We start from the raw sequence: 56,611 nt of genomic DNA, 5'->3' as shown, positions 1-56,611 counted from the left end.
ATCCCGGCCAGCAGGATGCCCAGCATCTCCCGGGCCCAGGTGTTCGCCGCCCGTACCGCCGCCGTGAGATGCGCCTCCACGCGCGGCGCGTGCTCGGCCCCCAGCACCGACTCCAGCTCGTCCGCCAGGTCGATCAGCTCGTCGACGTCCTCGTCCAGGTCGGCCAGGCCCGCCGCCAGGCGGTCGAGTGCCGCTTCCCGCTCGTCCATGCCGGGCACGGTATCCGGTCCGCCGGTCAGCGGTGTTGACGGGTGTCCGTGCGTGGTCCGGTCGTCACCCCGGGTCTCCCGGCAGCGGGAACACCCGCGCCGTGACCGCGACCGGGCGGGTGCCGGTTCGGCGTCCCCGGAAGCGGTAGCCGTCGAGCAGTTCGCGGAACGCCTGGGCCAGATCGGCCCGTTCAGCCGGTGTGAGGTGCACGATGTCGTCCACCCGCTCGTCGCGGCGCCACTCGGCCGGTTCGCCGTCCCTCTCCTCGAGCCAGTGCGCGTACGCCCCTTCCGGCACCGCTTCCCCCGCCCCGGCGACCGGTCCCCACCGGAGCCGCCATGGCCGTTCCCGGCCGCCGCCCCGCCGCGGGGCCTCCTCGACCAGCCCGTAGCGGGCCAGCTGGCGCAGATGGAACGAGCACAGCCCCGAGCTGTGACCGAGCCGCGCCGCGGCCTGGGTCGACGTGATCGTCCCGGCCTCCGCGAGCAGGTCCAGCAGGGCCACCCGCACCGGATGGTCGGGCAACGGGCGCCGCCGGGCGCCGGGCCGGGACGCGGAGGCGGACGCGGGGGCCTGGTTCTCTTCAGTCACCCGCCCCAGGATGGTACTTTGCAAACCGCTTTGCAAACCCCCTTGCAAGCAGCCGGCCCACCAACACGTGTGCGGAAGAACAGGGTTGCCGAATGTCCGAAGTCCGCGTCCAGGGCGTCCCCACCCCCTCCCACCCCTCACCCACGCCGGAGGCGGGGCGCGGCACGCCCCGCAGGATCACGGTCGTAGGCGAGGAGGTCCTGAGCCGCCGCTGCCAGCCGGTCACCGGGTTCGGCACCCCGGAACTCGCCGCGCTGATCGACGACATGTTCGCCACCAACCACATCGCCGAAGGCGCCGCGATCGCCGCCAACCAGGTCGGCGTCGACCTCCAGCTCTTCGTCTGGGACATGACCGACGACTGGGGCGTCCGCCACGTCGGCCATATCGCCAACCCCGTGCTGGAGGACCTCCCCGCGGACGCGCGCCGCCTCGTCGAGGAGCCCGAGGGCTGCCTGTCCGTCCCCGGCCCGTACCGGGACGTCGCCCGCCCCGACCACGCGATCGTCCGGGGCCGGGACAAGGACGGCAACCCCCTGGTCATCGAGGGCCGCGGCTACTTCGCCCGCTGCCTGCAGCACGAGACCGACCATCTGTACGGCCGTCTCTACCTGGACCGCCTCACCCGCCGCGAACGCGCCCGCGCCCTGCGTGAGATGGCCGACCTCCAGGACGCGGTCCTGGCCCGCCGCGCCTCCCGCATCCAGGAGCACCGCACCCCGCCCCCGGCCGCACCCTGAGAGCCGGCAGCCCTCAGACTCCCCCCGCCACCACCCGGTCCACCTGCGCCGGCGACAGCGCGTGCTCGATCGCCAGGATCCCCGCCCCGAGGGCCGCCGCGTCCTCGCCCGTGTGCGTCGGCTCGATCCGCAGCACGTGTGTGGCCAGCGGATGGGAGCGGCGGTACACCGCCTCCCGTACACCCGCCAGCAGCTGGTCGTGTACGGCGGCCAGGGCGCCGCCCAGGACCACCACCTCCGGGTTGAAGAAGTTGACCAGTCCGGCCAGCACCTCGCCGACCGCCCGGCCCGCCTCGCGGACCATGCGCACGGCCTCCCGGTTGCCGTCCTTCACCAGCCGTACGACGTCCAGGCCCGAGGCGGCGGGCAGCCCGGCCTCCGTCAGCCGCTCTGCCAGTGACGCGCCGCCCGCGATCGCCTCCAGGCAGCCGGAGTTGCCGCAGCGGCACAGCTCCTCGCGTTCGCCGACCCGGATATGGCCGATGTCGCCGGCGGAGCCCTGGGCGCCGCGGTGCAGCCGGCCGTCGGCGATGATGCCGCAGCCGATACCGGTGCCGATCTTGATGCACAGCAGGTAGCGCGTACCGGGGAAGGCGCGGCGCTGTTCGGCCAGGGCCATGACGTTGACGTCGTTGTCGACCAGGGCGCGCACCCCGAAGTGCTCGGCGAAGAACTCCGGGATCGGGTAGTGGTGCCAGCCCGGCATGATCGGCGGGTCCACCGGCCGGCCGGTGGAGAACTCCACCGGCCCGGGCACCCCGAGCCCGATCGAGCGCAGCGTCCGCGGCTCCCGGCCGGTCTCCTTCAGCAGCCGGTGCAGGGTCTGCTCCACGTGCCGCAGCACCACCCCCGGCCCCTCGCCGATCCGGAGCGGGTCCTCCTGTACGGCGAGCAGCGTGCCGCCGATGTCCATCAGCGCCACCCGGCAGTGCGAGGCGCCGAGGTCCACCCCGGCCACCGCGTGCTCCCGGGTGCGCAGCGCGAGGCGGCGCGGCGGGCGGCCGCCGGTGGAGGCGCCCTCGGCGTCCTCGTCGACGAAGCCGTGCGCGATCAGGGCGTCCACCCGCTGGGACACGGTGGAGCGGGCGAGTCCGGTGAGGCGCGCGATGTCGGCGCGGGTCGCGGCGGTGCCGTCGCTGATCAGGGCGAGCACCTCGCCGGGCGACTGGCCGCTGGGCGTGGGGGCGTGACCGGCGGGTTCGCGGTCCGGCGGCGGTGACATGCCAGCAACGATAAGGCGGACCGGGATCCTCAACAACCCCTACTTTGTTCGATGTTCGGCAGAAGCTTTTGCCAACTCGTCTTCCAAATCCGCTGCTTCAGACCTTGACAGGTCAAAGAAGCCTCGGGACATTGCCAAGCATGCTGACGGTGTCCATGCAAGACGTCTCGAAAAGCTTCCTGGGCGTCAAAGTCCTCCACGGAGTGGACTTAGACCTCCGCCCCGGAGAGGTCCACGCGTTGGTCGGCGAGAACGGCGCCGGCAAGTCCACCCTGATGAAGATCCTGGCGGGGGAGTACGCCCCGGACTCCGGGACGATCACCCTCGACGGCACCCCGCACTCCTTCGGCCACCCGCAGCAGGCGCAGGCCGCGGGGATCGGACTCATCCACCAGGAGTTCGCGCTCTTACCCCACCGCACGGTCGCCGAGAACGTCTTCCTGGGACGCGAGCCCGTCCGCCGCGGGCTCGTCGACCGCCGCGCGATGGAACGCCGTACCGCCGAACTGCTCGCCGAACTCGACGAGACCGGCATCCGGCCCCGCACCCTGGTCAAGGACCTGTCCGTCGCCCGCCAGCAGACCGTCGAGATCGTCAAAGCCCTCGCCTCCGACGTGAAGGTGCTCGTCATGGACGAGCCCACCGCCCCCCTCGCCGACCACGAGGTCGAGCTCCTGTACGCCCTGGTCCGCCGCCTCGCCGCCCGCGGCCTGGGCATCCTCTACATCTCGCACCGCCTCCGCGAGGTCTTCGACCTCTCCGCGCGGATCACCGTCCTGAAGGACGGCCGCAGGGTCGCCACCCTGGACACCGCCCGTACGACGACCGACGAGGTCGTCCGCGCCATGGTCGGCCGCGAACTCGGCTCGTACTACCCGCCCCGCGCCCGCCCCGACGAGATCGGCGCCCCCCTCCTCACCGTCCGCGGCGGCGGCAACGACCGCCTGCGCGGCATCGGCCTCACCCTGCGGGCCGGTGAGATCACCGGCGTGGCCGGACTCCAGGGTTCGGGGCGCACCGCGCTGGTGCGGGCGCTGTTCGGGGCGACGCCGTTCACCGCGGGGGAGATGACCCCGCTGCGCCCCGGCAGCCCCCGCCAGGCCATCCGCGGCGGGATCGCCCTGGTCACCGAGGACCGCAAGGCCGAGGGGCTCGCCCTGCGCCAGTCCGTGCGCGACAACGCCCTGCTGGTCACCCGGGCCGTGGCCGGCCGTACCCCGCGCGACGTCGGCGGGCTGCTGGAGCGGGTCCGGCTGCGGGCCCGCGGCCAGGACCAGGAGGTCCAGTACCTCTCCGGCGGCAACCAGCAGAAGGTCGTCATCGCCAAATGGCTGGCCGCCGGCCCCCGGGTCCTGCTCTTCGACGAACCGACCCGCGGCGTCGACGTCGGCGCCAAGGCCGCCATCCACACCCTGGTCCGCGAACTCGCCCGGGAGGGGATGGCCGTCCTCATCGTCTCCTCCGAACTGCCCGAGCTGATCGGCATGAGCGACCGGATCCTCGTCATGGCCCACGGCACCCTCGCCGGCGAACTGCCCGCAGGAGCGGGCGAGGAGGACATCATGCGCCTGGCCACCAGCGACCCCGCGACGGCGGGGGAGGCGGCGTGAACACAGCGAGCGGCACCGCCGTACCGGCCACCGCCAAGGTCCCCCGCCCCGCCCCCGCCAAGGCCCGCCGCCTCCTCGACCCCGTCGCCGGCGTGTGGCTGGCGGCGGCGGCCGTCACCCTGCTCGGCTGGCTCGTCGTCGCCATCGACGGCGGCGAGTTCCTCACCCGCCCCAACATCACGGCCATCCTGCAGAACAGCGTCGCCCTGGGCCTGGTCGCCGTCGGCCAGTCGGTGGTCATCCTCACCGGTTCCCTCGACCTGTCCGTGGCGTACCTGATCAGCCTCGGCACCCTCGTCGCCGCGGAGACCATGCAGGACGGCAGCGTCCTCACCGGCGTCCTCGCCGTCCTGGGCCTGAGCGTCGGCGTAGGCCTCGCCAACGGCCTGATCGTCACCGGGCTGAAGGTCAACGCCTTCATCGCCACCCTCGGCGTCGCCTTCATCCTGCGCGGCTACATCGAGGACAACTACACCGGCCCCGCCGGCAAGGTCCCCGCCTCCTTCCAGCACCTCGGCTACGACCGCGTCGGCCCCGTCCCCGTCTCCCTCTTCCTCCTCGCCGCGGTCGCCGCCGCCCTGTGGCTGATCACCCGCCGCACCCGCCTCGGCCACCACATGTACGCCACCGGCGGCGACGAGCACGCCGCGCGCCTGTCCGGCGTACGCACCAGGCGCACCGTCATCGCCGCACACGTCCTGTGCTCCCTGTGCGTCGGGGCCGCCGCCCTCTTCCTCGCCTCCCGCCTCGGCGCCGGCGCCCCCTGGGCCGGTACGGAGGCGCGCTACGACCTGGAGTCCATCGCCGCCGTCGTCCTCGGCGGCACCGCGCTGGCCGGCGGGCGCGGCGGGGTGAGCGGGACGCTCGGCGGGGTGCTCGTGCTGTCGGTCCTGGACAGCGTGTTCAACCAGCTGTCCGTCGACCCCTTCTTCAAGAACGTCGTCCGCGGCGTCGTCATCATCGCCGCCGTCGCCCTGTACGCCCGCCCCCTGGGCAGGAGGTCCGCCCGATGACCACGGCCACCGCCGCCCTCACCTCCGTGGGCCGCCGCATGGGCACCGGCGCCCCCGTCTACGCCCTGCTCGCCCTGCTCCTCGTCGCCCTCGCCGTCTCCGACCCGAACTTCTACGAACCCGACCGCTTCCTCGCCTTCGTCAAACGCGCCGCGCCGCTGGTCATCCTGGCCGCCGGGCAGTACCTGGTGATCGTCTGCGGCGAGTTCGACCTCTCCGTCGGCGCCATCGTCACCGCCGGGGTGGTGGCCGCCGCCGAGTTCTACGGCTCCTACCCCGACGCCCCCTGGCTGCTGGTGACCGCCGGCCTGCTCGCCGCCGGGGCGGTGGTGGGCCTGGTCAACGGGCTGATCACCACGGTGCTGCGGGTGCCGTCGTTCATCGCCACCCTCGGCATGATGCTCATCCTCGAGGGCGCCGTCTTCTTCTGGACCGGCGGCTCCCCGCACGGCTCGCTGCCCCAGTCCTTCCGCGAGTTCGGCCGCGGTACGGCGATGGGCTGGCTGCCCTGGGCGGTGCCGGCGTGCGTGGCGGCCGGGGCCTTCGCGATGTGGCTGATGCGCTCCGACTTCGGCCGCACCCTCCTCGCCACCGGCGACAGCGAACGCGCCGCCGCCCTCGCGGGGGTGCGGGTCGCGCGCGCCCGCACGCTCGCGTTCGTCCTGTCCGGGGTCGCCGCGGCGCTCGCGGCCGTGCTGGTCGCCGGGTTCTCCGGGGTCTCCGCACAGGCCGGACGGGGGTACGAGTTCGAGGCCATCACCGCCGTCGTCCTCGGCGGGGTGCTGCTCGGCGGCGGCCGGGGCTCGGTCGTCGCCGCCATGGCCGGCGCCTTCTCCCTGCAGGCGCTCTTCACGCTGCTCAACCTCCAGGGCGTCTCCGGCGCGCTGGAGTCGACCGTCCAGGGATTCATCGTCATCGCCGCCGTGGGACTGGGAGCAGCGGACTTCTCCCCGCTCCGCCGGCTGCTCGACCGCCGTACCCGGCCCAACCGTCGTACACAGCCTTCGCGAGAGGAAACCGCATGAGCCGCCCGACCCGCCGGACGCGCCCGACCCGCCCGACGCGCCCGACCGGACGCACCAGACGGACCACCGCGGCCGCGGCCCTGTGCGCCGCCGCCCTGCTCCTCGCCTCCTGCTCCTCCGACAAGCCCGGCGAGAGTGCCGGCGGTCCGGCGGCGGGGGGCAGCAGCTCCGCACCTGCCGACGACGGCAAGCAGTCGGAGTTCTTCGACCAGGCCGAGTACGACCGCCAGCTGGGCCTGGCGACGGCCACCCCCCAGGGCCCCGCGGACAAGCCGTGGGAGCAGATGCTCGAACCGCAGCTGGCCGACACCGCGCAGTACAAGAAGGACCTCTCCGACGGCGTCCATCTGTGCTTCTCCAACGCCGGCGTCTTCAACCCCTGGCGCCAGGTCGGCATGAAGAACATGAAGGCCGAGGTGAAACTCCACAAGGAGATCACCGACTTCACCGTCCTGGACGCCCAGGGCAAGGACGACAAGCAGATCTCCGACATCCAGGAGCTGACGGGCAAGGACTGCGACGCCCTCATCGTCTCCCCGAACACCACCGCCACCCTCACCCCCGCCGTCGAGGAGGCGTGCGGCAAGGTCCCGGTCATCGTCTTCGACCGGGGCGTGGAGACCGACTGCGCGGTCACGTTCATCAACCCCGTCGGCGGCTACGCCTACGGCGCCGCGGCGGCCGACTTCCTGGTGGAGAAGGTCAAGCCCAAGGGCAAGATCGTGGCGCTGCGCATCTCGCCCGGCGTGGACGTGCTGGAGACCCGCTGGTCGGCGGCGAAGATCGCGTTCGACAAGGCCGGACTGGACGTGGTGGAGGTCAAGTTCACCGACGGCGACCCCTCCAAGACCAAGTCGATCGTCTCCGACGCCATCTCCCGCCACGGCAGCGTCGACGGCGTGTGGATGGACGCCGGGGCCACCTCGCTGGCGGCCATCGAGGCGTTCGAGGACGCGGGCCAGGACGTACCGCCGATCACCGGTGAGGACCAGCAGGACTTCCTGCAGGCGTGGAAGGACAAGGGCCTGACCGCCATCGCCCCGACGTACCCGACCTTCCAGTGGCGTACGCCGGTGATCGCCGCGCTCAGGATCCTGAACGGCGAGCAGGTCCCCAAGGAGTGGAAGCTCCCGCAGCCCACCGTCACCCAGGACACCCTCGACCAGTACCTCCAGTCCGGCATGCCGCCCCTGCACTACGCGATGTGCGGCTGCGCGGACCTGCCCGGCTTCCCCAAGGACTGGGGTGGCAAGTGACGTTCGCACCCGCGCTCGGCGCCAACCCGTGGATCTGGGAGTCGCCCGTGACCGAGCCCGTGCTGGCCGGGGTGCTGCCCCGGCTGGCCGGGTGGGGGTTCGACTGCGTCGAGCTGCCGCTGGAGCAGCCCGGCGACTGGCAGCCGGACCCCGTCGCGAAGCTCCTGGACGCCACGGGGCTGGCGCCCGCGGCCGTGGTCGCGGTGATGCCGCCGGGGCGTGATCTGGTACGGGCCCCGGCGGCGGTGGTGCGCGGGACCCAGGACTACCTGCGCACCTGTGTGGACGCCGCCGCCGCGCTGGGCGCCCCGGCGGTCGCGGGCCCGGTCTACGCGGCGGTGGGGCGGACCTGCCGGATGGACGACGCCGAGCGGGCCGCCGCGTACGCCGAGTGGCGCGAGCACCTGGCGCCGGTCGTCGCGCACGCGGCGGCGGCCGGGGTCCGGATCGCCGTCGAGCCGCTCAACCGGTACGAGACGAGCCTGCTCAACACCGTCGGCCAGACCCTGACCGCCCTGGACGGCCTGCCGTCCGACGTGATCGGGGTGGCCCTGGACACGTACCACCAGAACATTGAGGAACGCTCGCTGCCGTCGGCCGTACGCGAGGCCGCCGGCCGGATCGTCCACGTCCAGGTCTGCGCCAACGACCGCGGCACACCGGGCGCCGACCATCTCGACTGGCCGGGTTTCCTGGCCGCGCTGGAGACGGCCGGTTACGACGGCCCGCTGTGCGTCGAGTCGTTCACCGCCCACAACGCGACGATCGCCGTCGCCGCCTCCGTCTGGCGGCCGCTGGCGGCCTCGCAGGACGCGATCGCGGTGGAGGGGCTGGCGTTCCTGCGCGCGCGGCTCGCCCGCCGGCCGGCCGGCGATCCACCCCACCCCGCCCCCCAAGCCCCCGGGACCGCCTCGCCGCCGCACGGCGCCGCAGGCGCGTAGCGCCCAACTCCCCGGCACGGGGTGCCTCCCGTGCCGGGGAGCCCAACCATCACACAGGAGAGGATTCTACGATGGGCTGTCATGCCCGTGACATGCGAAGGGCGTTGGTCACCTTACTGACCGCGCTGCTGCTCACCCTCACCGCCGCACTCCCGTCCGCCGCCTCCGCCGCCCCGAAGGGCCCGGACTTCAAGGTCCTGCTCTTCACCCGCGCCGTCGGCTACGTCCACGGCTCGATCCCCGCCGGGATCGAGATGGTCAAGCAGGAGGCCGCCGAGAACAACTTCGCCGTCGACCAGACCGCCGACCCGGCCGTCTTCGACGACGCGACGCTGGCCGGCTACGACGCCATCGTCATGCTGCAGAACTCCGGCATGGTCTGGGACACCGACGCCCAGCGCGCGGCCCTGCAGAAGTACGTCCGCTCCGGCGGCGGCGTCGTCGCCATCCACAACACGCTGGACATGGGCGTGGAGGCCGAGTTCCCCTGGTGGGACGAGGTCATCAACGGCGGCGTCCACATGCCCGCCCACTCGCCCGGCGTGCTGCAGGGCACCGCGAAGGTCGCCGACCGCGTCCACCCCTCCACCAAGACGCTGCCGGAGCGCTGGCAGCGCCCGGAGGAGTGGTACAACTTCGACGCCAACCCGCGCGGCGACGTCCACGTCCTGGTCACCGCCGACGAGACGACGTACAACCCGGGCAGCGCCGCCATGGGCTACGACCACCCGATCTCCTGGTGCCGCAACACCGAGGGCGGCCGGGTCTGGGCCACCGCCATGGGCCACGACACCCCGGCGTACAGCGAGGCGTTCTTCCGCGACCACGTCGTCGGCGGCATCAAGTGGGCGGCCGGCGCCGAGCCCGGCGACTGCGGCGGCACCGTCTGGAGCGGCTACGAGAAGGTCACCCTCGACGACAACACCGCCGACCCGATGGAGCTCGACGTCGCCGCCGACGGCCGCGTCTTCTACATCCAGCGGGGCGGCGAGGTGAAGATCTTCGACCCCGCCGCGCACACCACCGCCACCGCCGGCAAGCTGAACGTCTACACCGGCGGCGAGGACGGCCTGGTCGGCATGGAGCTCGACCCGGCGTTCAAGGACAACCACTGGATCTACCTCTACTACGCTCCGGCGGACAGCCCCACCGACGTGAACCGCCTCTCCCGCTTCACGGTCAGGGGCGACACCCTGGACCTGGCCAGCGAGAAGAAGCTGATCGACGTCCCGGCGTACCGCGACCGCACCTTCCCCGAGCCCGGCCACACCGGCGGCGCCGTGGAGTTCGGCCCGGACCGCACGCTGTACCTCGGCACCGGTGACGACGTACCGCCCAACCTCGACCCCGACTGGCAGGGTTACGCCCCGCTCGACTGGCGCGAGGGCAAGCAGATGCTCGACGCCGCCCGCACCGCCGGCAGCACCAACGACCTGCGCGGCAAGATCCTGCGCATCAAGCCCACCGACGCCGGCGGCTATGTGGTCCCGCAGGGCAACCTCTTCGCGAAGGGCACCGCGAAGACCCGCCCGGAGATCTACGCCATGGGCTTCCGCAACCCGTTCCGCTTCACGGTCGACCCGACCAACGGCTACGTCCACGTCGCCGACTACGGACCGGACCGCGGCCTGCCCACCACCGACCGCGGCCCCGAGGGCCTGGTCGAGTACAACGTGATCAAGAAGCCGGGCAACTTCGGCTGGCCGTTCTGCCACGGCGACAACCAGCCGTACGCCCCCTTCAACCCCGACACCGGCGTGATCGGCGCCAAGTTCGACTGCGCGAACCCGACGAACCCCTCGCCGAACAACACCGGCCTGACCACCTTGCCGACGATCCAGAAGCCGGACATCTGGTACGGCTACGGCACCTCGCCCGCCTTCCCCGAGATGCGCAGCGGCGGCGCCGCCCCGATGAGCGGCCCGGTCTACCACTACGACCCGAAGAACCCGTCCCCGACCAAGTTCCCGGCGTACTTCGACGGGGCGAGCTTCTTCTACGAGTGGTCGCGCAACTACGTCAAGGAGATCCGCTTCGACAAGGACGAGAAGCTGCTGAAGATCAACGACTTCCTCTCCTCGATGAAGTTCAACAAGCCGATGGACATGACCTTCGGTCCCGACGGCTCGATGTACGTCCTGGAGTGGGGCAGCGCCTTCGGCGGCGGCAACAACGACTCGGGCCTCTACCGGATCGACTACGCCCAGGGCCGCCGGATCCCGGTGGTGCAGGCGAAGGCGTCCGCGACCAACGGCGCGGTGCCGCTGACGGTGAACTTCTCCAGCGAGGGGACGTACGACCCGGACGGCGACTCCCTGACGTACGCCTGGGACTTCGACGGTGACGGGACCTCCGACTCCGCCGAGGCCAACCCCTCGTACACGTACACCGCGAAGGGCGACTTCACCGCCCAGCTGAAGGTGACCGACTCGACCGGCAAGGAGGGCTTCGCGAACATACCCATCACGGCGGGCAACACGGCGCCGACGGTCCGTATCGACTTCCCGGTGGACGGCAAGCTGATCGACTTCGGCGACCGGATCCCGTACAAGATCACCGTCACCGATCCGGAGGACGGCATGATCGACTGCTCGAAGGTCACGCTCAACCCGGCCCTCGGCCACGACGACCACGAGCACCCGACCACCGACATCCCCGGCTGCGAGGGCACCCTCGACACCAGCGGACTCGGCGGCCACCCGGAGGGCGCGGACCTCACGTACGTCCTCAACGCCAAGTACACGGACGGTGGCGGCGGCGACGGCGTCAGCGCGCTGACGGGCTACGGGCGGGCGGTGCTGCAGCCCAAGCACAAGCAGGCCGAGTACCGCGACGCCCAGTCCGGCACCCGGATCGTCTACCAGCCCGGCGCGGAGAACGGCGCCCGGATCGGCGACATCAGCCACGGCGACTGGATCGCGTTCGAGCCGATGTCGGTGGAGGGCGTGACGACGGTGTCGTACCAGGTCTCCTCGCCGTACGGGGTCGGCGCCATCGAGCTGCGGGCCGACGCGCCCGACGGCCCGCTGCTGGCGACGACGCCGGTGCAGAACACGGGCGGCTGGGACACCTACCAGCCGACGGTGTCGAGCACGCTGCAGGGGCTGGCGGGGACGCACCGGCTGTATCTGAGGTTCACGGCCACGCAGAACAACTCGTTCGACGTGGACTCGGTGACGTTCGGCTGAGCGACGGGTGCCCCCCGGTTCCGGCCGGGGGGCACCCCCTTCTTCCTTTCGCTTTTTCGTTACGCCCGGAAGGGACCGGTCACCTCGTACGTGATCCCGCCGGACGAGCTGCCCGTCGTACCGCGCTGGCTGCTGAAGTACAGCCGCCGGCCGTCGGGGGAGAAGGCGGGGCCGGTGATCTCGGACGACGACTGGCCGGTGATCCGCAGGAACGGGGCGACGACGTCGTCCGGAGTGATCAGGCAGATCTCCATGTTGCCGCCGTCCTCGGCGACGAACAGGTCGCCGGAGGCCGCGCCGGTGACGTTGTCGACACCGGTGAGGGGGGCCGAGCCGCCGGTCACCAGGGAGTCGTCGTAGGCGAGTTCGATGGTCTGGGCGGCCGCGTCGTACTGCCAGACGCGGTTGTCGCCCTTGGTGGTGAACCAGCAGGTGCCGTTCGCGTAGTAGCAGCCCTCGCCGCCGTTGAAGCGCTTGGCGCCGGAGACCTGGTCGCGGGTGGCGGTGGAGGCGCCGCTCGGGTCGGGGACCTGCGCCCAGGTGACGGGGCCGGAGGTGCCGGAGCCCATCTGCAGCACCTCCAGGGTGCCGGCGGAGAGGTTGCCCCAGGTCGTCGGGCGGAAGCGGTAGAAGCAGCCGTTGGAGACGTCCTCGGTGAGGTAGACGACCTGGCGGACGGGGTCGGCCGCGGCGGCCTCGTGCTTGAAGCGCCCCATGGCGTCGCGCCGTACGGCGGCGTTCACACCCCAAGGGTCGGTCTCGTAGACGTAACCGCGGTCGACCTCCTCGCAGGACAGCCAGGTGTTCCAGGGCGTCCTGCCGCCCGCGCAGTTGGTGCGGGTGCTGGACAGGATCCGGTAGGCGCCGGTGATCGCGCCGGTCGCGGAGAGGCGGACGGCGCCGACGCCGCCGTTGGGGCTGACCTCGGAGTTGGAGACGTAGATCCACCCCGTGCCGTCGGCGAAGCAGGCGCCGCCGTCGGGGGCGTTGTGCCAGGTGTACGACGTGCCGGTGACCTTCTGCCCGGAGCGGGCGATCACCCGGCTGGTGAAGCCGGAGGGGAGCTGGATGCCGTTCGCGTCGGCGGCCTGCAGCGCCCCGTACGGCCCGGCGCCGGGCTGGGCGGGGGCGGCGTTGGCCACGCCGTGCCAGAGGCTGCCGCCGAACGCGGCGGCGGAGCCGCCGGCGACGGCGCCGCGCAGGAAGGTGCGACGTTCCACGATGTCTCCCGGGTGGGGGTCTCTTCCCCGCGGAGGGTGGGCCGCGGGGTCGGGCGTCGGAACCATAGAAGGCGGAAATTGACTGTGCATCAACAATGCGTGGCGGGGTGGTGGCGGAACGGGGTGCGGTTGGACCAGTGGCGTCGGGCGGCGCCGGGGGTGGGCAGGCGGCCGAACGGGTGTCGCGGGGCGGGGATTAGGGTGCCGGGTATGGCCGGTGAGATAGCGGTGGGCGCGATCGTCCTGGTGGGTGCCTCCGTCCAGCGCCTCGCCGGCATCGGCTTCGCGCTGGTCTGCGTGCCGGCCCTGGTCCTGCTCCTCGGCGCGGACGAGGGCGTCGCCCTGTGCAATCTGGGCGCCGCGGCCATCAGCGCCGTCGGGCTCGCGCAGGGCGGGGCGTGGCGCGAGATCCGCCCGCAGGCGATGCTCCCGCTGCTCGCGGCGGCGGCCTGCACCGTGCCCGTCGGCGCGTGGGTCGCGCACGCGCTCCCGGAGCCGCAGCTGCTGACGGTGATCGGCGTCCTGGTCACCGTGGCGGTCACCGCGGTGATCCGCGGCGCCCGCATCCCCGCCCTGTCGGGCCGCGGCGGTGCCGTCGCGGCGGGGGCGGCGAGCGGGTTCATGAACTCGTCCTCCGGCGTCGGCGGCCCGGCCCTCTCGCTGTACGCGGTGAACGCGGGCTGGACGGTACGGGAGTTCGTACCGAACGCGCAGCTGTACGGGGTGGCTGTGAACGGCCTGTCGATCGCGGCGAAGGGCACGCCGGGGCTGACGCGGCCGGGCTGGCTGCTGGTGGCGGCTGCCCTGGCGGGCGGCGCGGTGATAGGCGCGGTGCTGGCCGACCGGATCCCGGAGCGCCGGGCGCGGGGCGTGGTGCTGGGGCTGGCGCTGCTGGGCGGGGTGACGATCCTGGGGAAGGGGGTGTGGGGGTGGTGAGGCGCGGGCCCCTCAGCACCCCCGCACCGTCGCGGGGGCGGTGCGGGGCGGAACCCTCAGCCGCCCCGCACCGTCGCGTTACGCCGCCTCCCGCCGGAAGGCGACCACCGCGTTGTGCCCGCCGAAGCCGAAGGAGTTCGACAGGGCCACCCCGCCGCCCTCGCCCAGCGCCCGCGGCGCACCGGTGACGACGTCCAGCCCCAGCCCCTCCGCCGGCTCGCGCAGCCCGACGGTGGGCGGCACCACCCCGTGATGCAGCGCCAGCACGGTGGCCACCGCCTCGACCCCGCCCGCGGCACCCTGCAGATGCCCCAGCGCCCCCTTCGGCGCGGTGACCGGGATCGTCCCGGCCGCCTCCTCACCGAACACGGTCCGCAGCGCCGCGGCCTCCGCGAGGTCGCCGGCCGGCGTGGCCGTGGCGTGGGCGTTGACGTGTATGACGTCGCCGGGCTCGGCGCCCGCCGAGTCGAGGGCCTTGCGCAGGGCCTCGGTGATGCCCGTACCGGCGGGATCGGGCGCGGTCATGTGGTGCGCGTCGGACGACACACCCCACCCGGCGGCCTCGCAGTAGATACGCGCGCCACGGGCGAGGGCGTGCTCCTCGTCCTCCAGTACGAGGAACCCGGCACCCTCCCCGAGCACGAACCCGTCCCGGTCGCGGTCGAAGGGACGTGAGGCGTTCTCGGGCCCGTCCGCCCCGGGGGAGAGGGCCCGCATGGACGCGAACCCGGCCATGATGACGGGCGTGATCACCGCCTCCGTACCGCCGGCGACCACGACGTCGACATGCCCGTCCCGGATCCGGTCGATGGCCTGCCCGATCGCCTCCGTACCGGAGGCGCAGGCGCTGACGACGGTACGGGCCTCCCCGCGCGCGCCGAGATCGATGGCGATGTGCGCGGCGGACGCGCTGGGCACCAGCATCGGCGCGGTGTGCGGCGAGACGTACCGGGCGCCCTTGTCCTGCAGGGTGCGGTCACCGGTGACCATGAGGGGCGCCCCGCCGATGATGGTCCCGACGGACACCCCGGTACGACCCGCCTCCGCGCCGCCCGCGTCGAGCCCGGCGTCCGCCCACGCCTGGCGGGCGGTGAGGACGGCGAACTGGGTGGACCGGTTCATGGTCCGGGCCTGCGCGCGCGGCAGCTGCTCGCCGGGTTCGACGGCGGCCGGCGCGGCGACCTTCACCGGCAGGTCCCGGAACTCCTCGCCGCCCAGCTTCCGCGCCCCGCTGGCGCCGGCGAGCAGCCCCGCCCAGGTGCTGGCGGCGTCACCGCCGAGGGGGCTGATGGCGCCGACGCCGGTGACGACGACCCTGCGCCGGGGGCGGGCCCCCACGGGCCGCTCCAGCCGGCAGACGACGGTACGCGGATCACCGGCCATGAGCCGCCGCATCCCGGCGTCGTCGAGGACGCGGCCGTCCGCGCCTCGCCATACGCCGGCACGCCGCTCGTAACGCTCGGAGTCGGGGGTGTCCCGCGTGGCGTATAGGACGCTGACGAGGTCACCGTCGGCGAAGTCGGTGCCCGGGGGCGTCGGATGGATCAGCGGGATGCCCGCGGGGTCGACGCGCCGCATGAGCACGAGGACGGGTTCGCAGCGCCGCCGCCAGCTGGGAAAGTCCGGCCCGCCGTGCAGCGCACGCAGGGTGAGCTGGACGTTCTCCTCGTCGCCGGGCGCGCTGTCGATGACGGCGAACCGATGCCCGGGCCCGGTCAGCAGCACGTCCCCGGGGACGAGTTCGCCGACGGTGCAGGGGTGGACGGAGTCGGGGCGCTGTACGAGATCGTTCATGGCAGGTCCAAGGGCAGGGGACAGGAAGGGTATTACGGGATAAAGCCTCCGTAAGTGCCCCATTCTTGCCACGGTGTGGGGCGGTCGGACGTGGCCCGGATCACGAATCCGGGGCCAGTCCCGCGACTTCGGGCCCAAGGCCCCGCGGGGGCGGGACGTTCGCGGCGGCCGGGCCGGGCCGAAGGTCCCGGCGTGAGGCCGCCTCTGCTAAACCACAGGGGTGCACTTCCACGTCGTCGACGCCTTCACGAACCGCCCCTTCGCTGGAAACCCCGCGGCGGTGTTCGTCCTGCCGCCGGACACCCCCTGGCCGCGGACGGACGACCTCCAGCGGACGGCGGCGGAGCTGAACCTGCCGGAGACGGTGTACGTCCGCCCGGCAGCGGCCGCCGCCTGGGACATCCGCTGGTTCACCCCCACCCTGGAGACGAACCTCTGCGGCCACGCCACGCTGGCGGCCCGCCACGTCCTGCGCGAGGAGCACGGGATCGTGGGGGAGGTGCGGTTCCACAGCTTCCACAGGCTCCACAGGCTCCACAGCCGAACGGAAGGCGTCCTGACGGCGGACGCACCGCCCACCGGCCCGATCACGCTGGACTTCCCCCGGGCGGAGCTCACGCCCACGCCGGTACCGGACGGCCTGACGGCGGCCCTGGGCGGCATCCCGGTCCTGGAGACGTACCGGACGGGCACACTGGGCGACCTGCTGGCGGTGCTCCCGGACAAGGCGGCGGTGGCGTCGGCGGCCCCGGACCAGGCGGCGCTGATGTCACTGCAGCGAGGGCAGGGGCTGCGGGGCGTGATCATCACGGCGCGGGCGGATGACCCGGGTACACCCGCCGCCCCGGACTTCGTCTCGCGCTACTTCGCGCCCCTGGACGGCATCCCGGAGGACCCGGTCACGGGCAGCGCCCACACGGCGCTGACCCCGTACTGGTCGTCACGCCTGGGCCGCACGGAGTTCACGGCGCACCAGCTCTCGGCGCGAGGGGGCGTCCTGACGGTCTCCCTGCACGGCGACCGCGTCAGGCTGCGGGGGGAGGCGATCACGGTGATCGCGGGGGAGCTGCGGGTGCGGCCCGGGGCGGGGCGCCCGGGTGAATCCTGAGCGCCGGAGGTAGAAGGGGCGCCCGGAGGGAAAACAGCGCTGCATGAACACAACGGGTGCGGCGGCTGCGGCGGGCGGAACGGACGACGGCGGGGTGCGCCACGCGCGCGACGAGACGGCCGGCGACGGCGAGGTACGCGAGGCACCGGACGAGGCGGCGGCCCGCTACGGCGACCGCTACTTCAACGCATCCACGACCACCACGGAACGAACGCGCCTCGAGGCGCTGGCGGCGACGTTCGACCCGGCGACGCACGCGGTCCTGACGTCGCTGGGCGTGACGAAGGGCTGGCGCTGCCTGGACGTGGGCGCCGGCCTGGGAACGGTGGCGACGTGGCTGGCGGACAGGGTGGGCGAGGACGGCGAGGTGGTGGCGCTGGACAGGAACACGCACTACCTGACCGCCCTGAACCACCCGCGCGTGCGCACGCTGGAGGCGGACATCACGTCCCCGGAGTGCGCGCCGGGCACGTACGACCTGGTGCACGCCCGCTTCGTACTGATGCACCTGAGGGACCGCGACACGATCCTGCCCCGCCTGGCGACGTGGCTCCGCCCGGGAGGGGTCCTGGTGCTGAGCGACGGCGTGGACACGGGCACGCAGCACACGAACGAGGCGTGGCGGGAGACGATGGCGAAGCACTGGACGGCGGTGACGAGCGAGATCGGCACGAACCCGCACTACGCGCGCGGCTACCCGGCCCTCCTCACGGACAGCGGCCTGGAATCCCCGGGCCTGAAGGTGACGACCCCGGTGATCACGGCGACCTCCCCGTACGCCACGTTCTGGCGCCTGACCCTGACCCACCTCCACCCGGCGATCGCGACACACACGGACCTCACGGACACGACCTTCAAGGAGGCCCTGACGTACCTGACCCGCCCCACCACACACGACCTGGCCATGTCGATGTTCACCTCCTGGGCCACCCACCCCTGACCCGGCAAATACCTGTTCACGGCCACCCCCGGGAAGCTGGTAGTGTTCTACCCGTCGCAGCAACCGCAGCGACACCGCCCCCGTAGCTCAGGGGATAGAGCAACGGCCTCCGGAGCCGTGTGCGCAGGTTCGAATCCTGCCGGGGGCACCCTTCATGAGGTGCCAAAAGACCCCGCCACCAGCGAAAACGCTGAGGACGGGGTCTTCGTGTATATGCAGCCAGATGCCGCCCAAAGCAGCTCTCGGCCAGCTCCTGTGGACTATTTGTGGACAGGATCTTGAGGCTCTTTGCCCAGCTCACCCCGGGAATGCGGAGGGCCCCGGACAAGTCCAGGGCCTTGGAATCGTAGCGCTGCGGCAGCTCACTCGTACTCGCGTAGAAGATCCTCAATGCGCCGGTTCGCCACCTCTTCCCGCCCGTCGATGCACTTCGCATAGCGGGTCAGCAGCACCTCGACGCTGTTGCCCGCACGCTGAGCAACCTCTGTGGCGTCGACCCCTGCGTTGAGCCACGTCGACAGCGCGGAGTGCCGTAGGTCGTACGGCCGGCGGGCCAGTGGCGAGACGACAGCCGCCGGCGGCAGGGCCAGGGTCCGCGCCTCCTGCCAGGTCCGGTAGTAGCTCGAAGCAGCCACCACGCCACCGTTCTCGCTGAAGAACAGCCGCCCGTCATCGGCGACGCCGAAGGCAGCGATGTGCTCGCGGAAGATGGCCACGAGCTGAGGCGGTATCGGCACCCGCCGGACATCCTCGCGGGACCGGTTCTTCAACCCGCGGTCGTCATGGCTCTCACCCGTGTCCGTCCACTGCTTACCGACGCTCGGCCGCGTACGGTGCAGGAGCGCGGAGCCCCAGCCAGTGGCGGGCAGCGTCAGATCCGGTTCGGCCAGGCCGATCGCCTCAGCGGGCCGCAGCCCACCGAAGTACATCCCGGCGAACAGCCCCACCAGGCGCCGGCCGCGTGCACGCCGATAGCCACCCACATACGAGACGGCGTGCAGCAACGACCGCACCTGAAGCGGGTTCGCCACCACCCGAGGATCCACCAAGTCCGCCACCTTGGGCTTCTCCCACCGGACTTTCCTTGAACTCGCCCAAGTCCACGGCGTAGTGCAGTGCGTTGACCAGGGTTCGACGCTTGCGCCGCACCGTCTCGGCAGCCGCCGCCGTGCCGTCCAACTTGAGCCTCAGCGAGTCGAGCACGGCGAGACCGACCACCGGATCCGCCAGATCGGACAGCGGCCGAGACGCCTTGGCGACCCAGTGGAGCGTATTGGCGATCTCGGTAGGCAGCTCACGCTCACCCGGGCCCGGAAGGACGAACGCCCACCTCCGCAACGCGCTCCGGAGTAGCAGATCAGACGGACGCCCCGGGCGATCCCCGAGCAGCGCCACCGTGACGGACGTCAGCGCCTCATTGATCCCGTCCCGCGTGTTCGGTGCGACATGCGGCCACTTCATCGCGAGGTACTTCAGCGCGAAGCCGTACCAGGTCAAGGCAGAGACCTGAGGCACCAAAGACACAGGAAGCCCAGACTCGATATCGAAGCCCTCGCCGGCGTGCGCAGCGCGCAGCAGCTTGGCCCGGTGGTGTTCGGCCAATCCCTTGGTCCTGAAACTCTCTGAGAAGACCCGCCCAGCCACTGACCAGCGAGCGTCGTACGACGGCCTCTTGGTGTTGCGCTGCCGCACGCTCCAGATCTTGACGTCGAGGGAGATCACGCGGCCGTTTCCTCCCTACTTCGGAGCCAGGCGACGAAGTCGCTGCGCCACACCCTCAGCTCTCCGTTGGGCAGCTTCATCGCGGCCGGCGCCTGCCCCAACTCCCGCCACCGATAGAAGGTCCGTCGCGAGACATGGCCCAGCTCGGCGAGGATCTGCGGGACGTCCATCAGCTCGTCTCTCACGTCGACCACTCCCACTCGGCGAGGGCTTCGCGTGCGGTCTCGCGGTTGATGCGGATATCGCGTGCGATGGTGGCGGCGAGGGCAGATTCGCCGGGGGTGTGGCCGTGGCCGGCGTAGGTCCAGTCGGCGAGGACGAGCACGGTGTCGGGTTCAAGCTCCCCGAGGCCGAGCGCTTCCCATTGCTGTGCAGCACGATGGTCAGCGCGGATCTGACGCAGCGCGCCGAGCGTCGTGGAGTAGTGGCGGGACTTGGTGGAGAAGTGGCCGCGGAACCCGAGCATGTGCGCCCAGGCCCACAGCCGCCGCTCCGGATAGAGCGCGTCGAGCTGCGCGCATGCTTCGATCAGTCGCCGTGGGTGGTCGTCCAAGCCGAGCACGTCGAGGGCATCGAGGCTGCCAAGCGGGCGGTCGACGGTGCCGGTGGTCTCGGCGGCTTTGGTGGCGTACTTGGCGACGTAGGCAGCGATCGCACCTTCCGTGATGGCGGTCCCGCCCTCGAACGCCTTGATGGGGCGTACGTCGTGGACGCGTCCCCAGCGCAGCACGCGCCGCGGTTGCTGGCCGGCAGCCGGTACGGTCACCGCGGTGTACGCGTGGCGTAGCGCTGCACCGATGGCGTCGGTCAGCAGCTCGGTGCTGGCCCAGGCCGGGGGTGGGGAGTCGGGGCCGTCGGGTCCGTCGAGGCGGATCACGGCGTGGAAGTGCACGGCGCCGCGTCGCTGGAACTCGGCGACCTTGCCGTAGGACAGCCGCGCGACGTCGGCCAGGGCACGTTGGGTCAGGCCGGCTCGGGCGGCGATCTCGCGGCGGAGGCGTTTGGCGAAGCGGTCCCACAGCTGTCCGGCATGGTTGTTGAACAGCACCGCCCCGGCGTAGTCGTAGCTGTCCGGGTCGAGCGGGGTGCCGAGGCGGGGGTCGTGCTCGAGGTGGCGGTGTCTGCAGGCGCAGCGGCCGGTGTCGGGCCGGTTGTGCACGCCGCCGAAGGACGGGGCGGTCAGGGTGGCGAACACCCGCGGGTGCTCGCGCACGGTCTCGGGGATGTCTTTGGCGGGGTCGCCGGACAGCCCGGCGCGGATCAAGTGGTAGGTGTCGCCCGCGTACAGCCACGCGCACGGGGCGCAGCGCGAGGCGCGCCGGTTGCCGCAGGCGATGCGCAGCCGGCCGCCCGGTTCGTGCTCGGTGGAGTAGGCGTACAGGACCTCGCCGGTGGTCTTGTCCTTGGTGGTGGTCCAGCCGGAGAGGTGGATGGGATCGGCGCAGCCGCCGGTGCGGTGGATCTGTTCTCGCCAGCGCTCGAACTTCGGATCGCGGGCGGTCCACAGCAGGTCTTGCAGGGTGGCCGCGTCGAGCCCGGCGACAGGGTGGGGTGTGGGGGTCATAGCACCGCCTTGAGGCGTTCGCCGAGCCATTGGGCGACGTTGACCGAGACGGCGTTGCCCGCTTGTGCGGTCTGGTCGCCCTTGGTGCCGTGCACGATGTAGTCGGTCGGGAAGCGCTGGGCGAGGAGCTGTTCGCGTGGCTGGATCATCCGGTAGCGGCAGTCCTCCAGCACCGGCGCCGGCCCGAGCAGTGCGGCCGAGTCGCGGGTGCCCAGGGTGTGCAGCGGCTCGCTGGCGGCTTTGGTGGCGGCGTTGCGGTAGGGGATGACCAGCCAGTGGTGGCGCCCCTGCCCGGTCACGGTGTCCACCGGGGCGCTCACCGGCTCGGCGGTGGCATTGCGGCGCAGGGTGACGATGAACGCGTCGTCGGCCTGCGGCGGCGTGAGCAGCCCTTCATACCCCTTGGGGTTGGCCAGCCGGGTGCGCATGGGTTCGGCCGTCGAGGTCGGGGCGGTGTTCCAGGTGCCACCGGCGGGAACGAGCACCGCGTCCCCGATCCGCACTGTGCGAACTGCCAGCGGAGCAGCGTCGGCGGGTACCGCGCGTCCGTCGTGCCCGCCATGGTTGACGGTCAGCACCATGCGGCCGCGGCCGAGCAGGTCCAGGCCGGCCCGGATGCGCTGGATCGTATTCGGCACCAGCGGGCGCAGTCCGTGCGCGGGCCGGTCGGCGATGCGCACGCCGAGGTCGGTCCAGTCGATGATGGACGCTGCGGGCCGCACGTACGGCTCGACGATCCGGTTGCGGCACGCGGTGTTCGGGCAGCGGTAGTCGTACTGCTGGCCGTACTTGCCGAGCCGTTTGCCGTTGCGCCACGCCTGCACCGCCTCGACGTCCGTCCCGCAGTCCGGGCACCAGGCCGGCGGACGCGGCGCCAGGTCCGGGGCCCGCATGCCCTGGCGGGTGAAGACGATGTAGATCCGGTCGCGCCACTGCGGGGCGTGCGGGTTGGTGGCGTCACCGATGTGCGCCGAGGACACGGAGACGATCTGCGAGCGGTAGCCGAGCAGGTGCATCCCAGTGCGCCACCAGTCGAACAGCTCCCAGTCGGTGGCGCGGATGACGTCGTAGGCGGTGGCCCGGGTGCGTTCCCACGCGGCGTCGCTGGCGGGTTCGAAGCCGTCGCCCAGGTCGAGCGCGAGTTGGTTCTTCGGGCGCCGCTTGCGGCCGCCGGCGGGTGAGGACTCCTGGCAGATCGGCGAGGCCCACAGCACATCGGTACGCGGCAGGCGCCGCATGTCGTAGTTGTTGATGTCCTGGCACAGGTGCTCCGCGCCCGGATGGTTCGCGGCGTGCGTGTCGACCGCGGTCTGCCAGTGGTTGGCGGCGAGCTTCAGTTCGTAGCCGGCGGCGACCAGGCCGGTGGAGGAGCCGCCGGCGCCGCAGAACAGGTCGGTGAAGGTCAGCACGACGCACCTACCGTCACCGCCACCGGGCGGGTCAGGGTGCCGTGTCCGTCGCAGACGTGGCAGACGACCTTCAGGGTCAGGCGGGTGCCGTCCGATCTGCGCAGGCCGGAGTCGATGGCGACGACGGGGAAGCCGTCGCAGTTGCCGCAGATCCGCGCACCGGGCGGGGGCTGGTCGGGCATGATGGTTCTCTCCTTTTCGATCGGAAGGTCGGGAAGGGGCAGGGCCGCCGGGGCGGTGGAGACTTGGCGGTTTCAGGCCGCCCCGGGGGCCGGTCAGCGGTGCGGTGAAGCGAGCAGCGAGCGGATCACCAACGCGCACACGGTCAGGGACAGCGCGGTGATGGCCACTGCCAGCAGCAGCGAGACCACGACGGCCCCGACGACGAGCACCACGGCGACGACACCGCCGATCGCGGCCGGCGAGACGCTGCGCGGCCGAGGCAGCAAGGGGCGTGCGTAGGGCTCCATCGCAGCGTGGGGCTGGTGCACTGCCGTCGGGGTGAGCACGACCGGCTGATGCACGGTTCCGCTCAGGGTGGGTGCGGTGGGGTACTTGGGCCGAAGCATGATCGGATTTCTCCCTTTGCGGATCAGTCGTTGAGGTCGTTGACGCTGGTCTGTACGCCGTCGTGGATCGGGGGTCCGGCGTCGGAGTAGGCCAGGAGCAGGCCGCCGAGGATGAGCACGGCGACGAGCCAGCCCGGGGGCTTGTAGAGCCGGAAGCCGAAGTAGGCCAGCACCCCGGCGACGACGATCAGCGGCAGCGAGATGGTCATGGGAAGCACTCCTTTTCGGATCAGGTGAGTTGGGTGGCCAGTTGGGCAGCGATGGGTTCCGGGACGCCGAGGCGAGCGCGCAGGGTGTCAATGTCGATCGGCGTACCAGTGCGTGCGTGATGGACCTGCGCGATCTGGCGTGCATGGGCAACCAGCGCCGTGGGCAACGCCGGAGCCGCCGCAGGTAGAGCTGCAGGAGGTTCAGGTGTCGAGGCATCCAGGGTCGTGACTGCTCCGGGGTGGGCGACCGACGAGGGGTCGGCAGCCCGCTCGGGAGAGCGCTGGAGTCCGGCGTGCACCAGGAGGGTGCCGCCGAGGAAGGCCAGTGCGGGCCATCCGGCGACAAGGATCCGCAGCCAGGCCGGGACGTCGTTGAGGTCGAGGAGTCCGGCGGTGGCGACGTTGGCGCCCAGCGAGGCGACCAGGGCCACCGTGAACCAGGTCCACGCTGCCGCGGTGGCACCACCGACCTCCCGCAACACCCGCAACCTTCGCCATGCAGCGACGAGCAGGAGGTCGACGCTGATCGGGTAGGCCCAGGCTTTCCACCCATGCTGTCCGGCCGCTTCTGCAACGTCATGCAGGTGCGCGAACGACAGGGCACCGGCAATGACCGCCTGGATCAGTACGGCGTCGAGTCGGAGCGCGGTACGCATCGCGATCACTTCTCCATCGGGGGGAAGGTATGGCCGGTGGGCGGATACTCGGGACCGCTGACCGCCAGGACGTACGAGAGTCCGAGCGCCCAGCCGACGACGTGGGCGAAGTCCCAATCCGGACCGCCGGACGTGGCCGTGTAGGTGCTGAGGTCGTCGACCAGCCCGACTGTGCGTTCGACGTCCTGGCAGCGAGAGCACATGGTGATCACGCCGCTTCTGACTGGCTGGCATCGGTCTGCAGCGCGATCCACTGCGCGACCGCTGCGGCGTACTCGGTGACAGCGCTGACCAGCTGCTCGGCAACGGCGCGGTGCTCGTCCACCGGGCGGTTGGGGAACACGGAGAGGGACAGGTAGCCGCCGTCGTGGTCGATGAGCGAGAGGATCGGCGGGGTCTGCTGGCCGTATTCGTAGACCTTGGAGCGAAGTGCGGCGGAGGGGTGCAATGTGGCGTGCAGGGACATGGTGATCTCCTTCGGGCATGGTCCGGGTAGGGACCTGGCGCATGCGTCGCGCCGACGGGTGTGCGAGGTGGGTCAGGCCACGGGCTCGTGGTTGTGCTCACGCCCCAGGCGCACATCCCGTGGCTTGACCAGCCGAACCGGGGGCTGCAGCGCCGGCCGGAAGGCTTCCAGCTCCGGAAGGTCGGGGGTGAGGTGCGCGTGCGCGTTGCAGACGTTGGCCGCCTGGCGAATCGTGGTGTACGGGGCGCGGATCTTGGCCCACTCGCCGGACGCGGTCCCGGCGATGGCCACGCCCTTGCGGTCGTTGGGGATGATCTGCACGGCGATCAGCGCGTCCTCAGCGATGTCACCGAAGGTCATCTCCGCCGTGGACTGCTCGTTGACCCGATGCGAGACCCGACCGGTGAGCTGAGCCCGCAGCAGGGTGACGCCGTCGCCCAGGTCGGCCCCGAACCGCTGGCCGCACGCCTCGACGTAGATCCCGGCAGCGCGACCGAGCTGCACCAGCCGGATCAGGGCCGTGATCGTACGCAGGCGGCGTTCGCGCCCGTCCTTCGTGACCAGCAGCAGTTCTGCGATCTCATCGATGAAGACCACCACAGGCACCGGCCGAAGATGCTCGGGGAGACCCCAGATGTCGCTCGTGATCTCCTCATCCGGGATGTCGGCACTGATGCGCTGTTCCCGGCGGATGACGTCGTAGATCGCGGTCATTCTGCAGACAAGGGCATCCAGGAGAGCCGCCGCGGAATCCTGATCCACGGCGAAGCCGGAGAGCCGCCGAGCGAGCGGACCGAGCTCCACACCTTTCTTGCAGTCGATGCCGACGAGGGCTACCGGCTGCTTGGCCAACTCCGTGATCAGTTGTCGCTGGAAGGTGGACTTGCCGGATTCCGTGGCCCCGACGTTCAGCTCGTGCGGTGTCTGGCGGAAGTCGCGGTAGTGCACCGACCCGTCGTCACGCATCGCCACGGGAACGCGCAGCAGTCGGTCATCAACTACCCGCGGCAGGCGCACACGCTCCAGCACGTCGTAACCGGCCATCTTCACCTCGACGACGCCGGGGCGCAGCTCGCGCGAACCCACGGAGTAGACCTGCAGCGCGTGACGCAGTGGGTCGGCGGCCGTCTGGAAGTCAGCCAGGCACTGGCCGGGCCGCAGCCGCAGTCTCAGCACGAGGCCGGCGCGAGTCGGACGCAGCCGCAGAATCCGCGGAGCTTTTGGTGGAGACGGCGGCCGATGCATGATCTTGGCGACCTCTAGCTTCCACGCCGGGGGCTGCACGGTGAGCCCGCATGCCTCCATGGTCGGCCGATACCGGGTGACCAACTTCAGCACTGCGAACGCGACGCCGAAGGTCCGCCAGTACCAGTCCGGGCGCTTCCAACGGAGCACCAGCGCACCGGCTATGACCAGCAGCGCGAGGACGATCAGCCAGCGCATCTCACGCCGCCTTGCTCTTTGCGGCGCCGAGCTCGATCGCGATCACGGCGACGGCGCGGAAGGCGATGCCGTGGCGCTTCTGGCCGTTGAACTCGTTCTCCCAGGGGCGTGCGGTCAGGCCGGTCAGCGTGACGGGCATGCCGGGGTGCAGGTCGCCGGAGAAGCCGGTCTCGGGCACCGTGACGGTCAGGACCTCGGCGCTGCCGTTGGCGATGAAGGTGACGTCGACGGTCATGAGCTTGGCGTCGGTCTCGGGATCGATCGCGATCTCACCGGTCTTGCGGTTGGCGATCTTGACCTGTTGCGGCTGTGCCACCAGGACCAGCGCGCTTTGCGTGTCGACAGGGATCTGACGCATTGCAGGATTCCTTTCGAGGTGCGCGGACGCCTTGTGCGTTCGCGGGCATTTCTTGGCGCACCATCAGAATCGCTGCAGGTAAGGGGTCTTAATCACCGCGCCCATCGACAACTCCGGGACATCTCGCTAACCTCAAGACGTCCCTAGAAGTCCCCTCGGGGAGGTGAAGATGTCCAACGAGCGTTTACGTTCAGCCATGCTGGCGAAGAAGATCAGCATTTCGGATCTCGCGACGGAGATCGAAGTCGATCCAAAGACCGTCGAACGCTGGATCACCAAGGGCAAGATACCGTATCGGCGTCACCAGTACGCCGCCGCATCGATCTTGGACATGGACGCGAGCGCACTGTGGAGCGACACCCGCACCACAGAGACCGCGGCTGAGCTGAGCAAAGCGGAGATCGTCACGGTCTACCCGCACCGCCACGTCGTGCCGGCCGACCTCTGGCGGGAGATGTGTGAGCGGGCCACGGAATGCATCGACATCCTGGTATACGCCGGAATCTACTTGGCGGAAGATCCGCAATTCCTGGACACACTCAAAGCCAAGGCCAAGAGCCTCCGCGTACGCGTACTCATGGGCGAACCAGGCTGCGAGGCGGTGATCCGTCGGGGCATCGACGAGGGCCACCGAATCATGGACGGAAAGATCCGAAACGCGCTCCACAATTACCGCCCGCTCTTCACGAGCCACCCCGAGATCGAATTCCGGCTGCACGACACCGTGCTCTACAACTCGATCTACCGCGCCGATGACGAGATGCTGGCCAACACGCACGTGTACGGCCTCGGCGCGTACCAAGCCCCCGTCCTGCACCTGCGCCGACTCCCCGGGGGCACCCTCTTCGACACGTTCGCCAACAGCGTGCAGCAGACTTGGGAAGGAGCGAGGCCCATCACCGAACACGACATCACCGGAGCGTGACCGTGGGACGCATCGACTACCTGCACGACCCGAACGCCCCCAAGGCCAACTCCGTGGTGCCGTCCGTGGTGGCCTTCGTGCAGAACGAGGCCGACCAGATCCTGATGATCCAGCGCTCGGACAACGGCCGATGGGCCCTGCCAGGTGGAGGCCATGACGTCGGCGAGTCGATCAGCGACACAGTGATCCGCGAAGTCTGGGAAGAGACCGGGATCAACGTCGAAGTGCTGGAGCTGTCCGGCATCTACACCGACCCGGGCCACATCATGCTCTACGACGACGGCGAGGCCCGCCAGCAGTTCAGCATCTGCTTCCGCGCCCGCCCCACCGGCGGCGAACTCCGCACGAGCAGCGAGACGACACAGGTCCGCTGGATCGCGCCGGCAGACCTGGCCGAACTGGACGTCCACCCGACGATGCGACTGCGCATCGAGCACGCGATGGACCGGACGCGCACCAGCCCCTACGTCGGCTGACGCACCGCCTCACGAGCCGAGGCCATCCGATCCAGCACCCGAGCAGTGGCAGCAAGGATCTCCGGTTCAGCACGCCGGATGAACGTCCCGATGAGGCTGTCTTCCCCGTACCGCCCCGCAATCTCGTTCACCCGATCCACCGGGTTGGTCGGAGTACCGTCCGGCGTGGTGTTCATGTCGCAGTAGCACAGCGCATCGTCAAGGCCGGCCGAGTCGTGCGGAAACTCCTCTTCCAACACCTCACGCAGGCCGCGGGCTTCAGCCTCCATCCACGCGCAGGAGTGATGAGCAACGAGCCGCACGACCCGCTCATCAGCCTGAGCGACATCCCGCAGATAGCGGGCACCGTCGAGCGGATGAAAGCCCGTCTTCGCCAGGTCAGGGGCATAACCGATGTCGTGGAGCACCGCAGCAGCCTCCAGCAGCTCAGCGTCAGGCCCGAGGATCGGCGCGAGCGTACGAGCCCGCTGCGCAACCCCAAGGCAATGCTTCCACCGGCGCGGCAACGGCTCAGCAAGAATCGACTCCGCCAACGGCGCCGCCCACTCAGTCAGTCCCATGCCCCTCAGCCTACGGAGCACGCCGCCATCGCGGCAGTACGCGTTGATCTCCGAGCCCTTGGAGCAAGATCGCGAAACCACCGAGCTGTTGCGGTGAAACCTTCCCTACATCATCAAGCGCGTCACGCTTCGCGTGCCGCGCGCCCCGCGCCGACGCTCCCCCGCGACGCGCCTGACGGCGGATCGCGGGGCGTCGGCGGGGGCACTTCTTTCGGCAAGCGAACCGAACATGACAGAGGAAGGACGCGCGTGGCTGGGTCCGGCCGGCTCCACGGCTTTAGCCACCTCCCTTGGCGTGAGCCTCGAAGATCAGGGGGCCGATCGGGCCACCAAGGGCAGTCCAGAAGCCTGCCCGATCGCTGGGTAGCGTAAGGCCCCCTGATCTCTCACGCCAAGGCAGGCCACCGGCCAAACCCGCTCCGCCGACCTTGCGCCAGCACCGTACAGCAGAGCGGCATACGGTAGCGCCCCTAGCTGGTTCCACCCAGTTTGAGGGGCCCGATTCTTGCGCAAACATGTCAGATACAGGATCGGTCTTGGGGGGACAATGATCAGAACTGCTGAAGGCGGGAAGGGACAGTCGGCACAGGTGCTGCTAGAGGTGAGCCCGCCAACGAACTCAGGCGATCTCGCACCCCGCTCTGTGGGCCCTGAACAGTTCCGGCACCGCGCTGAGGAGATCGCCGAGTCCATCGCAGACATTGCCGATCAATTCCGAGTGCGACTGGAGGGGCTGCTCCAACGCCCCGCAGGCACGGGCTGGGGAGTAGAGACAATCGAAATCGGGTTCGACATAGCTGTCCAAGCGGAGTCCGGGGTCGTGATCGCCAAAGCAACAGCCGGCGCGACGTTCTCGGCAAGACTGACCCTGAAAGCCTCGCAGGAGTCACAATGACCCTCGCCGTAGGCCGGCTCTCCGACGCCACCTCCGGCCAGGAACTGGGCACAGTATTCGCAGTCTCCAACCGCTTAGCCCTGACAGCCTTCCACTGTGTCGGCGACCGCGAAGCCGGGGTGATCACCGTTCCCCGCATCCGATGCAACTGGGGCGGTAGCTCGAGTGTGGCCGTCGTGGAGGACGGTGACCCAGTCAACGACGTTGCTCTACTCCGACTTGTTCGGATGCTGCCCAGCGATCTTCAACCCGTGCGTCTCACATCAGATGTAGCTGAGCACTCGCCCTTCATTGCTCCAGGAGCGCCTGCAGAAATCCGAGGAGTCTTCGGCTATGCAGTATCCGGGGAAGTCACTTGGCTAAATGCGAAGTTAAACAACGTCACCCCTGCCATTCAGCTAGTTTGCCATCAGTCAGCGGCAGGCTTACCGTTACACGGGCTAAGCGGAGCACCAGTCTTGGTTGGTATGCCACTCAAGGCGGTAGGTATCATTCGATGGAATCCTCCACGCCCTGGCCACCCTGAGCTTGCCGCTGGCGCGTCGGTTTTCGCTTCGCCCGTAAAGGAAGTGGTGAGCCGATGGCCTCAACTCCGGCCGTCCGAAACCAGTGGATCTGATCTTAAGCTGCTGGTTCAACGAATGGCTCGCAGAAACCGCTCGCGAGCAGAGCCCACCGTGCAGACAGACATTCGAACCCTACTATTAACAAGCGGATTAGGTCTCAGCGAAGAGGACCTAGAATCAGTTACTGGTTCGCAGACATCTAGAATTGCAATCAGAACCTGTCGAGTCGCGGTCTTTGTGACAGATGACTTGCGGCCGAACAGCGCAAAGAGAGTAGCAGAGCAGTGCTTGGATGATTACATAGCCAAGAAAAGTCAGGAGAGCAAGCAACGGCATGTAGGAATTTTGACAGACGGCACCGAGTGGCATCTCTATCATCGAATCAACAGTCGCCTTGCGTCCATAGACACAGCCAGATTACTGGTCAACCCCGCTAGCCCAAACCCGGAGGAACTGCTGTCCTGGCTAGAGGCCGTCATAGCCAGTCGTCAGAGAATAAAGCCAACTCCTCGCGAGATTGAGAGAAAGTTGGGAGCCGGCAGCCCAGCCTACGCACTGGATTCGGCGGAGCTCGGCGAGATATACGAGAATTGCCGTAACCTTCCCAGCGTCAAAGTAAAGCGCGATATGTGGGCCAAGCTCCTGACCACAGCTTCCGGAACAAATTTCACAGACGATGACGCCCTGTTCGTGGACCACTCACTTCTAGTCGCCATGGCTGAAGTAATCGGTCATGCCGCAGTTGGATTCCGACCTGCAGCGCCTGAAGTAAACGCCACTATGATCATGTCGGGTACACTCTTCTCCCGATCCCAGATTGGCGGCGTCGTCGAATCCGATTTCTTCGATTGGATAGTGGAAACATCTGCGGGCGCGCGTTTCGTGAAAGACTTGGCACGAAGATTGACGCGGTTCGCGTGGGACCAGGTAGAACACGACGTCATGAAGGTTCTTTACCAGTCAATTATTCCAGAAGAGGTACGCCGTCATCTCGGTGAATACTACACTCCGGATTGGCTGGCCGAAGAGATTATCGCCCGGTGTGTAACTGAACCGCTCAATCAGCGAGTGCTCGATGCCAGCTGCGGCAGCGGAACATTTCTTTTCCATGCAGTTCGGTCTTTCGTATCGGCAGCCGAGCATGCAGGATGGAACGGAGCGAAGATTATTCGCAACATTGGGGAACACGTAATCGGCATCGACGTTCACCCAGTTGCGGTTGCTTTGGCCAGGGTCACCTATCTACTCGCAATCGGAGTCGAGCGTTTAGAGGCGAAGGATCGACCCGCTTTTAGCGTGCCCGTATACCTCGGGGACTCGCTTCGATGGGGGCAGGAATCCACAATCTGGTCATATGAAGGCCTTTGCGTTCGAACGGTTCTCGAACATGAAGCTTTTATTCACGATCCCGAGCTGGACGTTGGAACTGGTTCTGGTAATCAATTGAAGTTTCCTGAACGCGTCGTAGCGAACGCCAGAAATTTCGACAGGCTTGTCACGGAGTTAGCAGATAAGGCCGTTAACCGCCAGAGAGGTTCTAAAACTCCATCCCTCGCTGCATTATTCAACCGATTCGCAATCGCCGAGGAAGACCGCCCCGTACTGGATCAGACATTCAGAATAATGTGCCGACTGCACGACGAGGAGCGCAATCACATATGGGGCTATTACGTGCGCAATCTAGCTCGTCCCGTGTGGCTTGCTCGGCCAGACAACAGGATTGACGTTCTTGTCGGCAATCCCCCCTGGCTTCCATATCGAAATATGACTGAGGTGCAGAAAGGCTCCTTCCGCGCGATGAACACGGAGCGAAAGCTTTGGGTGGGAGGGGGGCTAGCGACCAACCAAGACCTGTCTGCACTGTTTGTCGTCCGGTGCATAGAACTCTACCTTAAACCAGGCGGGACTTTCGGGTATGTGATGCCCCTAGGCTGTCTGACTCGCCGACAATATGAAGGCTTCAGAACTGGCACGTTCCCAAGCCAGGCAGAACCTGTGAAGGTAGCATTCGCTCAGCCGTGGGACTTTCACAAGATCAAGCCCAAATTCTTTCCGCAATCGGTTGGTGCCGTCTTTGGCAAACGTCTTCCGTATACGGAGAAGGCAATTGCGCTCAACCAGATCCCGGAGGTCTGGTCAGGAAGATTCAACACCACCCGGGCGTCGCGTAGCGAAGCAACTCTGCGAATATCACGCGGTCTTGGTGAAGCACCTCCAGATCGACTGCCATCCAAGTACTCCGAGCGATTCGTTCAGGGCGCGACTGTCGTTCCCCGCTTGCTGTTCCTCGTGGAGGATGATGACAGCGGACCGCTTGGCGCTGGGGCGAATCGACAAGCGGTGCGAAGCCGACGAAGTGCGCTTGAGAAGAAGCCCTGGAGGGATCTCCCTGCGTTGCGTGGCATTGTAGAGCGAACCTTTATACATCCATTGCACTTGGGAGATTCAGTACTTCCCTTTCGCTGCCTCAAACCTGCTCAAGCTGTCATTCCATGGGACGGTTCCCGTTTACTCCGGGGAGACGATGAATTACTGGACATGTATCCAGCATTGGCAGATTGGTGGCGCAAAGCGGAAACGATATGGTTGGAAAATAGATCCAGTGAGCGATTAAGTCTTGCGGACCGCCTTGACTATCATCGCGGTATGTCCCAACAACTCCCCGCCGCAAATCACCGTGTCGTTTATGGCGCGAGCGGGCTGTACCTGGCATCAGCGATCGTCTCCGACCCATCCGCAGTGATTGAACACAAGCTCTATTGGGGACCAGCAACTAGCCTCGCTGAAGCGCGCTTCCTGACCGCAATTCTAAATTCGACCTCTTTGAACATGGCAGTTCGACCACTGCAAGGTCGCGGAGAACACAATCCACGAGATTTCGACAAGTACGTATTTCAGCTACCTATCCCGTTGTACAATCACGAGAACAATGAACATCGAAAACTTGCGATCTTGGCCGAGACGGCAGAACAGGTTGCGGCCGCTGTTTCGCTGCCGAATCGCCGCTTTGAGGCGTTACGTCAACTGGTTCGGAAATCACTGACAGAAAGCGGAGTCATGGCAGACATAGATGCAATCGTAAAGAAGTTGCTTGGGTAGGTGCCAGGCTCCCAGCGATTACCCGTAATCCCCACGGCGATCGAAGCGCGGTGCGAGGTGCCGCACGCCGCGCGGATCGCGGCCGAGAGCTCGGTGGTCCGCGCCAACTCCGTTCGACACGGGCGGGGCCAGACCCCTACTGGTCCAAGAGGAAGTCGACTGCGCAATTGATGCGCTTGCCGAGATCGCTGAGCGTATAGGGGGCGCTAGGGTTCAACCCAGAGAGGTCGGACAGCCCGTATTGAACGCGGCGGTGGTGAGCCCCGATTCCCTGGAAAATCCACGGCACCATCTTGACCATGCGGACGTCTGTCCTCCCGGCAGTGACGAACCAGCCTCCGGGAATAGGGAAGAATCGGTCGAACGCCTCCAGAGCTACTGGAATCTCGTCATCCGGGATGCCCGAATAGGTCGACATCCACTCGAACTCTTGCTGTTCTCTGTCCTCAAGGTAAAACCCTCCCCAGCCCCAGAGGAGTTGCTGCCAGAAGGTTGCGTAGCGACGAAAGTTTGGCTGCTCACGCAACCAAGCCATGCCGCTGTGGAACGTCGTCGGCAAGGCGTGGTAGGTCAGTCCCTCAAAGAACCACGTCTTCCCGTCTTCCGACATCCCGAGCTCCGGGGCACCATCAGGGTGCGCAAGCGCATAGTCAACCGCCGACTTCAAGATTGAAAGCCGGGCACGATGCTCAAGGTAGCAGCAGGCTTGAAGCTCTGGGAACTTCCCTTCGAGCATCCCTGTATAGCTTGCACTGTTTGGATTCACCGACTGAGGATCGAACGCTCCTCCGTCGAGTTCGTGTGCATAGCCGCGCGTCAACTTCGGATGCTCGCTGTACGCTTCGTACAGCATGGCCAAAGACTCTTCCGGTGCGCGCGCGAAGAAGGTTCCATTATTTATCTGGCGATGATAGACCTTCGCCGCCCTGGCCCCCTCCTCTCCCTTCTTCCTTGCTCGCTGATTTAGGAGCTTGATGAATCGGCGCTCCACACCATAAGAGTGCTGCCACAGTTCGATCAGCTCCGGCTCTACAAAGGATCCGAAGCCCGTCTGCGTGAAGTGCTCGGGAGCGACCTTGAAGTCCTTGAAGCAGACGACGCTAAGCCCCAACGGCTCCATCCGGCTCGGGGCGGTCTCACGCTTTTCCCACTTGGTGATGAAAAAGGCGCCACGATCGATCTTCAGGTACTGCATCAAACCGACGACCTTGAAGAGATCGGTGTAGCCCCAGCCTCCCCCCTTGACTTCGATAAGCTGCCGCACAGCTTCTTCGTGCGTGTAGTCAGTGGAGACGATGTCGAGCTCGAGAAGGTCCGCTGGGTCGGACTCCACAAGTTGCTTCTCCACGAAGTGGCCCGACGCCTGGAACAGCGCGGCGACGTAGTCCTCAAGTTCCTCACCGGCTCCTGGGATGTCCGGCAGCTTCACGACGCGACTACTCATGAGCAATCCCCCTCTGTAGAGCAGGAACTTTACCTGCGCACCGGGGCCAGCGGAGCGGACTTTGTCACGTCGTCGCCATCGAGGCTGCGGGCGGAGGCCATGCCAACTTCCAGTTGGTCCGCTGCTGACCATTAGCAGGCGCCCCCCAGAAGTCAGGTTTGCACTTCGAATAGTCACGGCGCCCTTGCCCGCATGGAGTGTGCGATGTCCTGTGGGCACCTGCGGGGCAATGGCGGCTTTCCTACACCTCCGACCTGGTCAGACGAGCATTGCTCAGAGTCCTGTAAACCTGCCGGCGGCCAGAGCCGGTGCTGATCGGCCAAGCCTAGGGTCGTGGACTATGTGTGGACAGTCGCCGGCCTGAAAGCTGGCATCAGAGCGCTGACGTGCACATCCCGCTTGAGAACCCACCCCCTCCGGAGCCGTGTGCGCAGGTTCGAATCCTGCCGGGGGCACCCACCGGATCTACACACTTGCCCGTCTCCATCGCGGAGGCGGGTTTTCGTGTGTTTGGCATCCTTTCCATGATCCTTTCCGTGGTCTGGGCGAGGTCGGGGAGGTCGTCGGCTGGGAGGATGATGCTGATCACGGCGCTGTCGAGATCCGGCTCCAGTTGGATGGTGAGCTGAAGAAGCTCGATCAGCTGGCGCAGGAGGGACTCTGGTGCATCGGCCAGGCTGACGTTCAGGACGGGGAGCTTGTCGAACAGCTCGGCTGCCGGGGGAGTCCGTTCGGTGTTCGCGGCTGAAGTCCGCTGACGGCTGTTCGTAGGATGAGCGTGAAGCTCCTCCGGCAGGGGGACCCGCACCATGGGACGCACCGGTGGACGACGACCGCCTCACACAGGCCGCGAAGGACCAGCTGCTCGGACGGAACCGAGAGCGGGAAGAGCTGGACCGCCTGCTGCGCGACGTACGCGAAGGGCGCAGCCGGGTGCTGGTGCTCCGGGGCGAGGCCGGAATCGGCAAGTCGGCGCTGCTCGATTACCTGGCCATGCGGGCAACCCGGATGCAGACGGTGCGCACGGCCGGCGTCGAGGCGGAGTCCGACTTCGCGTATTCCGCCTTGCAGAGCCTCTGCGCACCCCTGCTGACACACATCGATCGGCTGCCGCAGGTGCAGCAGGATGCGCTGCGCGTCGCCTTCGGCCTGAGCGCGGGCAATCCGCCGGAGATGCTGCTGGTCGGGTTGGCCGTGCTCGGCCTGTTCTCCGAGGGGGCGGCCCAGTCGCCATTGCTGTGTCTGGTCGACGACGCGCAATGGCTTGACTTGATGTCCCAGCGGGTCCTCACCTTCGTCGGACGCCGCCTGGACGCTGAGTCGGTCGCGCTGGTCTTCGCCGAGCGGGTCACCGACCAGGCCGAGAAAGAGGGGGGCGTCACCGGTCTGCCGGAGTTGGTCGTGAGTGGACTGCCCGACGCCGAGGCCCGGGCCCTGCTGGACTCGGTGTTGCCCGGGCCGGTCGACGACCGGGTGCGCGATCGGATCGTCGCCGAGACCGGCGGTAACCCCCTCGCCCTGCTGGAACTGCCCCGCGGGCTGTCCCCGGCCGAGCTGGCGTTCGGCTTCGGCGGTCCCGGCGTCGCCTCGCTGGCCACCCGTGTCGAGGGCGGCTTCCGAGGCCGTGTCGAGGCGATGCCCGCCGACACCCGCACCCTGCTGCTGACCGCGGCCGCGGAGCCGGTCGGCGACGGGCTGTTGCTGCAGCGCGCCCTGAACCTGCTGGGTATCGAGCCTGACGCCGCGGCGCCGGCCGAAACCGCGGGCTTGCTCAAGCTGGGAGCTCCCGTTCGGTTCCGGCACCCGCTCGTGCGCTCGGCGGTCTGGCGCGGGGCGGACGCCGCCACGCTGCGCGCGGTACACGGCGCGCTCGCCGAGGTCACCGACGCCGAGCGTGATCCCGACCGGCGCGCCTGGCATCGGGCCCACGCCGCCGTCGGGCCGGACGAGGACATCGCCGTCGCCCTGGAGCATTGCGCAGACCGGGCCCTGGCCCGCGGTGGCCGGGCCGCCGCCGCTTCCTTCCTGGAACGCGCCGCTGCGCTCACCCCGGACCCGTGGGAGCGGGCTCGACGCGCTTTGGCCGCCGCGTCCGCCCACCTGGCCGCAGGTGCTCCCGCGCAAGTCCCGGACCTGCTCGCCGTCGCCGGGCTGGGGCCGACGGACTCCGGGCAGCAGGCCGAGGCGGCCCGGTTGCGGGCCAGGGCGTCCTACATGATCAACCCGGGGCGGGGTGCGGTGCAGCCGCTGCTGGCCGCGACCGTCCAGCTCCGGGACCTCGATCCGGCCGCCGCCCGTGAGACCTGTCTGTCGGCACTCGGGGCGGCGATGTGGGCCGGCCGGCTCGATCCGGACGAACTTCCGCGGGTCGTCGAGGTGGCCCGCGACCTGCCGCCCGACGAGGACGCGGCGGGGGCCTTCTTGCGGGCGTTCGTCACCTGGTCGACCGACGGTCCGGCCGCGGCGCGCCCGTTCCTGCGCCAGGTGCTGGACACCTACACCGCCGACGGGGACCCGGGGGCGTTGTGGCTGGCCGCGGCCACCGGTGTCGAACTCGGCGATCTCCGTACGGTTCTGAGCATCACGGACCGCGCGACCGCCCTGGCCAGGGCCACCGGCACGGTGTCGGTCATCCCCACCACGCTGACCTACCGGACGATCGCCCTGATCCATGCAGGCCGGTTCTCCGAGACCCGTGACGCGCTCGCGGAGACCGTGGCCGCCGAGGAAGCCATGGGCCTCAGCAGGTCGGTGATCGGTCCGGCGATGCTCGGTGCATACCGGGGACGTGAGCGATCGGCGGTAGACCTGATCGAGGCGCTGGAACGCGATGGCGAACAGCGCGGCCTGGGACGGCTGCTGGGTGTGTCGGAATGTGCCAGGGCTGTGCTCTACAACGGCCTGGGCAACTACCCGCTCGCGTTGGAAGCCGCCCGCCGGGCCCTGGCGTATCAAGACTTCGCCCTGCACAACTGGGCGCTCGCCGAACTCGCCGAAGCAGCGGCCCGGACCGGCGACCGAGGCGCGGCGGAAGAGGCGCGCGACCGGCTCTCCGACTGGGCCCGGGCCGGCACGTCCTGGGCCCAGGGTGTGCACATGCTCGCCGAGGCCCTCACCGGGACCGACGAGGCGGCCGCGACCGAAGGCCACTACCGCGAGGCGATCAGCCACTTCGACGAAGGTGGGCTCGGCGTGCTCCAGGCCCGGTCCAGGCTGCTGTTCGGCGAATGGCTGCGCCGCCAGAACCGGCGCGCGCAAGCCCGGACCGAGCTGCGGGCCGCACACGAAGCGGCTTCGACCATGGGCATGGAGGCGTTCGCCGAACGCGCCGGGCGCGAGTTGCTCGCCACCGGCGAGACCGTCCGCAAACGCACGGTCGGCGCCCCGGTCCTGACCCCGCAGGAGACGCAGATCGCCCGGCTCGCGGTGGCCGGACATTCGAACGCCGAGATCGGCGCGCAGCTTTTCCTCAGCCCTCGGACCGTGGAATGGCACCTGCGGAAGGTGTTCACCAAGCTGAACATCTCCTCCCGCCGCGAACTCGACAGGGCTACGTCCGGCGACGATCGCTGACGCGTACAAGGACGCCTAGGAAAGCACGGTACGCAGATCCCGCCGCGAGCTGATGCCGAGTTTGGTGAACACCTTGCTCAGATGCCACTCGACCGTTCGGGCACTGATGAACAGTTCGGCGCCGATCTCGGCGTTCGACCCCCCCTCGCGGGCCCGGCGGGCGATCTGGCGTTCCTGGTCTGTCAGCTCGGCTGTGCGGTGCGCCGTCGGCCCCGAAACCGCCACCCCGCATGCGGCGAGTTCCCCGCGTGCCCGTTCGGTGAAACCTTCGGCACCGAAACGGGCGAAAGCGCCGTGGGCCGTGCTCAGTTGGTGCCGCGCCTCGGCCCCGCGGTCCTGGAGGCGCAGCCACTCGCCGTAGAGAAGGTGTGCTCTGGCCAGGGCGAACGCACCACGGCTGCGCCCAAGCCGATCAATCGCCGCACGGTAGTGAGCATCGGCATCGGCGTCGTCACTGATCAAGGCCCGGGCGAGTGCTTGCGCACCAAGGCCCCATTCGGTTGCACTGGGTACGGTGCTCTCTGCCAGCCGTTCGACGGCCTGCACCGCTTGATCGCGTTCGTCGCAGCGCACGGCCGCCTCGACCAGTTCGGTCAGCGCCCACGCGGCGAACGCCGACTCCGCGGGGTCCGCCGATGCCAGTGCGGCGGCGTTCCTCGCTTCGACGAAGCGGCCGAGACCGTTGTTCAGGACGGCATTCGTGTAGTGGGCCATGGTGAAGCCGATGCCCTCGCCACGTTCGGCCGCAGCCCCCTGGACGGCCCGGATCGCCTCTGCGGCCTGAGTTTCCCGTCCGCGCCACGCCGCGACCGCCGCGGCGCCGTAGGAAGGGCGGATGATCCCGGTCGCCTCGGCCACCGCTTCGGACTCCTCAAGCAGGCCGGTGGCGGCCTCGAACTCGCCGCAGTGCAGATGGGCGTAGAGCCGCTGGATCAGGGCGACCGGCAGAATGACCAGCGCTCCGGCCACGCGAGCGTGCCGGAGGTTCAGTTCTGCCATCGCTTCCCAGGCGGCGTCGTCCCAGGTGTCGTAGGCCCCGTGGTTGGCGACGGTCAGCCAGCGCATCGCCTCGGTGGGCGGCAGTTCGTCACGGCGGAAGGCTTCCAGCGCGCGCCGCACCAGCGGTGTCCCCTCGGTACGGCCTTCGGTGAACAGCACGGCGTACGCGTTCAGGAGCAGATCCTGCGGACGTGGTGCGCTCTCGGGCAGGGGTGCCGTCGCCGCGGCGGCCGCCACTTCCGCGACCGGCGTACCGGAGAACCGTCCGGCGAGGAGTGAGTAGGCGATGGCGTCCAGAAATGTCTCGCGCGACAGAACGGGGTCGAGGTCCTGGAAGTGTCGCGCTGTCTCCAGCAGCAATCCGGGCGCGTCGGCGGTGTTCCCCGTCGCGAACGCCAGATGGCCGCGCAGGTGACGGACGTGGGCCGCGCGCAGATCATCCGGTGGACCGGCTTCCACCTTGTCGAGCAGGACTTGCGCACCCTCCAGCGCGCCGGCGTGGTACTTGGCGCGTGCGGCGGCGAGTACACGTTCCGCGCGCAGCTCGGGATCCGCGGTCAGCGCGGCCGACCGTTCCAGGAAAGCGGCCGCCGCGGCCAGACCGCCGCGCGCCTGGGCTCGGTCCGCTGACGTCTCCAGCTCGGCGGCGACCGCCTCGTCACGGTCCTCGGTGGCGTGGGCGAGGTGCCATGCCCGCCGATCCGGGTCCGACGCGCGGGACGTCGCCGCCGCCAGGGCCCGATGCGCCCGGCGCCTGGCGTCGGCTGAGGCTGCGCGATACACCGCCGAGCGCACCAACGGATGGCGGAAGGCGATCCGGACCCCGATCGTGAGCAGTTCGGCCTGTTCTGCCGGTCCCGCGGCCTCCGGGGGCACTCCGAGTGCCGCCGCGGCGCGCCAGAACAGCACCGGGTCGCCGGCCGAGTCCGCGGCCGCGAGCAGCAGCAGATCCCGGGAATCGGCGGGCAGCTCGGCGATTCGGCGCAGAAAACTCTCCTCGATCCGTCCGGAGAGCACGGACGACTCCAGCAGGCCGAAGCCGCCGGCCAGCTGTTCGGGCGCGGCGAGCGGAAGCTCCAGCAATGCCAGCGGGTTGCCGCGGGCCTCGGCCAGGATCGCCGAGCGGACGTCGTCGTCGAGCGGCCAGCGCACCACGGAGTCCAGCAGCTGCCTCGCGGCTTCGGCTCCGAGTCCGGGGACAACCAGCTCGCTCAGGCCGCGCATGCTGAGGATCGGGTGGCGGCCGGCGATGAGCAGCAGGATCGACTCGGCCCGCAGCCTGCGCGCCACGAAGGCCAGGACCTGCGTCGACGCTTCGTCCAGCCAGTGCGCGTCGTCCACGATGACGAGCATCGGCTGCTCCCGGGCCACCTCGGCGAGCAGGTTGAGCACGCCGAGTCCGGCCAGGAACGGGCTCGGCGACTCACCGGCCCGCAAGCCGAACATCGTCGCCAGCGCCTCGGCCTGAGGCACCGGCAAAGAGTCGATCCGGCTCAGCAGCGGCAGACACAGCTGGTGCAGGGCCGAATGAGGCAGCTCCGTTTCGGGCTCCACACCGGCCACTCGCAGGGTCCGTACATCCGGGGCGGACTGCAGGGCGTAGTCGAGCAGCGCGGTCTTCCCGACACCGGCCTCACCGGAGATGACGAGAACCTCGCTGCGGCCTTCGCGTATCGACGACAGCAGGGCGTCCAGCCGCGCGCATTCCGGGCGCCGTCCGAGCAGCATCAGGACCCCGGGTGAGGTACGGCCAGGGTCGGCCACGGGCTCAGGCCCCGGGCCCACCGGGAGAACGTAGCGGCATGGATTGGATTCCGTTCGACGCGATGTACCCGTTTCCGGGCTGGTGGTTCCCGGCGAAGGCGCCGCGGTCCCCCGGCTCCGCGCCGACCGGAACTGATCTGTGGATCACGGCGGGGATGTACGAGTTCGTCACGGTGCGAAGCGTTTGCGAAAAGTGCGGCGCACGGTTGGGCCGCAGGTTGAGAGTCTCCGTCATTCCCGGGACGACGTGGCTGATCTCCGTGGACGCCCGATGCCGCGGATGGCGACGGCACCGGCACAGCGCGCTGGTCGCCGAGCGGGAGGGCGGGCTGCGCTTCGGGGAGCTGCGGCCGAGCTGACCGGACGCCCGGACAGGGCCAGCACGTCGCGGATGTGCGCGATGCCGACGAAGGGGGGGACACGTTCTGCACTGTATCAAGCAGGCATTACCCAAAACCGGCTCGTGAGCTGCGGTGATGTAACGAGGTGCCAGCGGCGGGGTTCGTCCGGCCGGTCAGCGCGTGGCGCGGGCGGCCTGCTCGATCAGGGCGCGCAGCGAGGCGGCGTCCCTCGCGGCGCAGGTCCGCCCCGGCTCGGGGCACCTCCTCGACTGACCGTCACGTGACTGATGTGCCGGTGTCACCGCGCTGGTCACAGTGATGGCGCAACCCCGATGACGAGGAGAGACCATGAACCGACGCCTTCTGACCCTCGTGGTCGCCGGTGTCCCGCTGGCGGTGGCAGGCGCCGTCTACGCACCGGTCGGCGCTTCTGGACAGCCCCTGCAGGAGGCTGCGGCCGGCGCTCCGTCCGCGTTCACCTGTTCGGCGTTCGATATCCCGGCGCCGGCCGGCACCGCCGTGGAATCCGTGGCCGCGGTCGAGGTTCCGGCCGGAACCTTCCAGGTCCCCGGCACTCCGCCGCTGGGCGGCTACCCGGTTCCGGACGTACCGGCACACTGCGAGGTGACCGTCACCCTGACCCACCCCGGCGCGAACGACCACGCCAAGGTGCAGGTCTGGCTGCCGCAGACCGGCTGGAACGGCCGGTTCCAGGGGATCGGCGGCGCCGCCTACTCTGCCGGGACCATCGGCGACGTGGCCGGGGCGGTCAAGCAGGGCTACGCGGCCGCCACCACCGACGCCGGCGTGGACACCAGCGGCCTGAACCCGAGCTGGGCCCTGGACTCCGGCGGCCGGATCAACACCGCGCTGCTGCAGAACTTCGCCTCCCGCTCGGTGCACGAGATGACCCTGGTCGGCAAGCAGGTCGTCGCCGACGCCTACGGCCACGCCGCGAACTACTCCTACTTCAACGGCTGCTCCACCGGCGGCCGCCAGGGCTACATGGAAGCCCAGCGATACCCGACCGACTACGACGGCATCAACGCCGCCGCGCCCGCCGTCAACTGGAACCAGTTCGAGGTCGCCACGCTGTGGCCGCAGGTGGTGATGAACGAGGAGCACACCTATCCGTCCGCCTGTGAGTTCAACGCCTTCAACGCCGCCGCGGTGAAGGCCTGCGACAAGCTGGACGGGATCGCCGACGGCCTGATCAGCGACCCGAGCCGCTGCGACTTCGACCCGCGCCGGCTGATCGGCACCAAGGTCGCGTGCGACGGCAAGGAGATCACCGTCACCGCGGCCGACGCCGACGTGGTCCGCAAGATCTGGGACGGCCCGCGCGATGCCGACGGCAAGGGGCTCTGGTACGGCCTGCCGATCGGCGCCGACTTCAACCCCCTGGCGGCCAGCACGACGACGGACGGCGTCACCACCGGCTCGCCCTTCATCGTCCCGGCCGAGTGGGTCGCCTATTTCGTGGAGAAGGACCCCGCGTTCAGCTCGGCCAACCTGACCTACACGCAGTTCGACCAGATCTTCGCCAAGGCGCGGGCCGAATACGACTCGGTCATCGGAACCTCCGACCCGGACCTGACGGCCTTCCGCAACGCCGGCGGCAAGCTCATCACCTGGCATGGCGACGCCGACCAGCTGATCCCGACCCAGGGCACCGTCGACTACCGCCAGCGCGTGGACGCCGTCATGGGCGGTACCAAGAAGGTCGACGACTTCTACCGCGTCTTCCGGGCTCCGGGCGTCGCGCACTGCGGTCTGAAGGGCGGCGGCGCCGATGACATGACCGCGCTGATCGCCTGGGTCGAGCAGGGCAAGGCGCCGGCCGTGCTGCACGCCACGCTGCCCACCGCCACCGGCCAGACCGTCGCCCGCGACGTCTGCCGCTACCCGATGGTCTCCCGCTACACCGGCCACGGCGACCCGTCGTCCCCCGCCGGCTTCCGCTGCGTCACCGACCGCTGAAGGAGAATCGCCATGAACACGACGACGGATGGCGGGCGCGGCCCACTGACGAAGCTCTACCTGATCCGCGGGGTCCTGGCGGTGGCGTGGGCCGTGGCCTTCGGCCAGGCGTACCAGAGCGCGGACAGCTCCGACCCGCACATGTCCCTCGGCGCGGTGGCGATCGTCTTGCTGGTCGCCTACCCGCTGCTCGATGCGGTGTCATCTGTGATCGACTACCGGTCGGTCCCCGACCGCGTCACGGCGTTCAACAGCGCTTTGAGCACCCTGACCGCCGTCGGCCTCGGAATCGCAGGAGCGTCCGGCATCCGCGCGGTGCTCGCCGGCTTCGGCGCCTGGGCAGTGATCTCGGGCGGGGCGCAGTTCGCGGTCGGACTGCGGCGCCGCGGCCCGGAGCTGGGCAAGCAGATCCCGACACTGGTCTCCGGCGGGCTGTCGTTCATCGTCGGCATCTTCTACGCCGCGCAGGCAGCCGGTCACCAACCGTCGCTGTCGGTCCTGTCGGTCTACGCGACCGGCGGCGGGATCTTCTTCATCGTCCAGGCCGGCCTGCTGGCCCGGAAGGCGCGCCGGGGTACTGTCCAGCCGGTCTGAGCTGGGCGCGCGGCATGGTTCGGGCCTGCCGCCCAAAGCTCTTGGGCGGCAGGCCCGAACGCGTTGTGCGACGGCTCCCATCAGACCGCGTCGCGATAGGTCTCCAGCAACCGCAGCCACACCTCGCTGATGGTCGGGAACGCCGGTACCGCATCCTGCCGGCGATCGCGATCGTCGCCGGGTGAAGGAGCTCCGCGACGCCCGGACCGGCGAAGGTGGCACCGACGACGGTGCGGCGGACGGGATCGATGAGGACGCGGGCGTGACCACGGTGATCCCGACTGTGCTGCACGGCGCCGGCAACGTGCCCGATGTCGGAGTCGACGACGTCCACGACGCGCCCGATGCGTTCCGCCTCCGCAGTCGTGAGGCCGACGGCCGCTACTTCGGGATCGGTGAACACCACCTGCGGGACGGAACGCGGTCGGCGATGACTTCTCCCGCGATCCGGGCCTGGTACCTGCCCTGGTGGGTGAGTAGCGCGCGGTGGTTGACGTCGCCGACGGCGTACAGCCACCGGTGGCGAGCAGTAGTTCGTCGACGACGAGTCCGGTGTCGTCGGACAGCGCGATGTGGACGGCGCCGAAGGGCCCGCCTTCGTGCGTCGCCGCCACGACAGTCGTCTCGAACCGCAGATCGACCCCTGATTCCCGCAGGCGGTCGGCGACCAGGCCGGCGGCGAACCGTTCCACGCGGGGAGGAAGCCCCGGCCCCCGGGCGATGAGCGTGACCCGCGAGCCCAGCGCCTGCCAGGCCGCGGCCATCTCGACCGCCACGACCCCGGCGCCGACGGCGGCGAGCCGCGGCGTGCCGCGCCGACACATGCACAGTGGGGCCGTCAGGCGTGGTCACCATGACGGCGCGGGGGCCGTCAAGCCGGCCATGTCCCCGGATCAGCGTGATACCGGCCCGATCGAGCCAGTCCACCTGGCCGCTGTCGTTCCAGTCGGCGGTCTGATGGCGTCCACGGTGCGGCCGGGAACGCCACTGAGTTCGCCGTGGAGCAACACCGGGCGAAGCAGCGCCTTGCTGGGCTCACACGCCCAATACGAGCACTCGCCGCCGACAAGTTCGGATTCCACGATGACGGTGCGCAGGCCGGCGGCGGTCGTCCGGTCGGCGACGTTCTCGCCGACCGGACGGCACGGGCCCGGGTAGGGATGGGGGCATGGGACCTCTCCGAGTGATGGGCCGAGAGGACGGCTGCGGGCGGGCAGCCTTTCGACAGCCGCCCTCTCGGCGTTCCGAGGCCGCTTGAGCGGCTCGTCGTCATCGCAGGTGATCCGCGTCGACGACCGCCTGGGCGAAGGCGGTGGGTGCCTCTTGCGGCGCGTTGTGGCCGATACCGGTGAACACACGGTGCTCGTACGCGCCGGTGAAGAACTGGCGGTAGCCCTTGCCGCCGGTCGAATCCAGGAAGGGGTCCAGAGCCGGGTCCACCGTGATGGTCGGCACCTTGACGGTCGGCTTGGCCGCGAGCAGCTGCTCGTAGCGGTCATACCTGGGTTCGCCGTCGGCCAGGCCGAGGCGCCAGCGGTAGTTGTGGATCACGATGGCCGCTTCTGCGCAGCGACGTTGGTGATGAGGTAGCCGCTCGTCGACACCAGGGCCCTGACCCGCTCCGGCCACAGAGCCGCGATGATGTCGGCGGTCCGCGAACCCCAGTCGAACCCGGCCAGCACCGCCTTGCGGATGTGCAGCGCGTCCATCAGGGCGACCACGTCCAGGGCGATCGCGGACTGCTGCGCGCTGCGGACGGCCGTCGGCGACACGAACGTGGTGCTGCCGTGCCCGCGCAGATACGGCACGATGACGCGGTAGCCGGCGTCGGCCAGCAGCGGCGCGACGTCGACGAAGCTCCACCGGCGGCCACCGCCGTCGCGCCGACACCCAGGCCGACCGCCTTCGTGAATGTCCGCCTGCTGATCACGTCTGGTCCTCTCTGAGATCTTCTGGCCCCTCCACTGTTCCTCGGCCATGGCCTCGCGCACATCAGTCACATGACGCCGAGACACGCTCCGGGCCGACTTCGCGCCACATGCGGTCATCCGACTGTTTCCGATGCATGACAGCGCCGGTGATCCTGAAGGGCAGCCGCGGAACGGCGGCGTGGACGCGGCGGAAGTCCAGCCCTTTCTGTGGTCACTTGCCTCCGACGGCTCAGCCGACCACGAGGGCTTCACCCACGTGCCCCGGTCACACTTCCGTTACATGGTCGCGAACACGGTGGGCGAGGAAGAGGCCGCGCAGCTCTTCGAACGCCACGTAGTCCCCGCACCGCGCCGACCCGACCTGAAGCAGTTCGCCGACCGGGGCCACTCGCTCGTGATGGACAGCGGATGGCGCACGGTCGCGGACCACGTGCTGATCTGGCTCGCCGCCAACGGCGTCGAGGCCGTCGACACAGAGGCCTGATTGACTTCACGACCCGGAGAACTCCTCGGCCCGGCTCAAGGCGTCCCGCAGCGCCGCCCGGGTGGTGATGCCCAGCTTGGGGAAGATGCGGTACAGGTGCGAACTGACGGTGCGCGGCGACAAGTGCATCCGATTGCCGATCTCCTTGTTCGTCAGCCCGCCGGCAGCCAGATCCGCAATCCGCCGCTCCTGCCAGGTCAAGGACGCCAGGATCACGGTCGAGGCACGCGTCCTGGTACCGGTGGCGCGCAGTTCGGCCCCGGCCCGCTCGCTCCATCCCGCGGCGCCCAGCCGCTCGAACGCCTCGGCCGCCGCCGCCAGCAGGGGCCGCGCCTCGATGCGGCCCCTGACGTGGCGCAGCCGGATCCCGTGTGCCAGCCGGATCCGCGCCACCTCAAACGGAAACCGCACACCTGCCGGGTGCGACTCCGCGCGCGCGAACATCTCCTCGGCCTCCTTCTCGTCCACCGCGGTCATCGCCAGCGCACCGTGGGTGAGCAGGGCGAGGCGTGGCGAGATCTCCGGGAGCCCGGCGTCCCGGGCGGCCAGTGCGTGCTGCCGGGCCTGCTCGGCGCGGCCGGTGTGCAGGGCGGCCTCCACCAGGTCGAGCAGGGTGCGCGAGGCCTGATACGTGCAGGGCTGGAAGACGCCCGGGGGTGTGATGCCGATGGCGTAGAGGTATGCGGTCTCGTAGTCACCGGCGCTCAACGCCGCGATGGCGCCGGCTGAATCAGCGACCTGGGTCAGGAATCCGATCCCCCGCGGCCGGGCCCAGGCGTCCACCTCCGCCTGCAGGTCGCGAGCCGGGCCGGTCTGTCCGCGCAGCGCCGCGAGCTGCGCCAGATAGGCCCGGCTCTGATGGGCGAACAGCTCGTGGCCCTGCTCGATCGCCAGGTCCAGCCCGCGCCGGCCGGTGTGGTCGGCCGCATCCCACTCGCCGACCGCCATCTGGTCGAGCATGATCTGATGCAGCATGACCATGCCGGTGGCCACGGCCCCGGTTTCCAGCTCACGAGCCACGACGCGCTGAAGATGGGGACGGTATTCGCTCAGGACGTCGAGGTGGTAGGCGGACGCGGCCAGGCGCGAGACCTCCCAAGGCTCGCTCTCCGGCAGGCTTGCGGCGGCCCGCTCCACCTTGCCGGCCCAGCCGGCCCCATGCCGTACCACATCGCTCCAGGTGTCGCTGTACATCCGCTCGCGTTCGGTGACGAGCCCGTCGATCGACGCGAGCAGCTCGTGGGTGCGTTCCCAGGTCGCACGGTCTCCGGCGTACTGGCTGATCGCCAGCAGCAGGGTCACCAGCCGGACGAGCGCCTCGTCGGGTTCGTTCGTCCCGGCGTCGCGTATCCTCCCGATCACAGCTGCGACCCGCCGGTGTGTGGAGCGGACATCGCCGTCCTCGTAGAACGCCTGGTATGCGGAGGCCAAGACCGTGACCGGAGTTTCGGCCGTGCCCGGTACGAGATCGGCCAGAGCCAGCCGCCGGGCCTGACCCAGGCGCGCGGCGTGGCCGGCGATGAACGCCGCGTCCGCCAGCCGCCGGGAGCGGTCGGTGTGGTTCTCGCTGAGTTCTGCGGCGCGGGTCAGCCACGTCACCGCGGCGAGCGCGCCGCCGCGCCGGGTCATCGACTCGGCCGCGGCCTCCAGGACGGCGGCCACCGCCTCGTCGGGATCCACGGTGGCTGCCGCCAGGTGGGCGGCACGGCGTTCGAGGTTGTCGCGGTGTATCTGTGCCAACGCCTGGTGCGCGGCCCGCCGCTGGTTCGGCGTGGCCATCTGCACGACGGTGGACCGGATGAGCGGATGACGGAAGGTGAAATCCCCGCCGGCGGGCTCGATGTCCAGCAGGCCGTCGGCCACCGCCTCGTCGGCGTCGCGTATGCGGTAGCGCGGGGTGGGGTTCGGGCCGCCGCCGAGACCGGTCGCGACGCCGTCGAGGGCACCCATCAGAAGTTCGGCGCGGACAGCGTCGGAAAGGGCTGAGATGCGCGCGCCGTAGACGTGCTGCAGGCGTCGGGGCAGCGGAACGCCGTGCCGGCCGGCGAGGTCGTCCAGTTCCCCGGACCGGCCGTCGATGTGAGCCGGCAGCTCCAGCAGCGCCAGTGGGTTGCCTTGGGCTTGGTCCAGCACCGTCCGGCGGATCCGCTTTCCCAGATCGGGGCGGCGCTGGTCGAGGAGCAGCTCAGCATCCGCATCGGTCAGAGCTGGAATCGTCAGCTCGGGCAGCGCGGCCGTGTCAAAGCGCGAGGAGATGTCGGTGCGGACGGCCGCCAGCAGCTTCACCTGGCTGCCGACGAGGCGGCGGCCGACGAAGCCGCAGACGTCGACGCTGGAGTCGTCCAGCCATTGCCCGTCGTCGAGGATCAGCAGCAACGGCTGCTGCACTGCCGCCTGTGTCACAAGGCTGAGTACCGCGATGCCGAGCGCCATGACGGAGGGTGGATCGCCTTCGAGCCGGCCGAAAACTGCGCCGAACAGCGCCCGGGCGCCGTCGTCGAGCTGCGGGACGCCGGGGAGCAGCGGGTGCAGGATCTGGTGCAGTCCGGCATAGGGCAGCCCGGATTCCGCCTCGACTCCCACTGCTCGGACGACGGTGTGTCCGCTCTGCTCCGCCATGGTGGCGGCGTGCTGTACGAGTGCGCTCTTGCCGACCCCGGTCTCTCCTCTGAGGACCAGCGCGCGGCCCGCGGCGGAGTTCACGAACTCCGCCAGCTCCGTCAACTCCTCGTGTCGGCCCACCATCGTGGTGGTTGTGTTCTCCATGGCTGCCCGCCCAGTTCTCGATCAAGGTTGGTGATTGCTTCTTCACGCCCGACGCTCAGCCCCGGTCCGACTTCGGGGCCACTTGCAGTTCCGGGAGTCCGGCCAGGAGCCCGCGGTCGGCCGCCGCGAGCGCCGCGGCGTCAACAGCGAGCGCTGTACCGCAGGCAGCCGGTCGAGACGACCCGGCAGCGCTGTCTTTTGACGGGTCACTCGTCATGTCACATCGACCTAGCGGTTCAGGCTTCGTGGGTCTTCGTGCCGGTGCCCAGACGTGTCGGGTCAGCCGCCGAGCCCGGCGGCGCGGGCCATGTGGTCGGCGTACCAGGCCGGCCAGTCCGGGTCCGAGTAGCCGAGTTCGCCTTCGTACTTGTCGTGGGCGGCCGCCGCGTCGCGCAGTGCCGACTCCAGATCGGCGGCCGCGCAGTACACCACGTGGCTGATCCGGCCGGGACGTCGCGTGGTGACCTCCTGCAGGACGAAGGTGTTGCCGTCGGGGTCGGTGAAAGACGCGAAGGAGCTGTGGGCCTGCCGGCCGGGGTGCGGCCCGCCGACCCGGGCTTCGGTGCCGGCGTGGCGGAAGACCCCGCCCGCGTCGGTCACGCCACTGCCGTCGATCTTGAAGTCCACCATCGTCAACTCCCTCGCCTGAAGCAAACGCTGATCTGCGCCCGGCACATCACGATCCCCTTGACCGGGGCCCGTCGCCCCAGTGATGGCCCCTGGCCGGTACCCGGGCCCCTGACGCCAGGGCCTGTGCAGCGACGCGAAGGCGGTCAGCGGCTCCCGGTGATGACCGATGAACCGCTGACCGGTTGAGCTGCCGCAAGACAGGGCAATTCCCCATATCCCGATCAGGAGGCGTCGCCGCCGCGATGACCGCCCTGGTCCTCGTGGTCCTGCTCGCGTCCCTGGACCAGACGATCGTCTCGAACTGACCGGCGCCCAAGTGCTGCAGGGCGTGGGCGGCGGCGGCGTGATCGTGCTGACGTTCGTCCTGGTCGGCGACATCGTCGTGCGGCGCGAAAGGAGCCGCTGTCAGGGCGTGTTCGGCCCGGGTTTCTACGGCGTGGCCAGTGTCGTCGGCCCGCCGCTCGGCGGCGTCTTCACCGACCATTTCTCCTGGTGTTGGTTGTTCCTGGTCAACCTGCCAGTCGGCATCGTCGCCCTGACCGTCGCGACGCGAGCACTCCCCGCCGCGACCAGGGGCACCAAGGCTCGCATCGACTACCTGGGCTCGCTCCTCCTGGCCGCCAACCTCGCCGGACTGCTCTTGCTGGGCACCATCGGGGCCGGTACCAGCACCCGGTGCTGAGCGTCTACTTCCTGATCACCGGCGTCGGCATCAGCATGGCCTCCATGGTGGTGTTCGACCGCCACACCAGGAGCCTGACCGCCCCGCCACAGCCGGTTTCGACGCTTCCCGCCCCGACACCGTCAGCCAGCTACCGGATGCCTTGCGCGACACCGCACTGAACGCCTTCGCCCATGTGACTGCCATGGGATACCTCTGGCTCGCCCCGACTGTCGCCGTCGGCTTCCTGGTCGCCTTGTTCCTCAAGCCCACCCGGAAGCCGATGGAGGCCGACGGCGATGGGGCCACAGTGCCGATGAAGGGCTCACCCCTGCTGAGGAACCCCTCGCCGCCGCCTGACCCCACCGGGAATCCGGGCCCGAGGGACCAGGGTTCACCACCGGCTCGACGAGGTGCGCCCACCGGGAAGTCTTGCCATCTACAGACCCGCACGAAAGAAAGACCCGCCATTGCTGTCACCTACGCCGCCACAGTCGAAGTCACCGGCGAGGGCCGCAACGGCGGAACCGCCCGCCACCAACCCGGAACAGCCCTTCGACGCAGGCTGGGCCATCTGAGCCCGCCGCCCCTCGAAACCGGAAGCCTCTATGGAACGGACTCACTGTCCGACTAAGTGTCCGAATCGGCGTCAGCCGCACCATTCGCACCCGTCGCCCCAAGGAGAGACCCGCTCATGACCACCGCCTTCGTCCTCGTCCACGGTGCCTGGCATCGGCCCTCGACCTTCGACCTGCTGCGCGTCGAACTCGACGCGCTCGGTCACGCCAGCGTTTCGGTGAACCTGCCCACCGCCGGCCCCGACCCGCAAGGCGGCCTGGCCGAGGACGCCGCGGCGGTGCGCGCGGCGATCGAAGCGATCGAGGGTCCGGTCGTCGTGCTGGCGCACTCCTACGGCGGCATCCCCGTCACCCAGGCCGCCGCCGGGCTGTCGAACGTTCAGCAGCTGATATACCTGGCGGCGTACGTCCCGGATATCGGCGAGTCCATGTTCACCATCCACGGGGTCCCTGACCCCGAGGACTCCGACGCCCTTTTCCCGATCGGCGATGACCCCCACAGCCTGCTCTACGCCGATGTTCCCAGCCCGCTCGCCGAACAGGCAGTCGCAGACCTCGTCGAGCAGCGCGTCCAGCCGTGGGTCGACCGGGTCACCGCCGCCGCCTGGCGCACCATCCCATCGACCTACATCATCACCGAACGGGACGCCACCCTTCCGGTGGCTCTCCAGGAGAGGATGTCAGCCCATACGAAGCAGGTGCGGCGCATAGCGACGAGCCACTCGCCGTTCCTCTTCCAACCGGCCGAGTTCGCCGCCGTGCTCGACGAGCTCAGCAGCCGCTGATGTGAACGGGACTGCTGCAGGTCGAGGTGTCACCCAACCGTGCAGCAGTCCCGGACGGTGTCGTCGCTTGGTGACTCGATCGGGTGGAGGCGGGCTTTGGTGAGAAGTTCGCGGCTCATGTAGCGGCGGGCCCCGGTCCACTCGTCGTTCTGCTCGGCCAGGACCGCGCCGACGAGCCGGATGATGGCGGTGCGGTCCTAGAAGATGCCGACGACGTCGATGCGGCGGCGGATCTCCTTGTTCAGCCGCTCCTGCGGATTGTTCGACCAGATCTCGCCAGAGCTCTCGTGGGAAGGTCGTGAAGGCCAACAGGTCGTGCTGGGCAGCGTCCAGGTGGGCCGCGGCCTTGGGGAACTTGGCCTCCAGCGCGTCCAGGACGTGGCGCATCTGGGCCTGAACGGCTGTGGTGTCGGGCTGCCTCGAAGACGGTCCGCAACAGCGTGGCGACCCAGGGCTGAGCAGTCTTGGGGACCTGGCTCAGCAGGTTTCTGGCGTAGTGGGTCCGACATCGCTGCCACGATCTACACATCGGCACAGCCCGCGCACGCGAGCTCGTCTCCCACATGCGACACCGGCAAAACGGTCAGGCACCACGCCGAATGCCGCCCTAATGGGGGAGTGCCGTCTACGTCCGTCGGCCTGGTGGTGGCGCGTCGGTGGGCGAGCAACTCCACCGACAGCAGCGATGCGGCCGCAGGCCACCCCGCGACCAGTACCGGCTGCCAAGCCAGGGACGGGGCGGCGGCGATGTTGGCGGCCAGGGAGACAGCGATGCCGAGGAGGAACGCCAGCCTGAAGGCGCTGCCGGAGCCGCAGGTCGACGCGCTGGCCGTCGCGCTCGGCCTCCGGGCTGGTCCTCCCGCGAGCCCGTTCATCGTCAGCCACGCCGTTCTCTCGTTGCTGACCGCAGCGGTCGAGTGCCGAAAGGGACAAGTTCACGAGAAGGACAGCGACAGAAGGACGGCTCAGGAGGCGGACGGCTCGATCTCCCCCGCAAAGACGATGACCTGGTCGATGAGACTCCGCCGCAGATGGACGACGTCCGTTCCCGCCAGGCGGAGGCCGCTATCCGGCGTGGTGAAGACCCACTGGTACCGGGCCCACTCGTCAGGCATGTCCACCGCCGAGCAGCGCATCATCGTGCCGGTCCCCGCCGGGTGGCGCCGGATGTCCAGCACGAACCGCTCGACCGCCGCGATTCCTTCGCTGCGGCCCAAGGGCCCCCAGAAGACCACGTCTGAGGTCAGGGCCTGAGAAAGCAGGGCAGTCACATAGCTGTCGTCCGAGGCGTTGAACGCGGAGATGAACGTGTCGATCGCGGAGCGTGCTGTCTCTTCCTGCATGCCCCAGTAATACCAGCCGTTGCGCGCGCGCTCGTCCCGCGAGCCGCCTTCCGGTCACGGTGGACCAACCCGGTCACAGCACTTCCGTGCCAACCGGGCCGTCCCCTCACAGGGTTGTCGCGGAGGGGGCCGTCCCCCGTCAGGCGGTCCTGGATCAGGGACTGCGTGACGGGGACGGCCTGTCTCAGGAGTTGGTGTGACGCTGTGCCCAGTTCAGTGCGTAGTCCGCGACCTCCTCCCAGCCCGGTTCCGCGCACGTCCAGTGGGACCGCTGGGGGAATTCGTGGTAGTCGGTGACGGTGCCCGACGCCTTGCCGCCGACGTCGAACGGGACGACCTGGTCGGCGTCGCCGTGGATCACCAGGGTGGGCACGTCGAAGCGGGCGAGGTCGGCGCGGAAGTCGGTGGCGGAGAAGGCGGTGATGGACTCGTGGGCGTTGCGGTGGCCGGCGGTCATCGACTGCAGCCAGAAGGCGTCGCGGACGCCCTGGGAGACGGGCGTGGTGGGGTGGTTGAAGAACGGGCCGTCGGCGAGGTCCTGGTAGAGCTGGGAGCGGTCAGTGCGTGAGCCGGCGCGCAGGCCGTCGAAGACCTCGGCGGGGACGCCGTCGGGGTTGTCGTCGCGGCGTACCATCAGCGGCGGCACCGCGGCGACCAGCACCGCCTGGGCGACGCGGGCGGTGCCGTGGCGGCCCTAAAGGCCCCGTGACCAGCAAATACGCTGAGACCGGGGTCTTCTTGCGTGTGCAACGAAAGCGGCGCTGGGTAGTCGTGCGTCGGGCTTCGGGCTTCGTGGAAAGGATCTTGAGGGCATCGGTCCAGGTCGTCCCCCGGAAACGACGAAGGTCCCCGGCCTCGGCCAGGGACCTTTGCAAGGTGTCGCGACCACCCGCCGATCACGCGTACTCGAGCAGCAGCTCATCGATCCGCCGGTTCGCCCGCACGCTGCGCGGCCTCCGTGGCGTCCACTCCGGCGTTGCGCAGCCCGGACAGCGCCGAGCGCCGCGGGTCGTACGGACGCCGCGCCACGAGGTGCAAGCCTCAGGTTGCACGGGGCATGTATCCAGGTGCGACGAGCCCGGCCAGGATCCGCAATCTTGCGTAGTAGTTCCTGCAGTACTCGTCATCGATCAGAGGCAAGATCTTGTCAAGGTCCGTGATGCACGCCCAGAGGGTCGCGACTTCGTCTCCGTTCAGCCCGCCGCTCAGCTCTCCCATGACGAGGCCGGCAACGCCTGAATCCAGCAGGACCAGCTCCACGCCTGCGATGTCCACACCGCGGAAGCGGCCTGGAAACGGCGCCTGCCGGTGCTCCTCCCACAGCGGGCGGAGCCGTTCGTTCGAATGCGACTGTCCCATGCCGTGATCCTCTCCGACTCCTGGTCCGACGCGCGCTGAACTGCTGGGCTCGGACGCGGCGATGGAGGTGTGGGAGGAAACGCGGCGACGACTCCGACCCGCCGTTCCGGAGCGGCGATCGGAGTCGGAGTACATCGATCTGCAGACCGTCGCGGTGTCGGGCGGCTACCCTCTGGCCGCCGCCCTTGGGGCGGGAGGTGGCCGACGGGTCGCCCTCAGCGGGTAGCTCCTTCTTGTGCATGTCAACGGTCCTACGGCTCCTCGCCGCCCGGGCCCGAACTTCCGCCGTCGCGAGCGTACGGTGGATATGAGGCTGTTTGGGTACCTCGGTGTAGGTGCTGCCGGCTGGTGCTGCGTGGGCACGTGTCGGTGGGCTGCTCCCGTGTAGGAGGGAGAAGGCAATGCCTGGGCGCAGGGTTGGTACGCAGGAGGAGTTTGCGGTGGCTCGGCGGGAGCTGCTTGCGGAGGAGAAGGCGCTCACCCGGCGTGGGGACGAGCTTGCGCGGAAGCGGAGGGAGCTTCCCTGGGTGCCGGTTGAGAAGGATTACCGCTTCGAGACGGAGTACGGGACCAAGGCCATCGCCGAACTCTTCGACGGGCGTTCGCAACTGCTCGTCTACCACTTCATGTTCGGCCCGCCGTACGAGGCCGGATGCCCGGTCTGCTCCTCGATCGCCGACACCCTTGATCCCCAGGCGGTTCACCTCAAGGCCCGCGACGTCACGCTGATCTGCTCGTCGCGGGCACCGCTCGACAAGCTCCTCGCCTACCGGGAACGGATGGGCTGGGGCTTCGACTGGGTGTCCGCCGGGGGCAGCGACTTCCATCGCGACCTCGGCTTCCAGTACACGGAGGATGAGCTGAGGCCCTTCCTCGACGGCGAGATACCGGCGACCGTGAGTCAGATGGCACAGGCGTGCGGTACGGACGTGCTCGGGTATGTCACCGAGGGGCCCGGGATGAGCGTCTACGCGCTTTCGGACGGCACCGTCTACCGCACGTACGTCACCACGGCGCGCGGCCTCGAGCCGGCCATGGCGTACTACGGCCTCCTCGACCGCACACCGCTCGGCCGCCATGAGGAGGGCGAGGAGACCCACTGGCTGCGGCGCCACGACGAGTACGGCGGGACCTGACGGGCGCGACAGCTTCCGTGCCCGCCGCTCAGCAGTAGGCGCATGTGCGGGAGCGGCCGTCCCATCAGTCGGGGCCGCTCCAGTCGAACGGGAAGTGTTTGCTGGACTTGCCGCTGCGGTCCCAGTTGAAGCCGAAGGCGTCGGCCCGATCGGTGGTGGCGCGGCCCCATGTGGCGATCTGGCCCGGGCCGACCTCGGCGCCGCCGGGGTTGTGGACCTGTACCCGCGCGCCGGCGGGTGTGGTGGGACCGGCCAGGGCCTCCACCCGGGCGGTGACCCGGCCGGGGACCTCGACGCTCCAGGACCCCAGGTCCTCGTCGATCTCCACGATGACGGGGGCGACTTCCATCCCGCGCACCTCGAAGGGAGCGAGCTCGCCGAACTCCTTCGGCCAGCCCCCCACCTCGCCGCTGAAGATCGTGCCGAGCGCCGCGCGCTGCTGGTCGTCGGCCTGTTCGTCGACGAAGAAGGCGGCGTACGAGTCGGTGGCCTCGCCTGCCCATATGTTGCCGGTGAAGGAGCCGAGCATCAGGAAGTTCAGACCGTCGAGGCGGACGTCTCCGTAATTGCCCTCGCGTATGTGCCAGACCAGCACCCCGTCGCAGTCGCCCTCGGTCGGTGGCTGGGCGAACGTGCAGGGGCAGGGTATGGAGCACTTGCAGGTGTCGAACCAGTCGCCGGCCAGGTGCCAGGCCGGGCTGGTGGTTGCCTCGGTCATCTTGCTGACCTCCTCGTCCCCCCTTTCCGCGAGGCTCTGGGAGCGGTCGGCCGTGACGGCGGAGCGGCTCCATCTCCAGCATGCGCCTTCCGTTCCGGGCGGGGAAACCCAGGTCCCTCGAGGGTTGCCGCCTCATCACACACGGCAACACCCCGATGGCCGGAGCTACTCTCCGTGATGGAGTGTGCGGGCTGAGACCAGGTCCTCGCCGTCCGCGTGCGTGGCAATTCGGAGCTGCGTCCGCACTCCTCGGCGAATCTGGGGGCACGGGTGTGCGACGGGATGTGTCGTCGTTCCCGACCAGGGCGCTGCCCCAGATGGAGGGCTGGAAGAGTCGGGCTCCACCCATGCCGGCCGAACGCGCTGCTGTCGGTCTCGCGTGGAAGGCTGGGATCGCGCCGCTGTCGGTCTCGCGTGGAAGGCTGGGGTCGTGATCATCGAGGGGTACGGCAACCGGCCGCTGGCGGCCGCGGAATCGCTGGTGGTACGGCCCCGGCTTCTGGGCGGCTTACCTGCTGGGGCTGTGCGTGCGGGCGCCGGTGGGAGAAGGGCCCGAGCCGGAGTGTTTCGGGGGTGACGGAGCCGACGCGGACGCCATGGCGGAGATTCTGCTGGATGCGCAGGGCTGGCCCACCTTCCAAGTCCCGTTCGGGCGTGGGGCGATGGTCTACATCGTGTTTCGGAACCTCGAAGGCGATTACGGGGTGGACTACCTCCGCGATGGCGTCCCTTGTGGTGGTGTAGGGGATCAAGGCGGTGAGCGTGGGTCGGTGCGCCCTGTTCGTGCTCCCGCTGCCCCTGTTCGTGCCCCCTG

General features: G+C 69.3%; 48 protein-coding genes, 1 tRNA gene and 6 pseudogenes (1 of these 55 cut by a window edge). 25 read left to right on the top strand and 30 right to left on the bottom strand.

Features of this window, described 5'->3' with window-relative positions:
* Positions 1–209, bottom strand: partial view of a HEAT repeat domain-containing protein gene (locus tag AB0M28_RS10860; RefSeq protein ID WP_365401135.1) — the 5' end (the start) only. Its footprint begins 589 nt before the window's first position; the window shows 209 of its 798 coding nt (coding positions 1–209); the start codon lies at positions 207–209; its stop codon lies off the left edge, out of view.
* Between the two features lie 64 nt (positions 210–273).
* Positions 274–801: a winged helix-turn-helix domain-containing protein gene (locus AB0M28_RS10855; RefSeq protein WP_365401132.1), complete on the bottom strand. Its 528-nt coding sequence runs from the start codon at positions 799–801 to the stop codon at positions 274–276.
* 92 nt (positions 802–893) lie between these two features.
* Between AB0M28_RS10855 and def the strand changes: the two genes are divergently transcribed.
* Positions 894–1,541 (top strand): peptide deformylase, encoded by a 648-nt coding sequence (gene def, locus AB0M28_RS10850; RefSeq protein ID WP_365401129.1) that lies wholly within the window; start codon positions 894–896, stop codon positions 1,539–1,541.
* Positions 1,542–1,554: 13 nt separating this feature from the next.
* Here the strand turns inward: def and AB0M28_RS10845 are convergent, their stop codons facing one another.
* Entirely contained in the window at positions 1,555–2,763 is a 1,209-nt protein-coding gene (locus AB0M28_RS10845; RefSeq protein WP_365401126.1) for an ROK family transcriptional regulator, read from the bottom strand.
* A gap of 140 nt (positions 2,764–2,903) precedes the next feature.
* Here AB0M28_RS10845 and AB0M28_RS10840 point away from each other — a divergent pair, with 140 nt between their 5' ends.
* The 6 genes from AB0M28_RS10840 (at position 2,904) to AB0M28_RS10815 (ending at position 11,796) form a co-directional block, all read left to right on the top strand.
* A complete protein-coding gene (locus AB0M28_RS10840; RefSeq protein ID WP_365401122.1) occupies positions 2,904–4,373 on the top strand; it encodes a sugar ABC transporter ATP-binding protein in 1,470 nt (489 codons plus the stop codon).
* 92 nt (positions 4,374–4,465) lie between these two features.
* Entirely contained in the window at positions 4,466–5,386 is a 921-nt protein-coding gene (locus AB0M28_RS10835; RefSeq protein ID WP_365401229.1) for an ABC transporter permease, read from the top strand.
* Entirely contained in the window at positions 5,383–6,411 is a 1,029-nt protein-coding gene (locus AB0M28_RS10830; protein ID WP_365401119.1) for an ABC transporter permease, read from the top strand. The genes AB0M28_RS10835 and AB0M28_RS10830 overlap by 4 nt, the downstream gene beginning before the upstream one ends.
* Positions 6,408–7,667, top strand: a complete 1,260-nt coding sequence (locus AB0M28_RS10825; RefSeq protein WP_365401116.1) for a substrate-binding domain-containing protein — start codon at positions 6,408–6,410, stop codon at positions 7,665–7,667. Before AB0M28_RS10830 ends, AB0M28_RS10825 begins: the two co-directional genes overlap by 4 nt.
* Positions 7,664–8,608 carry a sugar phosphate isomerase/epimerase family protein gene (locus AB0M28_RS10820; RefSeq protein WP_365401113.1) on the top strand — a complete coding sequence of 315 codons (945 nt, stop codon included), beginning with the start codon at positions 7,664–7,666 and terminating at the stop codon, positions 8,606–8,608. Before AB0M28_RS10825 ends, AB0M28_RS10820 begins: the two co-directional genes overlap by 4 nt.
* A gap of 71 nt (positions 8,609–8,679) precedes the next feature.
* The gene (locus AB0M28_RS10815) at positions 8,680–11,796 is read left to right on the top strand and encodes a ThuA domain-containing protein (protein WP_365401110.1); all 3,117 of its coding nucleotides are present in this window, start codon (positions 8,680–8,682) and stop codon (positions 11,794–11,796) included.
* Between the two features lie 59 nt (positions 11,797–11,855).
* On the opposite strand, the gene AB0M28_RS10810 is transcribed toward AB0M28_RS10815, so the two are convergent.
* Positions 11,856–13,016 carry an alkaline phosphatase PhoX gene (locus AB0M28_RS10810; protein ID WP_365401107.1) on the bottom strand — a complete coding sequence of 387 codons (1,161 nt, stop codon included), beginning with the start codon at positions 13,014–13,016 and terminating at the stop codon, positions 11,856–11,858.
* A 210-nt stretch (positions 13,017–13,226) separates the two neighbouring features.
* Between AB0M28_RS10810 and AB0M28_RS10805 the strand changes: the two genes are divergently transcribed.
* The gene (locus tag AB0M28_RS10805) at positions 13,227–13,952 is read left to right on the top strand and encodes a sulfite exporter TauE/SafE family protein (RefSeq protein ID WP_365401104.1); all 726 of its coding nucleotides are present in this window, start codon (positions 13,227–13,229) and stop codon (positions 13,950–13,952) included.
* 78 nt (positions 13,953–14,030) lie between these two features.
* Here the strand turns inward: AB0M28_RS10805 and AB0M28_RS10800 are convergent, their stop codons facing one another.
* Positions 14,031–15,746 carry a beta-ketoacyl-[acyl-carrier-protein] synthase family protein gene (locus AB0M28_RS10800; RefSeq protein WP_365401101.1) on the bottom strand — a complete coding sequence of 572 codons (1,716 nt, stop codon included), beginning with the start codon at positions 15,744–15,746 and terminating at the stop codon, positions 14,031–14,033.
* Between the two features lie 220 nt (positions 15,747–15,966).
* On the opposite strand from AB0M28_RS10800, the gene AB0M28_RS10795 reads away from it, so the two are divergent.
* The 3 genes from AB0M28_RS10795 (at position 15,967) to AB0M28_RS10785 (ending at position 17,942) form a co-directional block, all read left to right on the top strand.
* Positions 15,967–16,854 (top strand): PhzF family phenazine biosynthesis protein, encoded by an 888-nt coding sequence (locus AB0M28_RS10795; protein WP_365401098.1) that lies wholly within the window; start codon positions 15,967–15,969, stop codon positions 16,852–16,854.
* Between the two features lie 43 nt (positions 16,855–16,897).
* Positions 16,898–17,794, top strand: a complete 897-nt coding sequence (locus AB0M28_RS10790) for a methyltransferase domain-containing protein (RefSeq protein WP_365401095.1) — start codon at positions 16,898–16,900, stop codon at positions 17,792–17,794.
* 76 nt (positions 17,795–17,870) lie between these two features.
* A tRNA-Arg gene (locus tag AB0M28_RS10785) sits at positions 17,871–17,942 on the top strand.
* Positions 17,943–18,156: 214 nt separating this feature from the next.
* Here AB0M28_RS10785 and AB0M28_RS10780 read toward each other — a convergent pair.
* From AB0M28_RS10780 to AB0M28_RS10725, 12 genes and pseudogenes are all read right to left on the bottom strand, one after another.
* Positions 18,157–19,516 (bottom strand): annotated as a pseudogene (locus AB0M28_RS10780) (site-specific integrase).
* Positions 19,513–19,686 carry a helix-turn-helix domain-containing protein gene (locus tag AB0M28_RS10775; protein WP_365401226.1) on the bottom strand — a complete coding sequence of 58 codons (174 nt, stop codon included), beginning with the start codon at positions 19,684–19,686 and terminating at the stop codon, positions 19,513–19,515. Before AB0M28_RS10775 ends, AB0M28_RS10780 begins: the two are co-directional and overlap by 4 nt.
* A gap of 11 nt (positions 19,687–19,697) precedes the next feature.
* The gene (repSA, locus tag AB0M28_RS10770; protein ID WP_365401092.1) at positions 19,698–21,080 is read right to left on the bottom strand and encodes a replication initiator protein RepSA; all 1,383 of its coding nucleotides are present in this window, start codon (positions 21,078–21,080) and stop codon (positions 19,698–19,700) included.
* The gene (locus AB0M28_RS10765) at positions 21,077–22,489 is read right to left on the bottom strand and encodes a DNA cytosine methyltransferase (RefSeq protein ID WP_365401088.1); all 1,413 of its coding nucleotides are present in this window, start codon (positions 22,487–22,489) and stop codon (positions 21,077–21,079) included. The genes repSA and AB0M28_RS10765 overlap by 4 nt, the downstream gene beginning before the upstream one ends.
* Complete coding sequence (locus AB0M28_RS10760) at positions 22,483–22,671, bottom strand: hypothetical protein (protein WP_365401085.1); 189 nt, start codon at positions 22,669–22,671, stop codon at positions 22,483–22,485. Before AB0M28_RS10760 ends, AB0M28_RS10765 begins: the two co-directional genes overlap by 7 nt.
* Positions 22,672–22,764: 93 nt before the next feature.
* Positions 22,765–22,938: a hypothetical protein gene (locus AB0M28_RS10755; protein WP_365401082.1), complete on the bottom strand. Its 174-nt coding sequence runs from the start codon at positions 22,936–22,938 to the stop codon at positions 22,765–22,767.
* A 143-nt stretch (positions 22,939–23,081) separates the two neighbouring features.
* Entirely contained in the window at positions 23,082–23,267 is a 186-nt protein-coding gene (locus tag AB0M28_RS10750; protein ID WP_365401079.1) for a hypothetical protein, read from the bottom strand.
* Positions 23,268–23,287: 20 nt separating this feature from the next.
* On the bottom strand, positions 23,288–23,923 hold the full coding sequence (locus tag AB0M28_RS10745) for a DUF2637 domain-containing protein (protein WP_365401076.1): 636 nt from the start codon (positions 23,921–23,923) through the stop codon (positions 23,288–23,290).
* A gap of 5 nt (positions 23,924–23,928) precedes the next feature.
* On the bottom strand, positions 23,929–24,135 hold the full coding sequence (locus AB0M28_RS10740) for a hypothetical protein (protein ID WP_365401073.1): 207 nt from the start codon (positions 24,133–24,135) through the stop codon (positions 23,929–23,931).
* Positions 24,132–24,389, bottom strand: coding sequence for a hypothetical protein (locus AB0M28_RS10735; protein ID WP_365401070.1), 258 nt, complete (start codon positions 24,387–24,389; stop codon positions 24,132–24,134). Before AB0M28_RS10735 ends, AB0M28_RS10740 begins: the two co-directional genes overlap by 4 nt.
* A 72-nt stretch (positions 24,390–24,461) precedes the next feature.
* Positions 24,462–25,832, bottom strand: coding sequence for an FtsK/SpoIIIE domain-containing protein (locus AB0M28_RS10730; RefSeq protein WP_365401067.1), 1,371 nt, complete (start codon positions 25,830–25,832; stop codon positions 24,462–24,464).
* Between the two features lies 1 nt (position 25,833).
* On the bottom strand, positions 25,834–26,190 hold the full coding sequence (locus tag AB0M28_RS10725) for a hypothetical protein (protein ID WP_365401064.1): 357 nt from the start codon (positions 26,188–26,190) through the stop codon (positions 25,834–25,836).
* A 169-nt stretch (positions 26,191–26,359) separates the two neighbouring features.
* Here AB0M28_RS10725 and AB0M28_RS10720 point away from each other — a divergent pair, with 169 nt between their 5' ends.
* Entirely contained in the window at positions 26,360–27,115 is a 756-nt protein-coding gene (locus AB0M28_RS10720) for an XRE family transcriptional regulator (protein ID WP_365401061.1), read from the top strand.
* 2 nt (positions 27,116–27,117) lie between these two features.
* Positions 27,118–27,591 carry an NUDIX domain-containing protein gene (locus AB0M28_RS10715; RefSeq protein ID WP_365401223.1) on the top strand — a complete coding sequence of 158 codons (474 nt, stop codon included), beginning with the start codon at positions 27,118–27,120 and terminating at the stop codon, positions 27,589–27,591.
* On the opposite strand, the gene AB0M28_RS10710 is transcribed toward AB0M28_RS10715, so the two are convergent.
* Complete coding sequence (locus AB0M28_RS10710; protein WP_365401059.1) at positions 27,579–28,151, bottom strand: HD domain-containing protein; 573 nt, start codon at positions 28,149–28,151, stop codon at positions 27,579–27,581. The genes AB0M28_RS10715 and AB0M28_RS10710 overlap by 13 nt on opposite strands.
* Positions 28,152–29,042: 891 nt before the next feature.
* Between AB0M28_RS10710 and AB0M28_RS10705 the strand changes: the two are divergent.
* A pseudogene (locus tag AB0M28_RS10705) lies at positions 29,043–29,495 on the top strand (trypsin-like peptidase domain-containing protein); the annotation flags it as partial.
* A 228-nt stretch (positions 29,496–29,723) separates the two neighbouring features.
* Positions 29,724–32,711, top strand: a complete 2,988-nt coding sequence (locus AB0M28_RS10700) for an N-6 DNA methylase (RefSeq protein WP_365401220.1) — start codon at positions 29,724–29,726, stop codon at positions 32,709–32,711.
* A gap of 136 nt (positions 32,712–32,847) precedes the next feature.
* Here the strand turns inward: AB0M28_RS10700 and AB0M28_RS10695 are convergent, their stop codons facing one another.
* Both AB0M28_RS10695 and AB0M28_RS10690 read right to left on the bottom strand, forming a co-directional pair.
* Positions 32,848–34,140 carry a hypothetical protein gene (locus AB0M28_RS10695; protein WP_365401056.1) on the bottom strand — a complete coding sequence of 431 codons (1,293 nt, stop codon included), beginning with the start codon at positions 34,138–34,140 and terminating at the stop codon, positions 32,848–32,850.
* 388 nt (positions 34,141–34,528) lie between these two features.
* Positions 34,529–34,966: a hypothetical protein gene (locus tag AB0M28_RS10690; RefSeq protein ID WP_365401053.1), complete on the bottom strand. Its 438-nt coding sequence runs from the start codon at positions 34,964–34,966 to the stop codon at positions 34,529–34,531.
* Between the two features lie 11 nt (positions 34,967–34,977).
* Between AB0M28_RS10690 and AB0M28_RS10685 the strand changes: the two genes are divergently transcribed.
* A complete protein-coding gene (locus AB0M28_RS10685) occupies positions 34,978–37,728 on the top strand; it encodes an AAA family ATPase (RefSeq protein ID WP_365401051.1) in 2,751 nt (916 codons plus the stop codon).
* Positions 37,729–37,743: 15 nt separating this feature from the next.
* Here AB0M28_RS10685 and AB0M28_RS10680 read toward each other — a convergent pair whose 3' ends face one another.
* Positions 37,744–40,455, bottom strand: coding sequence for an AAA family ATPase (locus AB0M28_RS10680; RefSeq protein WP_365401049.1), 2,712 nt, complete (start codon positions 40,453–40,455; stop codon positions 37,744–37,746).
* Between the two features lie 254 nt (positions 40,456–40,709).
* Between AB0M28_RS10680 and AB0M28_RS10675 the strand changes: the two genes are divergently transcribed.
* From AB0M28_RS10675 to AB0M28_RS10665, 3 genes are all read left to right on the top strand, one after another.
* Entirely contained in the window at positions 40,710–40,850 is a 141-nt protein-coding gene (locus AB0M28_RS10675; protein ID WP_365401046.1) for a hypothetical protein, read from the top strand.
* A gap of 330 nt (positions 40,851–41,180) precedes the next feature.
* The gene (locus tag AB0M28_RS10670; RefSeq protein WP_365401044.1) at positions 41,181–42,812 is read left to right on the top strand and encodes a tannase/feruloyl esterase family alpha/beta hydrolase; all 1,632 of its coding nucleotides are present in this window, start codon (positions 41,181–41,183) and stop codon (positions 42,810–42,812) included.
* Positions 42,813–42,824: 12 nt separating this feature from the next.
* Positions 42,825–43,406, top strand: a complete 582-nt coding sequence (locus AB0M28_RS10665) for a DUF308 domain-containing protein (RefSeq protein WP_365401041.1) — start codon at positions 42,825–42,827, stop codon at positions 43,404–43,406.
* Between the two features lie 80 nt (positions 43,407–43,486).
* Here the strand turns inward: AB0M28_RS10665 and AB0M28_RS10660 are convergent.
* Together AB0M28_RS10660 and AB0M28_RS10655 are read right to left on the bottom strand one after the other, a co-directional pair.
* Positions 43,487–44,545, bottom strand: a pseudogene (locus AB0M28_RS10660) (FAD-dependent oxidoreductase); the annotation flags it as partial.
* 130 nt (positions 44,546–44,675) lie between these two features.
* Positions 44,676–45,300: pseudogene (locus tag AB0M28_RS10655) on the bottom strand (alpha/beta fold hydrolase).
* Positions 45,301–45,617: 317 nt separating this feature from the next.
* On the opposite strand from AB0M28_RS10655, the gene AB0M28_RS10650 reads away from it, so the two are divergent.
* Positions 45,618–45,821, top strand: coding sequence for a hypothetical protein (locus AB0M28_RS10650; protein ID WP_365401038.1), 204 nt, complete (start codon positions 45,618–45,620; stop codon positions 45,819–45,821).
* A 6-nt stretch (positions 45,822–45,827) separates the two neighbouring features.
* Here AB0M28_RS10650 and AB0M28_RS10645 read toward each other — a convergent pair whose 3' ends face one another.
* Both AB0M28_RS10645 and AB0M28_RS10640 read right to left on the bottom strand, forming a co-directional pair.
* Complete coding sequence (locus tag AB0M28_RS10645; protein ID WP_365401035.1) at positions 45,828–48,587, bottom strand: LuxR family transcriptional regulator; 2,760 nt, start codon at positions 48,585–48,587, stop codon at positions 45,828–45,830.
* Positions 48,588–48,866: 279 nt separating this feature from the next.
* Positions 48,867–49,217: a hypothetical protein gene (locus tag AB0M28_RS10640; protein WP_365401032.1), complete on the bottom strand. Its 351-nt coding sequence runs from the start codon at positions 49,215–49,217 to the stop codon at positions 48,867–48,869.
* Between the two features lie 316 nt (positions 49,218–49,533).
* Here AB0M28_RS10640 and AB0M28_RS10635 point away from each other — a divergent pair, with 316 nt between their 5' ends.
* From AB0M28_RS10635 to AB0M28_RS10625, 3 genes are all read left to right on the top strand, one after another.
* Positions 49,534–49,899 carry an MFS transporter gene (locus AB0M28_RS10635; RefSeq protein ID WP_365401029.1) on the top strand — a complete coding sequence of 122 codons (366 nt, stop codon included), beginning with the start codon at positions 49,534–49,536 and terminating at the stop codon, positions 49,897–49,899.
* Positions 49,893–50,060, top strand: coding sequence for a hypothetical protein (locus AB0M28_RS10630; protein WP_365401026.1), 168 nt, complete (start codon positions 49,893–49,895; stop codon positions 50,058–50,060). The genes AB0M28_RS10635 and AB0M28_RS10630 overlap by 7 nt, the downstream gene beginning before the upstream one ends.
* Before the next feature lie 512 nt (positions 50,061–50,572).
* On the top strand, positions 50,573–51,241 hold the full coding sequence (locus tag AB0M28_RS10625; protein WP_365401023.1) for an alpha/beta hydrolase: 669 nt from the start codon (positions 50,573–50,575) through the stop codon (positions 51,239–51,241).
* Positions 51,242–51,270: 29 nt separating this feature from the next.
* Here AB0M28_RS10625 and AB0M28_RS10620 read toward each other — a convergent pair.
* The 4 genes and pseudogenes from AB0M28_RS10620 to AB0M28_RS10605 all read right to left on the bottom strand — a co-directional run.
* Positions 51,271–51,761, bottom strand: a pseudogene (locus tag AB0M28_RS10620) (transposase); the annotation flags it as partial.
* A gap of 445 nt (positions 51,762–52,206) precedes the next feature.
* Positions 52,207–52,584 carry a nuclear transport factor 2 family protein gene (locus AB0M28_RS10615; RefSeq protein ID WP_365401020.1) on the bottom strand — a complete coding sequence of 126 codons (378 nt, stop codon included), beginning with the start codon at positions 52,582–52,584 and terminating at the stop codon, positions 52,207–52,209.
* 184 nt (positions 52,585–52,768) lie between these two features.
* Positions 52,769–53,245 (bottom strand): alpha/beta hydrolase, encoded by a 477-nt coding sequence (locus tag AB0M28_RS10610; protein ID WP_365401017.1) that lies wholly within the window; start codon positions 53,243–53,245, stop codon positions 52,769–52,771.
* 380 nt (positions 53,246–53,625) lie between these two features.
* Positions 53,626–53,943: a hypothetical protein gene (locus tag AB0M28_RS10605; RefSeq protein WP_365401014.1), complete on the bottom strand. Its 318-nt coding sequence runs from the start codon at positions 53,941–53,943 to the stop codon at positions 53,626–53,628.
* A gap of 401 nt (positions 53,944–54,344) precedes the next feature.
* Here AB0M28_RS10605 and AB0M28_RS10600 point away from each other — a divergent pair, with 401 nt between their 5' ends.
* A complete protein-coding gene (locus AB0M28_RS10600) occupies positions 54,345–55,079 on the top strand; it encodes a DUF899 domain-containing protein (RefSeq protein ID WP_365401011.1) in 735 nt (244 codons plus the stop codon).
* Between the two features lie 64 nt (positions 55,080–55,143).
* Here AB0M28_RS10600 and AB0M28_RS10595 read toward each other — a convergent pair whose 3' ends face one another.
* Positions 55,144–55,797: a DUF1326 domain-containing protein gene (locus tag AB0M28_RS10595; protein ID WP_365401008.1), complete on the bottom strand. Its 654-nt coding sequence runs from the start codon at positions 55,795–55,797 to the stop codon at positions 55,144–55,146.
* A gap of 596 nt (positions 55,798–56,393) precedes the next feature.
* Here AB0M28_RS10595 and AB0M28_RS10590 point away from each other — a divergent pair.
* Positions 56,394–56,611: pseudogene (locus tag AB0M28_RS10590) on the top strand (hypothetical protein); the annotation flags it as partial.

It is taken from the genome of Streptomyces sp. NPDC051940 (assembly GCF_040680895.1).
Classification (GTDB): domain Bacteria; phylum Actinomycetota; class Actinomycetes; order Streptomycetales; family Streptomycetaceae; genus Streptomyces.
Note: the sequence above shows the minus strand (reverse complement) of the source record. Positions and strands in the feature narration are given on the sequence as shown.

What these genes read in the sequence shown, in the direction of transcription:
- def (WP_365401129.1), top strand. Translation starts at nt 894, where the DNA reads ATGTCCGAAGTCCGCGTCCAGGGCGTCCCCACCCCCTCCCACCCCTCA.
- AB0M28_RS10845 (WP_365401126.1), bottom strand. Translation starts at nt 2,763, where the DNA reads ATGTCACCGCCGCCGGACCGCGAACCCGCCGGTCACGCCCCCACGCCC.
- AB0M28_RS10840 (WP_365401122.1), top strand. Translation starts at nt 2,904, where the DNA reads ATGCTGACGGTGTCCATGCAAGACGTCTCGAAAAGCTTCCTGGGCGTC.
- AB0M28_RS10830 (WP_365401119.1), top strand. Translation starts at nt 5,383, where the DNA reads ATGACCACGGCCACCGCCGCCCTCACCTCCGTGGGCCGCCGCATGGGC.
- AB0M28_RS10825 (WP_365401116.1), top strand. Translation starts at nt 6,408, where the DNA reads ATGAGCCGCCCGACCCGCCGGACGCGCCCGACCCGCCCGACGCGCCCG.
- AB0M28_RS10815 (WP_365401110.1), top strand. Translation starts at nt 8,680, where the DNA reads ATGGGCTGTCATGCCCGTGACATGCGAAGGGCGTTGGTCACCTTACTG.
- AB0M28_RS10805 (WP_365401104.1), top strand. Translation starts at nt 13,227, where the DNA reads ATGGCCGGTGAGATAGCGGTGGGCGCGATCGTCCTGGTGGGTGCCTCC.
- AB0M28_RS10800 (WP_365401101.1), bottom strand. Translation starts at nt 15,746, where the DNA reads ATGAACGATCTCGTACAGCGCCCCGACTCCGTCCACCCCTGCACCGTC.
- AB0M28_RS10790 (WP_365401095.1), top strand. Translation starts at nt 16,898, where the DNA reads ATGAACACAACGGGTGCGGCGGCTGCGGCGGGCGGAACGGACGACGGC.
- AB0M28_RS10775 (WP_365401226.1), bottom strand. Translation starts at nt 19,686, where the DNA reads ATGGACGTCCCGCAGATCCTCGCCGAGCTGGGCCATGTCTCGCGACGG.
- repSA (WP_365401092.1), bottom strand. Translation starts at nt 21,080, where the DNA reads ATGACCCCCACACCCCACCCTGTCGCCGGGCTCGACGCGGCCACCCTG.
- AB0M28_RS10760 (WP_365401085.1), bottom strand. Translation starts at nt 22,671, where the DNA reads ATGCCCGACCAGCCCCCGCCCGGTGCGCGGATCTGCGGCAACTGCGAC.
- AB0M28_RS10750 (WP_365401079.1), bottom strand. Translation starts at nt 23,267, where the DNA reads ATGACCATCTCGCTGCCGCTGATCGTCGTCGCCGGGGTGCTGGCCTAC.
- AB0M28_RS10745 (WP_365401076.1), bottom strand. Translation starts at nt 23,923, where the DNA reads ATGCGTACCGCGCTCCGACTCGACGCCGTACTGATCCAGGCGGTCATT.
- AB0M28_RS10735 (WP_365401070.1), bottom strand. Translation starts at nt 24,389, where the DNA reads ATGTCCCTGCACGCCACATTGCACCCCTCCGCCGCACTTCGCTCCAAG.
- AB0M28_RS10730 (WP_365401067.1), bottom strand. Translation starts at nt 25,832, where the DNA reads ATGCGCTGGCTGATCGTCCTCGCGCTGCTGGTCATAGCCGGTGCGCTG.
- AB0M28_RS10725 (WP_365401064.1), bottom strand. Translation starts at nt 26,190, where the DNA reads ATGCGTCAGATCCCTGTCGACACGCAAAGCGCGCTGGTCCTGGTGGCA.
- AB0M28_RS10720 (WP_365401061.1), top strand. Translation starts at nt 26,360, where the DNA reads ATGTCCAACGAGCGTTTACGTTCAGCCATGCTGGCGAAGAAGATCAGC.
- AB0M28_RS10710 (WP_365401059.1), bottom strand. Translation starts at nt 28,151, where the DNA reads ATGGGACTGACTGAGTGGGCGGCGCCGTTGGCGGAGTCGATTCTTGCT.
- AB0M28_RS10690 (WP_365401053.1), bottom strand. Translation starts at nt 34,966, where the DNA reads ATGGTGCGGGTCCCCCTGCCGGAGGAGCTTCACGCTCATCCTACGAAC.
- AB0M28_RS10680 (WP_365401049.1), bottom strand. Translation starts at nt 40,455, where the DNA reads ATGCTGCTCGGACGGCGCCCGGAATGCGCGCGGCTGGACGCCCTGCTG.
- AB0M28_RS10670 (WP_365401044.1), top strand. Translation starts at nt 41,181, where the DNA reads ATGAACCGACGCCTTCTGACCCTCGTGGTCGCCGGTGTCCCGCTGGCG.
- AB0M28_RS10665 (WP_365401041.1), top strand. Translation starts at nt 42,825, where the DNA reads ATGAACACGACGACGGATGGCGGGCGCGGCCCACTGACGAAGCTCTAC.
- AB0M28_RS10650 (WP_365401038.1), top strand. Translation starts at nt 45,618, where the DNA reads ATGGTCGCGAACACGGTGGGCGAGGAAGAGGCCGCGCAGCTCTTCGAA.
- AB0M28_RS10645 (WP_365401035.1), bottom strand. Translation starts at nt 48,587, where the DNA reads ATGGAGAACACAACCACCACGATGGTGGGCCGACACGAGGAGTTGACG.
- AB0M28_RS10640 (WP_365401032.1), bottom strand. Translation starts at nt 49,217, where the DNA reads ATGGTGGACTTCAAGATCGACGGCAGTGGCGTGACCGACGCGGGCGGG.
- AB0M28_RS10625 (WP_365401023.1), top strand. Translation starts at nt 50,573, where the DNA reads ATGACCACCGCCTTCGTCCTCGTCCACGGTGCCTGGCATCGGCCCTCG.
- AB0M28_RS10615 (WP_365401020.1), bottom strand. Translation starts at nt 52,584, where the DNA reads ATGCAGGAAGAGACAGCACGCTCCGCGATCGACACGTTCATCTCCGCG.
- AB0M28_RS10605 (WP_365401014.1), bottom strand. Translation starts at nt 53,943, where the DNA reads ATGGGACAGTCGCATTCGAACGAACGGCTCCGCCCGCTGTGGGAGGAG.
- AB0M28_RS10600 (WP_365401011.1), top strand. Translation starts at nt 54,345, where the DNA reads ATGCCTGGGCGCAGGGTTGGTACGCAGGAGGAGTTTGCGGTGGCTCGG.
- AB0M28_RS10595 (WP_365401008.1), bottom strand. Translation starts at nt 55,797, where the DNA reads ATGACCGAGGCAACCACCAGCCCGGCCTGGCACCTGGCCGGCGACTGG.